A 43,116-nucleotide genomic window follows, 5' to 3' on the forward strand; every position below is an offset into this window, starting at 1 on the left:
GCATGGGAAGACTCTATTTGTCCGGTATTTCGGCCAGGTTTCCTCAGGGTTCTGCCGCGTTACTTTTGGTCCACCCTTTCGGGTCGTCTGCGGTGAGAAGCCTGCCCTGTCCTTGCCTCTGCAACTCCTAGATACGCCTAGGGATCCTTGCTGTTCAGACGACCCGGCGTAGACCATGCGGTACAGGCCGTGGTCCAGCCGATACGTCGGCGCCTGCCCACCGCCAGTCCGACGATTCCCACGGCTGTGGTGGACAGCAGGAACCCGTCATATGCGCCGTTATCGGCGTTCGGTTGCATTTTTAGCTGCATCGCCGTTGACAGAGCCTTCATCTTGAAAGGCGGCGCCGGCTGTGTCGGAGGAGTGCCGGTCGAGCGCTAATGGCAGACAAAATCTAGTGAGACGAGCTGTTTGCCCAACGGCCTCGTAATTAATGTCGTAACTGATCGGCCTTTGTCCCGCGTATAGACGCCAGAAGCATGCGCCAGGGCGGTTCATGCGCGAATGATATTGAGTATGTATCGCCCATATAGAAACGCTCGAGTCTCCCGGGTTCCGTTCGGGTTGGCAATACAGAAGATCTTGGTTCCGTGGGCTTCTACAGCTTCTACAGCTTCTACAGCTTCTCGCTCATGCGGGACAAGCAGAATCCGCGGATTTGCTGTGATCCTGCATCTTCGATCCATTGGGTATCCGGGACTTGCTGAGCCCCGTTTCGACCGTAGACGTCCTCGAGGGTCAAGCAATGAAAAAAGGCTAAGTTGAGCACCGGCGCGAGCCGAGGGCTCAGACAACGATCCAGGAGGACCTTCTGCTTCTTACTGGAAGCCTTCCACCCAACTGAGACTGTCGGCAATTTCCATCACCTCTTCTACATGCAGCCCGAACTCAGCAGCGGCTTCTGAGGGTTTCTCGCCAGCAGCTAACGCCCCTGCAACGGCAAAAAGAGGCACTCGATTTCGGGAAAATGACATCTGACCGGCGTTAAAGCGAGGATCAATGGTGACTTCGGAAATCTTGAACCGCTCTACTTTGAAAGCTTCGACGAAGCCATCGGGGCCGATTATTGGCCTAAGGTGAGCCCTTATAACCTGCACAGCTCAGACCCCTCTGGGTAGGAGTTTTTATTTCGATAACCTTACGTAGGGTCAGAAACCGGCGAATCGAGTTGAGTGCGGATTCGCCGGATCGATGGACGCCTTCCCCGCGCCGCGGCAATGGCGACGCCTGCTGCTCCGTCTCAGTAAGGGAGGCGCACCCGACGGACCCCATCACCCGGCGGGCTGCTCGGATGCTCCTCTGCCGCAATTCAACGGTCACAAAACCGGGTTCGACTGGTACGTTGGCTCCATAGATGCCGCGAGCTGATGGAAGAGGACAACGATGTCTGCAGCCTCCCCCTTGACCGATCTTGAAATTGCCCGCCGTGCCACGCTGAAGCCCATCATGGACATAGCTTTGGCAGCCGGTATCCGGCGCGAGGCCGTGGAACTGTACGGCAACTACAAGGCCAAGATCGACCCTGCCAAGCTCGCCGAGGACCAGGCGGAGCCGCGCGGCCGGGTGGTGCTGGTCAGCGCTATGTCGCCCACGCCGGCAGGGGAGGGCAAGTCAACGGTGACCGTCGGCTTGGGCGATGCACTGGCAAAGGCCGGGCACAAGACGATGATTGCGTTGCGCGAACCTTCCCTGGGCCCGATCCTCGGGATGAAGGGCGGCGCCACCGGCGGCGGCTATTCCCAGGTGCTGCCGATGGACGATATCAATCTCCATTTCACCGGCGACTTCCACGCCATCACGTCAGCCAACAACGCGTTGATGGCCCTGGTGGATAACCACATTTACCAAGGCAACGCCCTCGGCATCGACCCCCGGCGTATCCCCTTCAAGCGCGTTGTCGATATGAATGACCGCACGCTGCGGCAGATCGTCGTCGGGCTTGGCGGCCCGTCGCAGGGTGTGCCGCGCGAGGACGGCTTCGACATTACGGTGGCTTCCGAAGTGATGGCGGTGTTCTGCCTATCCACCGATTTGAAGGACCTGAAACGGCGGCTGGCCCGCATCACTTTCGGCTACACCTACGATAAAAAGCCGGTGACCGCGGGGGATCTGGGCGCCGAGGGTGCCATGGCGATGCTGCTCAAGGATGCCGTCAAGCCAAACCTGGTGCAGACCATCGCCGGGACGCCGGCGCTGGTCCACGGCGGGCCGTTCGCCAACATCGCGCACGGCTGCAACTCCGTCATCGCCACGCAGACCGCCCGGCGGCTGGCCGACATCGTGGTCACCGAGGCGGGTTTCGGCTCGGACCTCGGGGCCGAAAAGTTCATGGACATCAAGGCACGGGCTGCCGGTTTTGCGCCGTCGGCCATCGTCGTCGTCGCCACTGTCCGCGCGCTCAAAATGCATGGCGGCGTGGCCAAGGAAAACCTGTCGACGCCGGATACCGCGGCCCTGCAGGAGGGGCTGGTGAACCTGGAACGCCATGTGGATAACGCAGCGAAGTTCGGCGTGACGCCGGTTGTCGCGATCAACAAGTTCACCACGGACTCGCAGGCGGAACTGGACGCGATTCTGCAGTGGTGCCGGCGGAAGGGTGTCGAGGCTGCCGTTGCCGACGTGTGGGGCGAAGGCGGCGGCGGGACCGGGGGCGATGAACTGGCCGCCAAGGTTGCGCGCGCGATTGATACGCCGCAGAATTTCTCACCGCTCTACGACCTGGACCTCGCCGTCGAAAAGAAAATCGAGACCATCGCCCAGCAGATCTACGGCGCCGACCACGTGGAATTCGCCATCCCCGCCAAGCGGCGGCTCGCGGAGATCGAGGCAAACGGCTGGGGCCGGCTGCCCGTCTGCATGGCGAAGACCCAGTACTCCTTCACAGACGATCCGACCCGGCTCGGGGCCCCGTCCGGCTTCACCATCACCGTCCGCGACCTCATTCCGAAAACCGGCGCCGGTTTCATCGTCGCGCTGACGGGCGCGGTTATGACCATGCCCGGCCTGCCCCCGCAGCCGGCCGCGATGCGGATGGACGTGAACGACGACGGCGAAATCACCGGGCTCTTCTAGGTCACCGGGCGCTTCGCTTCAGCGGTCAGCGGAAGCGTGGGGACGGTGCTGCCGTCATCCTCGTAGGAAGTGGCTCCGGCCATGTCCCGGGCCGCGACGTAGCCGAAAGTCAGCGCGGGTCCCAGGTTGATGCCGCCGGCCGGATAGTGCCCGCCCATCACACTGGACTGGTCATTCCCCACCGCGTACAGCCCGGCAATCGCTTGGCCTTCGCCGTCGAGAACCCGGGCACGGGGGTCAACGTCGATCCCGGCGAAGGTGCCGAAGCTGCCCGGTACCACCTTCACGGCGTAGAACGGGCCCTTCTCGATTGGGGCAAGTGTGGGGTTGGGCGTCGTGGTCGGGTCGCCGCCATACCGGTTGAACTCTGTTTCGCCGCGTTCGAAATCGGGGTCCACACCGCGCCGCGCATTCTCGTTGAAGCGAGCGAGGGTATCTTCAAGCCCCTGTGGATCGATGCCGCAGTTCCGGGCGAGTTCCTCGATGGTGCGGCCCTTCTTGAGGTAGCCGGAGCGCAGGTACGGGAACAGCGGAACGGGCAGCGGCTTGGCCATGCCGAGCGGGTATTTGCGGACGAAGCGGGCGTCCGTGATCTGCCAAGACTCGGCAGGTTCGCCCTCGGGCGTGGCCTCGATGAGCGCTGAGACGTAGTCGTAGTAGCCGTTGGCTTCGTTGACGAACCGCTTGCCGTTGCGCCGTACGCCGATGCTGCCGGGTTTGGCGCGGTCCATGATGTGCGGGAAAGTGCCCTGGCGGCCGTTTACGTAGGGCACGAGCGAGACCGGGCACCAGGCGGCCGGCGAGGCGACGTCGGTCTTGAAGTGCGCCCCTACTTCCTGCGCCATCGTGAGGCCGTCTCCGGTGGCCTCCTTCGGTGCCAGCGTCCAGTGCTCGTGCCCCGTCGGGGTCTTGGGGAAAAGTTGCTTGCGGCGCTCGATATCGTTCGGGAATCCGCCGGTGGCCAGCACGACGCCGCGGGCCGTGTTGATCGTATATCGACCCTCGGGGCCCTCCACCTCAGCGCCGACTACAGACCCCGAGGCGTCCGTGAGGAGCTTCCGGGCCGGGGTCGAGACACGGATATCGACGCCGAGGTCGTCGGCGGATTTCATCAGCCGCCCCGTCAGTGCCGTGCCGTTGACTAGCTGCATGTTGCGGCGGTGCACGACGACGTCGAAAACATGCGGGACGAAGCGCTTGGCGGCGTGGAACAGGCCGGTAACGCTGCCTTGGGACGCGGAGAGGAACTTCGTTAGATCCGGTCCGGCCATGATCCCCATGCCGAGGAAGGAGGTTTCGTACAGCTGGTGGCGCATTTTGTTCCGCAGTTCGGGCCTGATGTTGCGCGCGTTGTAGGGTGCGGGGCCGACAGAGCGGTGTCCGGTTCCGGCGCCCGGCGTCTTGCCGTAGATGTCCTTGATCTTGGCGCCGGGGGTGAATTTCAGGCTGGTCTTCTCGTGGAAAAAGCCGACCATGTGGGGTACGGCGTCGAGGAATGCTTCGACACGGTCGGCGTCGAAGTTCTCGCCCAGCCGGTGGCGCAGGTACGTGCGGAATTCCTCGCGGTCCTCGTTGACGCCGTCCGCTTTCGCCAGCGGATTGCCAGGGGTCCAGGCCCAGCCGCCGGACCAGGAGGTGGCACCGCCGCAGACTGAGGCCTTTTCCACGACGACGACTTTGAGCCCGTGGTAGGCGGCGGTGACGGCGGCGGCGAGTCCGCCGGCTCCGGAACCAATGATGAGTACGTCGACGTCGAGGGTGGGTTGGTTGGTGGCGGTGTTCATAAGTGAGCTCCGTTTCGGTGGATCAATGCGGCGCGCGGTCGCTGGTCTAATGGCCATATTCGTCGGCATCGAGGCGATGGCCTGCGCCGGTATCCAGGGCGTCGATCGCGCTGCGTTCGCCGTCGGTCAGTGCGAAGTCGAATACGTTGAGGTTCTCCAGCTGCCGATTGTTGCTCGCAGACTTGGGGACGGCGATGCGGCCGGAATCGAGATGCCAGCGCAGCACGACCTGTGCACGTGTCTTACCGTGTGCCGCTGCCGGGCCGGTGACGGCGGGGTGTTCGAGGAACGTCCCCGCGCGGCCGAGAGGGCTGTAGGCGGCGGTTGCGATTCCGAGAGCGGCGTTGTGTTCGAGCAGGCTGCGCTGCAGGTGGTGGGGGTCCACCTGAATCTGATTGACGGCGGGCTTCAGTCCCGCGGCAGCAACCTGATCCAGGTGGGCAGGCTTGAAGTTGGAGACGCCCCAGCTACGCAGCGCTCCCTCGTCGACGAGCTCCTGCAGGCCAACGCAGGTCTCGACGTAGCGGTCCAGCTGCGGGTTGGGCCAGTGGATGAGGAAGAGATCCAGGTACTCGAGGCCGAGGCGGTCGAGCGCCTCGGTGTAGGCGGTGCGGACCGCGGTCCGGGAGTGGCCGGGGAGGCTCAGTTTGCTCGTGACCCAGAGTTCGGAGCGGTCGATGCCTGCGCGGCGGATGCCTTCGCCCACAGCGTCCTCGTTGCCGTATTTCTGCGCGGTGTCGACATGGCGGTAGCCGTTGGCGATGCCGCGCGCCACGGCGTCGGCCGCTTCCTTGCCTACCAGCGGCCAGGTGCCGAGGCCGATCATCGGCACGGCGACGCCTGGGGCGATCTCCAGCGCCGTCTGTTGGAGAGCGTTGTTGGGAGTCATTGTTTTTCCTTCTGGCGTTAGGCGCTGGTGGGGACGCGGAGGGCGGCCGCTTCGTCGAGGACACGGTCGGCGGCCTTTTTGAGCAGCTGTACCCATGCCTCTTCGCCGATTCGGGAAACGGTGGAATCGGACGGGGTCTCCACACTGACCGGAAGTTCCGGTGGCAACGCGGCGACGATCTCCGGCAGGCGGAAGTCGCCCTCGCCGGGAACTCCGCGTTCGGAACGGGATTCCAGGACCAGGCCTTCGCGGTCAGCGGGCCGCTGCGCCGGACCGTCGCAGAGCTGGACCATGGGGACCAAGCCGATGTTCGTGGCCAGATCCTCGAGGGTGCCTCCGAAGCGGCGGAAGTGCAGGGTGTCGACGACGATCTGGCAGCCGGCCGCGCGGGCGAGTTCGGCAGCGGTAGGGATCGAGTTGACGGCTTGGTAGGAGATGGGCTCCAGTGTCGGAGTGATGCCGTGGCTGCGTCCATCTTCGGCCATGCGGGCAAGGGTGTCGGCCAGTCTGTTGCGGTCGGGATCGCTTGCGGCGACTGTGAGCCCGGTGGCCCCGAGGGCCTGGCCGGCCTCCATCATTCGCAGCCACGCGTCGCGCTGGTTGCTGCCATCGAGCAGCAGGAACTCGATGTCGCGAATTACGACGCCGGTGTCAGCCATCCGCGCCAACGTTTCGGTGAGCATCGGCGAGCCCGGCTGCAGATCGAAGGCACGTTCGTTGGCGGTGACAGGACGGACCCGGGCGCCGATGAAGTCGAACCCAGCGCCAGCGGCCAGTAGGACTAGGTCCGGCGGGGCAGTCCCGAGCAGCGAAAGCTGGGCAATACCGAGGGGTGGACGGACCGTTGTGGCGCTCATCGGATCGCTCCCAGGACGGCGGGTTCCGGCTGTGCAGCGAGAGCGCCGAGCGCAGGGGTGGCACCGGGGTCGGGATCGGCCCCGGCCAGATAAGCGGCGATGCGCTGGGCGGCGTCGAATCCGCTCTTGATGGCATTGGAAGCGATAGCCGGTTTCTGGTCAATGACGGTGCCGGCCAGAGTCACTGGCACGCCGGCGCCCTTGCTCAGTGCCGAATCGCGGCCCGCGTGGCTGATCACCGGGCTAAGCGGGGCGACTGAGCGGGAGGCCAACAGCTCACCCGGGGCGTCCAGCCATTCCTCGCCCTTCGGCCCGACGGCCCGGATCCGTCCTCCCGAGAATTCGACGATGCTTGCGTCGAGCAATATCCGAACGTTGGGATTGGCGTGCAGCCTCGGGACGGCAAGAATCTTGGCGCGGCGCCCGGCCTCGGGGGCGAGCGTTTCCTGCGGTCCGACGAGCAACACCGACGTGCCGCGGCCCGCAAGTGTGTCCGCCACGCTCATGGCCACCGAATCGGCGCCCCAAATGGTGATAGCCTCCGGCGCAGCTTCGGTACCGGCGAGGACACCGGGGTGCGCCATCAGCCAGTCGCGGACATCGGAGACGGCTTCGCTGTCCGCGCTGGCGAACGCAGGCGCAGGGCGGAGTCCACCGGTGGCGAGGACTACTGCGTCAGCCCGGTGCTCGACGGCGAGCCGGCCGAGGCTCTTGGTGTCTGCTGCGGTGCCGAAGCGGACCTCAATACCGAGTCGTTGGTTCTCTTCGGCCGCCCAACTGGTGAAGCGGTGGAAATCCGGCGTCGACTTCATCTTCTCGGCCAGCGCGAAATCGCCGCCGTGCCGGTTTCCGGCGTCGAGAATCGTCACCGCAGCCCCGGCCTCGGCGAGCTCGCGCGCGGCCGTCAGCCCAGCGGGGCCGGCTCCGACAACAAGGGCCCGGGATCCCGGCCGTACTGTCGGCGTGGCGACCGGCACTCGGGAGCGTCCGACGGCAGGGTTGACGGTGCAGGTGACCTGGCCAATGCCGAGGTTGTCGATGCACACGTTGCACGCGATGCAGGGGCGGTAGCGCTCGCCGGTCAGGACGCCTCGGACAAAGTTCGGGTCGGCGTGCACGGCTCGGCCGAGCGAGACGAAGTCGCACAGCCCCGCCGCGAGCACGGCGTCGATGATCGCCGGCGAGTTCAGCCTGCCGGCCATGCCGAGCGGCAGGCCGTACTTGCGGTAGGCGCGGGCGTACTCGCCGAGCAGGCCCGGCGCCCATTCGCCGGACTGGACGATCCACTCGCCGGCTTCGTAGCTGCCGGCGGAGAGGTCGATGAAGTCCAGCGCCTCGGTATTGACCTTGTCCATGACCGCCAGCTGCCCGGCTGCGTCCAGTCCGCCTTCGACGCCTTCGAGGACCGAAATACGGATACCGACGACGGCGTAGGGCGCGCGAAGGCGGATCTCGTCGATGACCAGGTTGACGAATGCCTCGCCGGCGCCGAACTCGTCGGTGCGCCAGTTGGTGCGTGGGGACATGAACTGATGGATCAGGTAGCCGTGGCCGCCGTGGATGTTGATGACGTCGAAGCCCGCCTCGACGGCGCGGCGGGCCGCTTCGCCGTAAGCGGCGGCCAGCTCGCGGACCTCGTTGGTGGTCATTTCACGTGGCATTTCGCCGCCGGCCACGTCACACGCGGACGGCGAGGGTGCCACATTCTTGAAGCCCGTGACCTCCGCCTGCGCTGTGCGGCCGCCGTGGTTGATCTCCACGGCGGCCAGGGCGCCTTCGGCGTGGATCGCGTCCGTGAAGATCTTCATGCTGGGGATGGTGTCGTCCGTGTGCAGGCCGAGCTGGTGCGTCCTGCCCTTGCCGTCGGCGCGTACGTAGGTTGCCTCGGTGGTGACCAGCCCGAGCCCAGCGCGGGCACGGGCGAGGAGGTAGTCGAGGTACTGCTCGGTCATCCGGCCGTCGGTAGTGCCATAATTGCGCTCCATCGGCGAGGAGGCCAGGCGGTTGCGCAGGACCACCGGGGTGCGTCCGTTTCGGCCGAGTTCGAGCGGCCGCCGAGCATAGGCGGACCCGCCTGCGGGGGTGGTGTTCACGTGGTTCTCCTTGCGGGATACGGGGCGGTTTAGCGGTTGGCCTGGACTGTTTGGGCGCTAACGCCTTCTGGTGCCACTGGGTCATGCACAGGGAAGGGTGCGAAGCGGACTGGGACACCGGTCCGCGCGGATTCGTAGACGGCCAGCAGGATGCGGAGAGCGTTATTGGCGTCGCGTCCTGTAATGGCCGGATCCGCGCCGTGGGCCAGCGCTTCAACGAAGTCGCGGATCTGGCTGGTGTGATGCGGGATGAGCTGGCCGTTGATGGAGGACAAGTCAACGTTCGGCTCAACATCCTCGGGGTGGGCCGGCGTCGTCCGAACCGTGTTTCCGGTGGCCATGATGGTCACGCGGCCGTCCGTGCCCTCGGGGAACTCGCTGAGCTCGGCTGTTGCACCGGTTGACCCGGTCACGCGGATCTGAACGCCCAGCGAAGGGGCCGCAGCGGTGGAGGCGGAGAGCGTGGCGATACCCCCGGAAGTGAACTTCAGGACTGCGGTGGCGGAATCCTCCACTTCGATGTTCCCACCGTGCTTGAAGGTATTGATGGCACCGTAGACTTCGGCGATATCGCCCATGTACCACTGCAGCAGGTCGATGTAATGGATGGCCTGGGTCATCAGCGCACCGCCGCCGTCGTTATTCCAGGTCCCGCGCCAGGCGTCCTTGGAGTAGTAGCTGGGGTCGCGGTGCAGCAGGACGGACGCGTGTCCGAGCACGGGCATGCCGAGCGTGCCATCGTCGATCGCGGCGCGGATACGTTGCGCCGCAGGCCAGAAGCGGCGTTGGAACAGGACGCCGAGCTTAACGCCGGCTGCATCGCACGCTGCCACCATGCGTTCAGCAGAGGGGAGGTCGATCGCGATCGGCTTCTCGCACAACACATGCACGCCGGCAATGGCGGCTTCGAGGACCACGGCCTCATGCGTCGGGTGTGGGGTGCAGACCGAAACGATGTCCAGATCCAGCGCCAGCAGTGCGGAGACCGAGTCGACAGCGTTCTCTACTCCCCACGCGGTGGCGGTGGCGCGGGCGCGCTCGGGGTCGACGTCGCAGACACCGACTACCTCTGCTGTCTCCAGGGCGGCGAAGGCCTCGAGATGGTTGCGGCTGATCATGCCGCAGCCGACAATGCCGACGCGCAAGGTGCGCGGGTGGCCGGGAACCTGCTGGATCACGGAAGTGCCTTTCGAACGAGGACAAGTTTGTGGCGGGGCTGCCGAGGCCTGCGTGCGTTTCAACTCTATGAACCGCACGCAGGCTGGAACCAACAGTTCCCGTTCATCGGAATTCAGGCTTGGGGCGTCAGCCGGAGCCTGGGTACAGAATTTCGTGTACTGGGGTGGACTAGTTGCTGCTGCGGGCCGCGTTGCGCTGGCCGAGTTCCTTCAGCGGGGTGCGGAAGGTTTCTTTAGCCGTGGCTGCAGCGATAGCGGCGAAGATGCACACGACGGCGGTGAAGATCGCCACAGGCAGCCAGTTTGTTTCGCTGTCGCCCATCAGCCAGGTACCGATCGAGGGAGTGAATCCGGCGATCAGCAGGCCGAGCTGCAGCCCAATGGCCATGCCGGAGTAGCGGACCTTGACGTCGAACATTTCGGAGAAGAATGCCGGGTAGAGACCGTTGGAGATGCTGTAGAACAGGGACGTTGTGACGAAGCCTGCCAGCAGGATCAGAGCGAATTCGCCGGTGGAAATGGCTTGGAAGTAGAAGAAGATGGAGACGGCGCTGCCGATGCAGCCGGTGATGAAAACGGGCTTCCGGCCGATACGGTCGGAAACGTAGGCGCCGAACGGTTGCGTGAACAGTGCCGCCACATTGGTGCAGATGGTTACCAGCAGCATGGTGGCTGCCGGCACACCGGCGTTGTTCGTGGCGAAGGACAGAGCGAAGACTGCTACCACCGTGTTGACCACCGTGAAGAGTGAGGCGAATGCCACCCGCACTACATCCCAGCCGTGGTCCTTGATGACGACGGCCAGCGGCAGTTTGGCAGTCTCGTTGTGCTCTTTGGTTTCCTCGAAGACCGCCGGTTCGTCGAGCGTACGTCGGACCAGATAGGCCACAACCAGCACTAGGATGCTGGACCAGAAGGGAATGCGCCAGCCCCAGCTGAGCAGGTCCTCGCGAGGCATGGCAGCGATCGGCAGGAAGACCAGGCTGGCCAGGATCAGGCCCGAAACGATGCCGTTCAGAGCCCAGGAACCGTAGAATCCGCGGCGGTTGGCCGGTGCCTGCTCGATGGTCAGGGTGCTGGCGCCGGCCGTCTCGCCTCCTGCCGAGAGGCCCTGGAGCAACCGCAGGAAGACCAGCAGGATGGGGGCCCAGATGCCGATGGAGTTGTAGTCGGGCAGGCAACCGATCAGGAACGTCGCCGCCCCCATCAGTACGAGGGAGAAGACCAGCACATTCCGGCGTCCCACTTTATCGCCGAAGTGGCCCAAAATGACAGCGCCGAAGGGACGGGCGATATAAGCGACGCCGAAGGTGGCCAGCGAGGCAAGGTTGGAAGCGCCGCCGGCGTCGGGGAAGAAGATGTCTCCGAAGACCAGTGCTGCGGCGGAGGCGTAGATGAAGAAGTCGTAGTACTCGAGCATGCCGCCCAGATAGGCGGCTACTGCAGCTCTGCGGCCCTGATTCGGCTTGCGGGTGGTCCCGCTCGCGGAAGCGGCGGCATCGGTCGTGCGGTTTGTCGTCATTGACATGGTTTCTCCTCATGAATTGCTGCGGCAGCCGGGAAGGTCCACGGCAGCAACTCTTATTCTTAGGGTATGTCCGTAGGGGACAGGGTGCGTCTAAACGCGGAGATGTTCTGCCTCTGGTGCCTTGACTGCCAGGGTTGTCGCGAGGTGCTCGCCGGCGGCGAAGGCGCGGGTAATGGCGGAGCCTAGCGTGGCGCCGCCGCCGGGGTAGTTGTTGCGGAAAACGCCGGCAGAGACATTGCCGGCCGCGTACAGGCCGGCCAGCGGATGTCCATGGCGGTCCAGGACCTGGCCGTGGAGATTAGTTTCCAGACCGCCTGAAGTTCCCAGAACGCCTGCCTTAATGGGAACAGCGTAGAAGGGGGCGGTGTTCAGTGGCGCCAGGCAGGGGTTTAGCATGTTGCCCGCGTCGCCCAGGAACCGGTCCTGTGGGGTCGAGCCCCGCCCGAACTCAGTATCCGTTCCGGTCTCTGCGTCGGCATTGAACTTCGCAACGGTAGCCGACAGACCGTCCTGATCGATGCCGAGCTTGGCGGCAAGTTTCTCAAGGCTTGGTGCCGTGACCATCCAGTCCGCCGGGACGCCAGGGGTTGAGCCGGCCACCGGGTACTTGGCCAGGTATTCGGCATCGAAGACCAGCCACGCCGGGTTGTTCTGTTGGCGCAAGGTATGCGGATCGATCGTAGCGAACACCCTCGAGGCGTCGTGGTAATTCAGGGCCTCGTTGACGAAGCGTTTGCCGGCCGAGTTAACCGTGATGGAACCAGGCAGCGTCATTTCCACATTGCCCATCCGGCCTGACGGGACGCCGTCGTAAACCTGCGTGGGCGGGCAAATCACCGGCACGCCCCAGATCGCTGTCATGTCAGCCACTGCAGCTCCGGCCTTCAGCCCGAGCTGCAGTCCGTCACCTTCATTGGACGGTGCACTGATGGGCGTAACGGGGAAACCGAGGAAGGCGCTTCGGAGCCGGGCGTTCCACTCGAAACCGCCCGAAGCGATTACGACGGCGTTGGCCCGGACCTCGGTCGAATTGGTGCAGCTGGCGCCGTCGTCGTTGATCGTAACCTTCCAGCCGTCCTCGGAACGGGCCAGATCTTCGACGGGAGCCGACGCTGTCACGGTGACTCCGCGGTCCAACGCACTTGCCAGCAGGCTCCCGACCAGCGCGCCTCCCATGGTCCGCACGCCGGTGGCGGCGCGCTCGGCCAGCAACTGTTGATCCGGGGCCCGCCCGTTGAGCTCGTCCCGCTCCGCCATGGTCAGCAACGGAAAGTACGACGACGGCCGGATGGCTTCGGCCATTCCCGGGTAGCCCGCCGGGTCGAACGCGTTGTTGTCCAGGCCGCGGCCGCCGTCTGCCGAGCCGGGCCACTCCAGATGGTAGTCCGGGCGGGCCAGCGGGGTGAGCGAAACCCGAGTGCTCGAGGCAAGGTATTCGACTGCCCGTGGGGCGGTGGCCACATACCAGTCGATTTCCTCAGCCGACATGACATGCCCGGCGGCCCTGGACAGATAAGCTGTGCCTGCTTCGTGCGAGTCCGTGAATCCTGCAGTCTTGGCCAGATGGTTGTTCGGCGCCCAGAGGACACCGCCGCCGGCGGCCGTGGTCCCGCCAAGCCTGGTCGCCTTTTCCAGGACCAGGACCGTCAAGCCCGCATCCGCAGCCCTGACGGCGGATACCAGCCCGGCCGCACCGCTGCCGATGATAACGACGTCGTAGTTAGTGGAAAGTTCCTGGACCGGCGTGGTGATCATGCGGAAGCTCCCGCAAGCACCTGGGCGTTCTGCGACGGGGGCTGGCTGGCCGGCATTTCAATCATGATCTTGCCGACCTTTTCGGTTCGGTTGCGCATCAGTTCGAAGGCGTCCGCCAGTTTGCCGAAGGGCACCCTGTGCGTCATGAGTTCCCGGGCCTGGTCCTGATGCGCGGCCAGCAGGTTCAGCCCGTCCGGAATCAGGTTCAGGCTGTTCCGGCTGCCAAGCAGGTCCAGTTCCTTGAACGGAACCTCTTTCATCGAAACAGCTGCCGAGCGCGGCGAGATGCCTACTTGGACAATGCGGCCGGCGCTGGCAACCAGCCGGATGGCGTTCTCCAGTGAGGCCGGCGCTCCGGTTGCCTCGATGATGAGGGTAGGACCGCAGCCTCCCGTCAGCGCATCGAGCCGTGCCGCCTGGCCGGCATCCGGAAAATCAGCGGCAGGGACTACCTGCAGCGTGTCCACGGCGCCGAACTTGGTCGCCAACTGTAGTCTTTCCGGTTCGATGTCAGCACAGATGACCTTCACACCCAGATCCGTCAGGTACAGCGTGGCGAGCAGGCCGATCGGTCCGCTGCCCAACACCAAGGCGGTCTCACCGGCAACCGGACGGCCGCGGTTCACGGCCTGCATGGCGATGGAAGCCGGTTCGCCCATGGCCGCCAGTTCCAGTGCCAGGCCCCCGGGAACCGGGCACAGTTTCTCCACGGGGACGCTCAGCAGTTCCGCGAGGGCACCGTCCTCGTAGCAGCCGAGGCAGGAGATGTTCTCGCAGACGTTGTAGCGGCCCAGTCTGCACGGCTGGCAATCGCCGCAGAAGCTCATCGGGCTGACCGCAACCCTGTCGCCGGGCTGGATGCCGGCAGGGTTGTCGCCCACTGCCTCGACCACGCCGGAGAATTCATGTCCCTGGATGAGAGGAAGATCCGTGGGGTAGTCGTCTTCCCAGATGTGCAGGTCGGTGCCGCAGAGCGTGACATGGTGGATCCGGACCAAGGCGTTGCCCTCGGTCAAGACCGGCTCGGCGGTTTCCTGGTACTCAATGGTTTCTTTGGCGATGGTGCGCGCAGTAAGCATGGTGTCTCGTCCCTTGGATGCTGGTGCCGGTGTGGCGGAATTCAGTTCTGGTCCGCGCCGAAGAAAATGTTCCACTGGCGGATCTCGCGCTGGTCGATCAGGTTGTTCTGGTGGAACGGATCCCGGTTCATCAGAGTCTCGACCTCGTCCTTGTTCTCACCCTTGATGATCAGCAGGGCGCCGGGCGCGTCCTCCGGACCGAAGGGACCGCTCTTGATCAGCAATCCTTCTTCAAAGACGGATTTGAGGAACTCGACATGGCGGGGACGGTGTTCGTCGCGGCCTGCGGTGGTGGCGTCGCTGTAGGTGTAGGTGACTGCAAAAGTTGCCATGAGGGACTGATCCTTTTCTCGTGGTCCGCGGACGTTTCGACCGCCCGCGGCTCCAATGTGATGTAGATCAATTTCTCAGCAGTGATTATGTCTTGTCCAACACTAAAAAAGTCATGCACCATGTAGGAAATGAGCATAATCGAACGGGGAGGGGCCGATTCAGCGATCGGGAGTCGGCAGCACGTCGTCGGCCGTTTGCAGGACGGCGGCCAGCGCGGCCGAAGCGTTCTCCGGATTCCAGGCGATGCCGGACGCGATCGTAGGAGTGGGGGACGGCCGGGACAGCGGAACGTACACTGTTCCGGCCGGCATTATGTCTGCCACCGCAACTGGCATGAGGCTCACGCCGACTCCGCCGGCCACCAGCGAGAGAGCGGTATACGGATCTGCGATTTCCTGGGCTACCCGTGGGCGGAAACCTGCCGAAGTGCAGGCAGCAAAGAGAGCCTCCCGCACTGACGATCCGTGCCGTGCGGGCATGGTGACCCAGCTGTCGTCGGATAGGTCGGCCAGATCGATGGAGTCCTGCTGCGCCAGCGGGTGGTCAAGCGGCAAGGTGGCACCAAGCGGCTCTACGGCGATCAGCCGCGTGGCGACCTTGGCTGTGCTCACGGGCAGGCCGATAAAACACAGGTCGAGGGCGCCGACGGTAAGTTGGCTCAGGGCTGCCTGTGTCAGCAGTCCTCCGGTCAGCGTTAGGTCCACGTCCGGATAGCGCTGCCGCAATGCGCGGGTCAGCGGGGGCAGCGTCTTGTGATTCAGTGCGCCGGAGAACCCGATGTGGACCCGGCCATAGACATGCTCGCCGGCCGTCTGGGCGGATCTCCGGGCTAAGTCCATTTCCTCCAGGATCCGGCGGGCGTGCGGGAGGAATGAATGCCCTGCACTGGTCAAGGCCACTGTCCGGGTATTGCGCTCGAAGAGGTCGACGCCGAGATGCCTTTCCAGCTTCCTGATTGTCTGGCTCAACGGCGACTGGGCCATCCGCAGCCGTTCCGCCGCCCGGCCGAAATGCAGTTCCTCGGCAACGGCGATGAAAGCCTCGATCCACCTAAGTTCCACGACGCTTCCGCTTCCTTATCGTTGTGCAGCGAGCCAAGCGGATTCTTCCTTGTCCCCGCCCGGATCCAAGAATACTGTCACGTTCCGATCCCGGACCCCGAGGCGAGGACTGAGCGAAAATCCGGCTTGCGCCGATCAGGCGAAGCCGAAGATGGGCGGGAAGGCCAGAATAACGACGGCGGCCCAGGCGCCGTAGATGGGGAGGTAGCGTGTTTGCCAGCGCTCGAGCGCACCGAACGGCCGGCGCCCGCGCAGGAACCCGACGGTGAGCCAGGCCGCCCGGAGCAGGTGCACCAGCAGCAGCAGGTTCAGGCCGAGCGCCGCGATCTTGTTGGAGCTGAAGCCGAATTCGGCGATGCGGGTCAGCATCGCGGTCAGCATCACCGCGTCGACCGCGAGGGCCGCGATGACGAGGACCAGTTGCAGGGCGTCGAACAGGCCCGGCTGCGCGAGCGAGTCGCGGGCTGAAATCGCGTAGAGCAGCAGGCACAGGACCAGCACGAGGATCGCGTCCATCAGGATGAGCAGCTCTCGGTCGACGTCGACAAGGCCGCCAGCGGCGGTGAAGACGGCGAGGAGGGTCAGCAGCATGACGATCGTCAGGGGCGTGAAGACGCGAGTGAGGACGGGTGCGATGTTCTCGACGACGTTTTGCTTGGCTTCGACGAGCCACGCGGCGACGACAAGTGCCCCGGGGACGGCGAACGGCATGATCCAGTCCTCCAGAACCGGTTCGAGGTCGATGCCCACGACGCTGAGGGCGCCGAAGGTGAGCCCGACCAGGACGGCGCCGCCGAGGGCGAGGAGCGTGAAGTAGATGGCGAGCTCACCGGTAAACCGGACGAAGTCCATGCGCCGGTTGTCGGAGCGCCACCTGCCTCCGACGTAGGCGACTCCGGCCAGCAGCCACAGGACCACCGGGGCGTGCAGGATGGCGAGCACTTCGGTGGAACCGCCCGAGACGAACGGGTAGACGTTGAGCACCACCGCCAGCGCGGCGAACGGGATCAGCAGCATCGCCGCGACGGATGCGGTGAGCCGGCGCTTCCACGCGAAGTAGGCGCCGAGGAACGGGAAGACGAGCAAGCCGAGGTTGCGCGCCAGCACCGCCTCGCCGTTCAGCCAGACGGTCCCGATCTTGACGGCCAGGCCGGCTCCGACGGCAAGTGCAAGCACGACGGCGAGCTCGCGCCACGGGGGAGTGCCTGCGCCGTCGGAATCTTCCGGCACCAGGACCAGCTGCTTCCACAGCCGGTCGGAGTGCTCGCGGGCGAACTCGCGCGAGACGGCGTCGAGGTTGCCCAGGCGCTTGATCGCGACGAGGAACGCCTCCTCGTCGTCGAGCCCGGTGGCCTGCCGGTCGGCGATCTGCTCTCGCAGGTGGTCCTCAAGTTCGTCGATGTCGGCGGGGGAGATGGCCTGGCGCCGCTGGACGTACCCGCGCCACCGGCCGATCTGGGCCTCAAGTTCCGCGTGCTGCTCCATCATGCCCACCCTTCGATCACGGCGGGCGGTCGTTGCGCGCTCTGCCAGACCTGCCGCAGCGCATCCGCCACGACGCTCCACTGCTCCTGCCGGTCGGCGAGGGCGGCCCGGCCCGTCGGGGTGATCGCGTAGTGCTTGCGCCGTCGTCCGGCTTCGGAGGTGCCCCAGGACGACGACACATAGCCGAGCCGTTCGAGCCTGTGCAGCAGCGGGTAGAGCATCCCGTCGGTCCACTGCATGCCGCCGCCGGACAGCTCGCTCACGCGCTTGATGATCGCGTAGCCGTACAGATCGCCCTCCATCAGAATCCCCAGCACGAGCGGGGTGGCCGAAGCGGCGACCAGGTCCTTATCGATGCGCACGGCGCCTCCCATACCTAGAACTGCAATGTAATAACCATAGCAGTTCTAGGTATAGCTGCGGGCGACGGTCAGCGGGTTGGCGCCCGGCTCAGCCTGGCAAGATCAGCGGTTGAGGAGCTTGTGCAGCAGCACGGCCACGTGGAGCGAAGTGCGTGATTCCGCGTCGTCCAGCCGGACGCCGAGCTGGGTTTCGAGTTTGGCCAGGCGGGCATAGAGGGTGGGCCTGCTGAGGTAGCCGGTCCGCGCAAGCTGGGCCTTGTTGCCGCCGCTTTCCAAGTACCGCTCCAGCAGGTCGAGCCCGGCGCCGTCATCGTTCGCCAGAAGTTCGCCGAGCTCCGAGTCCACGAACGTCTGCACGCGCTGGTCCTCGTGCAGCAGCCAGAGCAGGCCGCGGAGCCGGACGTCGCCGGAGCGGTAGAAGCGTTTGGCGCCCTTGGTGAGCGTGCTGGCGGCCTCGGCGACCTGCGCGGCTTCGTCCAGCCCGGCGGCGGCAGCGGGGAGCAGTTCGGCGCGGCCGCGGCCCACGCCGACGGTCCAGCCCAGCTCGCCGGAGGACTCGGCGGCCTCGCCGGAGATCCGCTCCAGCATGGGGTCGGCCAGCTGCTTCGCGGGAACCGGCAGCAGCAGTGCGATGGATCCGGCCTGCAGGCTGGCGGCCAGGGCGGTGGTGCGCGAGGTCGCCATCACGCGGTGCAGCAGGTCCAGCAGGGCCCGTTCGCGCCGTTGGGTGCCGATGGGTTCTTCGCCGGGAATGCGGTCCAGCCGGAAGACCACCGGCACGTAGAGTGGCGCCGGCTGAAGGCCCATGGCCGCGCTGCGGGCCAGTGCCTCGGACTCAGTCAGCGAGCCGGGCCGGCGCAGTTCGTGCACCAGGCCGGCGCGCGCCTGGTGGGCGAGCTCCAGCTGGTCGCGCTCCGCCATCCGGTTGATGGACAGCGCCTGGCCGGCGCGCTCAAGCACCATGGCGGATTCGGCGTCGTCGTCGTTATTTTCCTGGAGCACGGGAACCACCAGGCGGCCCCAGCGGTGCCCCCGGATTCCCACCGGCGTCTGCAGCCAGCGCTCGCCGCCGGAACGGACCGTCTCCTCACGGTAGTGCACCAGCCGCGAGCGGGCTTCCCAATCGCGCAGCACCTCCATCGTGGGCAGGCCGGCGGCGTCGAAGGCCAGGACCAGGTGGGAGGCGTCCTCAAGAACCACCGGCGCGCCGAGCAGCTCCGCGGTGCGGGCGACAATCTCCTCGGCGCCGGCGCTTTCGAGGCTGAGCTGGGTGAAGACCTCGTGCACGCGGCGGGCCTTTTCCACCTGCTCCAACTGCGTGGAGACCAGCTTGCGGTGCACCACCTCGGTCACCTCAACGAACCGCACCTTCCGGCTCAGCAGGACCACGGGCAGGCCGACGTCGCGGGCGGCTTGGCGCAGGGCGTCCGCGGCCTGCTGCCGCGCGCTGGTGATTTCGACGACGACGCCGGCGGCTCCCGCGGCCTCGAGCCCGCGGAGGAATTCCGCCGCCTCGTGGGCGGAGTCCTCGAACGCCAGACCGGTGGTCAGCACCAGCTCCCCGCCTTCGAGCAGGCCGGACAGCTCCTTCAGCTCGGCGACGTGGACCCAGCGGACGGCTTCGCCGAGCCTCTCCGCACCGGCAAGAATTTCCGGTTCCCCGGCCTCAACCACGGGCAACTGCAGGACGTCGGCAACCGTAAGCACCATTTACACAGTGTATAGCTCGAAGGAGAACAGATTACACAGTGCTCCTTCCGTGGGGGTGTCACATGGGGGCAGGATGAAACCACGACGCCGGCGCTTGCCCGGGCACGCCCACAACACGTACTCAAGGAGTCCCATGAAGACCATTCAGCACTGGATCAACGGCGCCGAGACCGCGCCGGCCACCGGCTCACGCGTGTCCGACGTGACAAATCCCGCCACCGGCAAGGTGACCTCGCACGTGGCTCTGGCCAGCGCCAGCACTGTGAATGACGCGGTTGCCGCGGCGACGGCGGCGTTCCCGCTCTGGCGCGACACCTCGCTGGCCAAGCGCGTGCAGATCCTCTTCCGCTTCCGCGAGCTGCTGAACGCCCGCAAGCCCGAGCTGGCGGCGATCATCACCGCCGAGCACGGCAAGGTCCTCGACGACGCGCTCGGCGAGATCTCCCGCGGCCAGGAGGTTGTGGAGTTCGCCTGCGGCATCCCGCACCTGCTCAAGGGCGGCTACACCGAGAACGCCTCCACCAAGGTGGACGTCCACTCCGTCCGCCAGCCCGTGGGCCCGGCGGCGATCATCTCGCCGTTCAACTTCCCGGCCATGGTGCCGATGTGGTTCTTCCCGGTGGCCATCGCCGCCGGCAACACCGTGATCCTCAAGCCCAGCGAGAAGGACCCGACGGCGGCGAACTGGATGGCCGAACTGTGGAAGGAAGCCGGCCTGCCCGACGGCGTGTTCAATGTCGTCCACGGTGACAAGGAAGCCGTGGATACCCTGCTGCAGCATCAGGACATCAAGTCCGTTTCCTTTGTTGGTTCCACCCCCATCGCGCAGTACGTTTACCAGCAGGGCACCGCCACGGGAAAGCGCGTGCAGGCCCTGGGCGGCGCGAAGAACCACATGCTGGTCCTGCCCGACGCCGACCTGGACCTAGCCGCCGACGCCGCGGTCAACGCCGGCTACGGCGCCGCCGGTGAGCGCTGCATGGCAATCTCCGCCATCGTCGCCGTCGAGTCCATCGCGGACGAACTCGTCGCCAAGATCGCCGAACGCACCCGCACCCTGCGGATCGGCGACGGCACCCGCGGCACGGACATGGGCCCGCTGGTCACCGCCGCGCACCGCGAGAAGGTGGCCGGCTACATCAATGCCGGCGAGGCCGCTGGCGCTACCATGGTCCTCGACGGCCGCAAGGTGACCCCGGACGCCGAGGGCGACGGATTCTTCCTCGCCCCCACCCTGTTCGATAACGTCACGCCGGACATGTCCATCTACACCGACGAGATCTTCGGCCCGGTCCTCTCCGTGGTCCGCGTGCCCAGCTATGACGAGGGCCTGCAGCTCATCAACGCCAACCCGTACGGCAACGGGACCGCGATTTTCACGAACGACGGTGGGGCCGCCCGCCGCTTCGAGAACGAGATCGAGGTCGGCATGGTCGGCATCAACGTGCCCATCCCCGTGCCGATGGCGTACTACTCCTTCGGCGGCTGGAAGAACTCCCTCTTCGGCGACAGCCACGCCCACGGCGCCGAAGGCGTGCACTTCTTCACCCGCGGCAAGGTGGTCACCTCCCGCTGGCTCGACCCGAGCCACGGCGGTATCAACCTTGGCTTCCCGCAGAACTCTTGACCCGCCGTCGTTGTTAAGGAGCGCAGCATGAGCATCACCACCGATTCCCCGCTCACCGAGGCGGAACTGGCCTCGGCCAAGCGGGCGTATGAGCTGGACCGCAAGCACGTGTTCCATTCCTGGTCCGCGCAGGAGCAGCTCAAGCCCATGGTCATCACGCGGGCGGACGGCAGTTACGTCTGGGACGGCGAGGGCAACAAGCTGCTGGACTTTTCCTCGCAGCTGGTCAACACCAACATCGGGCACCAGCACCCCAAGGTGGTGGCCGCGATCCAGGAGCAGGCCGGCAAGCTGTGCACCGTTGCGCCGCAGCACGCCAACGACGCGCGCTCCGAGGCCGCCCGGCTCATTTCCGAGCTCACGCCGGGGGACCTGAACCGGATCTTCTTCACCAACGGCGGGGCCGACGCGGTGGAGCATGCCATCCGGATGGCGCGGCTGCACACCGGCAAGTACAAGGTGCTCTCCGCATACCGCTCCTACCACGGCGGCACCGCGCTGGCCGTGAACGTCACCGGCGACCCGCGGCGGATCCCCAACGACTACGGCAACGCCGGTGCGGTGCACTTCCACGCACCGTTCCTCTACCGCAGCCAGTTCCACGCGGCCACCGAGGCGGAGGAATCCCAGCGCGCGCTGGAGCACCTGGAGACCACCATCCAGCTGGAGGGCGCGGGGAACATTGCCGCGATCATCCTGGAGTCCATCCCGGGCACCGCCGGCATCATGGTGCCGCCGCCAGGGTACCTGCAGGGCGTGCGGGAGCTGGCCACCAAGTACGGGATCATCTACATCGCGGACGAGGTCATGTCCGGCTTCGGCCGCGCGGGAAAGTGGTTCGCCATCGACCACTTCGGCGTCGCGCCGGATCTGCTCGCCTTCGCCAAGGGCGTGACTTCCGGGTACGTCCCGCTGGGCGGTGTGGCCATCTCCGAGGAGATCTACTCCACCTTCGCGCAGCGGCCCTACCCGGGCGGGCTGACCTACTCCGGCCACCCGCTGGCTTCGGCGGCTGCCGTCGCCACCATCAATGCCATGCGCGATGAGTCGATGGTGGAGAACGCGGCTTCGCTCGGCGAGAGCGTGGTGGCGCCGGCGCTGGCCCGCATGGCGGAACGGCACCCGAGCATTGGCGAGGTCCGCGGCACCGGAATGTTCTGGGCAATCGAGCTGGTCAAGAACCGCGCCACCCGTGAGCCGCTGGCCCCGTACGGTGCATCGAGTCCGGAGATGAACGAACTGATCGGCGCGTGCAAGTCCCGCGGGCTGCTGCCGTTCGCCAACTTCAACCGGATCCACGTGGTCCCGCCGCTGAACATCACCGCCGAGGACCTCCAGGCTGGCCTGGCCATCCTCGACGAGGTATTCGACCTCGCGGACGCCCACGTGCAGGGCTAAAACACCTGCAAACAAAACAGCGACGTCGGCACCTGGGCGGGTGCCGGCGTCGCTGTTTTTGGTGTCGGTTCCGGGTTTGGCGGCCCTCCGCCGAGATGTCAGGCGACTGCCGCTTCCTCCACCGGCGCCTTCCGGAACAGGCTCCTGAAGGTGAAGAACAGCGCTGCCGAAGTCGCCAGGACCAGCAGGCAGGCAAAGGCCAGGGTGGCCGGCTGCTCGGAGAACAGCAGCGGGATCCGCCGGCCCGGCGCCAGGATAGCGAACACAAAGGCAATCACCGTCCCGAGGTAGCTGCCGATCATGTTGCCCCGGTGCGCTTGGATCTTCCCGCGGATGGCGCTGACCAAGCCGAGAGTCACGGTCAGGAGCGTGAAGGCTGAGAGGCCGTGCAGCCAGGTGTAGCCGCCGTCGCTCTGGATCCAGAAGCTGCTGATGCACAGGTAGTACATGGCGCCGATCCAGGTGAAGCCGATGGCCTTGTGCACCTTGTCCTTGGCGCGGCGGAAGATGTTCATTGGGCCGAGCACCAGAACGTAGCCGGCCGCGATGGCGTGGGTGGCAATGAGCCAGTTCCAGGTTTCCATGGTTATAAGATAGTACTACTATCCATTGGTGTATACAGGATAGTTGCCGGCCGATCCACTATCCGGAAGGAGCCGCTTGTGCAGCTGAGAGAGTTGAGCCAAGCCAGCGGCGTGTCGGCGACCAGCATCAAGTTCTACCTGCGCGAGGACCTGCTCAAGCCCGGGAACCCCGGCACTGCCAACCGCGCCGAGTACACGCAGGAGCACCTGGACCGGCTGGAACTGATCCGGTTGCTCCGGCAGGTAGTGGGCCTCGGGCTGGACAAGATCAAAACGCTGACTTCCGCCGTCGATAATCCCGAGGTGGACGTGATCAACCTGCTCGGCCTGGCGCAGGCGACGGTGCTGGGACTGCCGGCCGAGGCCGTTCCGGACCACCGTTGGACCGCGGAGCTGATGTCCGGCGGACGTTGGTTGGACGCGCCCTCTCCCGCGCGGAACTCCCTAAACGAGCTGTTCGCCCAGATGGAGGAGTTCGGCATGGCCCCTGACGCCACGGTGCTGTCCGCCTACGCAGCGGCGGTAGATCAGGTGGCAGCCCTGGACATCGGCCATGTGGAGGAACAGTCCACGCGGGACCAAATGGTCAGAACGGTTGCAGTGGGGACCTTTCTCTACAGCAAACTGCTGCTGCGGATGCTCGCCCTGGCCCAGACGTCGCGGGCGATGCAGCGGTTCCCGCAACGGAGGGCCGCCGGGCCGGTAACGTCGGATGGCGGCGACCGAACAACTAACGACGACGGCGGGGGTACCGGCGGCTCCGGGGCCTAGGGGACCAGATAGTCGCTGTCGCGCGCGTCGGTGATGAGCATATGCCCGGGCGCGTGGCCGATCGCAAGGGCAGGCCGTGACTCCATTACCGCGGCCTGCGGCGTGACACCGCAGGCCCAGAACACGGGAATGTGGCCCTCCGGAATCTGCACGGGGTCGCCGAAGTCGGGCCTGCCCAAGTCGCCGATGCCCAGCTCCGCGGGATTGCCCACGTGGACGGGGGCGCCGTGTACGGCCGGGTAGCGGGACGTGATGCGCACGGCATCGGCCACCCTGGAAGCGGGGATCGGCCGCATTGAAACCACCAGCGGGCCCGAGATGGATCCGGCGGGCTCGCAGCGCATGTTGGTCTTGTACATCGGCACGTTCACGTTCTGGTCGATGTGCGCCACCGGGATCCCGCCCTCGCGCAGCGCAGATTCGAAGGTGAACGAGCAGCCCACGATGAACGTGACAAGGTCATCGCGCCAGTACTCAGTGATGTCCGTCGGCTCGGCCACCTTCTGTCCGTCGAGGTAGACGGTGTAGCGGGGCACATCGGTGCGGATGTCTCCGCCCGCCAGCAGCGGCCCGGTGACTTCGCCGGCGTCGAGCACTCCCAGGATCGGACAGGGCTTGGGGTTCCGCTGGGCGAAGAGCAGTACGTCGAAGGCGAGCTCGCGCGGCACGATCATCAGGTTCGCCTGGGCAAATCCGCGTGACCAGCCGGCCGTCGGAACGGCCAGGCCCGAGCGGAAGGCAGCGCGCGCTTGTGCCGGGGTGAGGGCGCCCGGGTCCGCGGGCAGCGCGGCCGGATTCGCTACCCGCGCGTTCTCTACGTTCTGCATGTTCTCCATCTTCCTCTAGCCCATGATTTCTACGAGGCCGGCCAGGGAATTCCAACCCAGGAACAGGGTCAGCAGCCAGGCCGTCACGCCCACGATCAGCAGCCACTTTGGATACGCGTAGCCATGCATCAGGTCCCGCCGGCGCCAGGCTACCCAGAGCAGAACGCCGAAACCGACCGGCAGAATCAGGCCATTGAACGCTCCGGCAAAGATGAGCAGCTGCTGCGGTGCCTGGCCCAGGAACATGTAGACCACGGCGCAAAATGCGATAAAGGCGACTGTGATGAGATTGCGCTTGCGGTCCGACGTTCCCGTGTGCGTCACGAAGGAAACGGAGGTGTAGGCGGCGCCGATCACGGAGGTCAAGGCGGCGGCCCAGAGCACGATGCCGAACATGCGCATGCCGATTTCGCCGGCAGCCGCGCCGAAAGCCTCGGCCGCCATGTTGTTGCTGGTCAGGGTCACCCCGCCGGCCACTACGCCGAGGATTGCCAGGAAGAGCAGTACGCGCATCACGCCAGTGACCAGGATTCCCAGGACCGAGCTGCGCGTAATTTCCCTGACATGCTCCACGCCAGTGGCGCCGGAGTCCAACATACGGTGGGCGCCGGCGTAGGTGATGTAGCCGCCCACTGTGCCGCCGATGAGGGTGGTGATGATCAGGAAGTCGACCTTTTCCGGCAGGAACGTATTCTTCAGCGCCTCGCCCAGCGGAGGTGCCGCGACGATGGCCACGTACAGCATCAGCAGGATCATCACTGCGCCGAGCAGCACCACAATCCGGTCCAGAGCGTAGCCCGCCCATTTGGAGAGGAAGATCAGGATCGCGATAGCGGCGGAGATGGCGCCGCCGATCTTCGGGTCCAGGCCCATCATGGCGTTGACTCCCAGGCCGGTGCCCGCGATGTTGCCGATGTTGAAGACCAGGCCGCCAAGGAACACCAGGCCGGCGAGGAACCAGCCGACCCCGGGAAGCACCTTGTTGCCAAGTTCCTGGGCGCGCATGCCGGAAATGCCGACCACGCGCCACACGTTCAGCTGGACGGCTATGTCCACGAGGATGGAGAGCAGGATGGCGAACGCGAACGCCGCCCCCAGCTGCACCGTGAAGACAGTGGTCTGGGTAATGAAGCCCGGGCCGATGGCGCTGGTGGCCATCAGGAACATGGCCCCCAGCAGCGCGGTGCGCTGGAGATTCGGCCGCACCTTGACCGGTTTCGTTTTTTCCATTGTCTTTCCCATCTGGATTGGTGACCACTGTCACACGAACGATGGGAAAGACACTACAGGTTGTTCAACAATCCACGCAAGAGATTGTTCAACAAACTTTCAGAGAATTGTTGAACAATCTTGATATGTAGGGCATTCTTGATTGGAAGAACCAACGAGACGGGTGTCACATCATGGCTTTTATTGACTTGAACAGCGACGTCGGGGAATCCTTCGGCAACTGGCAGATGGGCGACGACGCCGCCATCTTCCGATCCGTATCCAGCGCCAATGTCGCGTGCGGCTTCCACGCCGGTGACCCGAGCACCATCGCCCAGACCTGCCGGGATGCGGTGGCCGCCGGAGTCACCATCGGTGCCCACGTTGGCTACCGCGATCTGGCCGGTTTCGGCCGACGGTTTCTGGACTGCACCCCGGCCGAACTGGCCGACGATGTGCTCTACCAGCTGGGCGCTTTGCAGGCACTGGCGCGCGCGGCCGGCGCCGAAATCCTCTACGTGAAGCCCCACGGCGCGCTGTACAACACCATCGTGCACCACGAGGGGCACGCCCAGGCCGTGGTCGACGCGGTCCGGGCCTTCGGGACCGACCTGCCGTTGCTGCTGCTGCCGGGCTCGCTGGCGCTGGCCAAGGCCGAGGCCGCAGGGCTTCGCGGTGTCGCCGAGGCCTTCGCGGACCGCGCCTACAACCCTGACGGCACGCTGGTCTCCCGCCGCGAGGCCGGCGCCGTGCTGCACGATCCGGAGGTCGTCGTCGCGAACATGGTCCGGCTGGCTCAGGACGGCGAGATCGTCGCCGTCGACGGCTCCGTTGTTAAGGTGCAGGCCGAGAGTATTTGCGTGCACGGAGACACCCCCGGCTCCGTGGCCATGGCAGCAGCCGTGCGCACCGGCCTGGAAGCCGCGGGCGTCGGCGTCCGGAGCTTCGTGTGAGCGTCACCGGGCTCCGTTTCGCCGGCACGCGCGCCTTGCTCGTTGAGCTCTCGAGTCTCGACTCCGTGCTGGCGCTGCATGCGCACCTGCTCGGCTCGCCGCTGCCCGGCCAGGTCGATGTGCTTGCCGCTGCGAACACCGTACTGATCAAATGCGACACCCGCGCCCATGCACTCAAGGCACGCGCCGCCGTCGAACGTTTGGAACTTGGTGCGGCCCCCGCAGCGTCGGGGGAGATTGTGGAAATCCCGGTAAATTACGACGGCGAGGACCTCGCCGAGGTCGCGCGGCTCACCGGTCTCAGCTCCGACGGCGTGGTCAACGCGCACCGCGGGCAGCTCTGGACCGCGGCCTTTGGCGGCTTCGCCCCGGGCTTCGCTTACCTCGTGGGTGAAAACCACGTGCTTGACGTGCCGCGCCGGGACACTCCGCGCACCGCCGTGCCCGCCGGTGCCGTGGCGCTCGCCGGCGGCTATTCGGCGGTGTACCCGCGCAAGTCTCCCGGCGGCTGGCAGCTGATCGGGCACACCAGCACGGTGATGTGGGATCTTGACCGGACGAATCCCGCGCTGATCCGTCCGCAGGACCGCGTCCGGTTTGTGCCCGCCCGCGAATCCATTACTGCGGCATCCGAATCCGCCGCGCTGCCCAGCAATGAGCCTCAATCCGCACAGCAATCCGGCACCGCCGGTTCAGCCCTCGAAGTAGTTTCCCCGGGCCTGCGGTCGCTGTTGCAGGACCTTGGTCGACCCGGCCTGGGCGACCTCGGCGTGAGCGCGTCCGGTGCCGTGGACCAATCGGCCGCTCGCCAGGCAAACCGGCTGGTGGGCAATGGCAGCGGGGATGCGGTGATCGAGAACCTTTTCGGCTCGCTGGTAGTGCGCGCCCGCGGCGACCAGGTACTGGCCGTCACCGGCGCCCGCGTGGAACTGACCGTCAGTCCCTCCGGCCGCCGGCCTGCCCAGGACGCGCCCTTCGCGCTGCTCGACGGCGAAACGCTGGCCCTCGGCCCTGCCACCACTGGCTTGCAGGCGTATGTCGCCGTGCGTGGCGGCATCGAGGTGGAGCCGGTGCTCGGTAGCCGATCCACGGACACCATGTCCGGCCTGGGACCCGCGCCGCTGGCGGCAGGTTCGGTGCTGCCGGTCGGCATAACCACCAACCGGCACGTCGTCGGTACCCCGGAGCCCTCCGCGCTGCGCATTGCCGCCGGCGAAGCAGCCACGCTGCGCATCACGGCCGGACCCCGCGACGATTGGTTCGGTCCGGCAGGGCTTGAGCAGCTCACGGGCCAGCAGTGGCTGGCCAGCTCCGCCTCGGACCGGATTGGTCTGCGCCTGGAATTGCCCGACGGCGCGAAAGGCGCCGCCACCCCCGCACCCCTGGTACGGATCCGCGAGGGCGAGCTCAAGAGCGAAGGCGTTGTCGCCGGCTCCCTGCAGGTTCCGCCCTCCGGGTTGCCGGTACTCTTCCTCGCCGATCACCCGGTGACGGGCGGATATCCGGTGATTGCCGCCGTCGTACCTGAGGACCTGCCGGTGGCGGCGCAGCTGCCGCCCGGAACCACCATCCGCTTTGTCCTGGTCGACCCGGACACCCTGCAGCCGATCGGCACCCCCGGCGCCACGACTTCCGAGGAAGGACCCCGTCCATGAAAAAGGTTTTGATTGCCAATCGCGGCGAGATCGCCGTCCGGATTGCCCGCGCCTGCACCGATGCCGGGCTGGCGTCCGTGGCGGTGTATTCGGACCCGGATGCAGACGCGCTGCATGTGCGCCGGGCCGACGAGGCGTACTCGCTCGGCGGCCGCACCGGGGCCGAGACCTATCTGAACATCCCGAAGCTCATCGACGTGGCCCGCCGCTCCGGCGCGGACGCGGTGCACCCCGGCTACGGTTTCCTCTCCGAAAATGCCGAGTTCGCCCAGGCCGTCGGCGATGCGGGCCTGGCCTGGATCGGCCCCACCCCGGAGTCCATCCGCGTGCTTGGCAATAAGGTCACCGCCCGCGAGATTGCCGTCCGCGCCGGCGCCCCGCTGGTACCGGGCAGCGACGGGCCGGTGGCCAGTGCGGCGGAAGTGCTGGACTTCGCGGAGCAATACGGCTTGCCGGTAGCCATCAAGGCTGCCTTCGGCGGCGGCGGCCGCGGGCTGAAGATTGCCCGCCGGATGGAGGACATCGAGGACGCGTTCGAGTCCGCCGTCCGCGAGGCCACCGTCGCCTTCGGGCGCGGCGAATGCTTCGTGGAACGGTTCCTGGACCGGCCCCGCCACGTCGAGGCGCAGGTGCTCGCCGACACGCACGGGAATGTCGTGGTGGTGGGCACGCGCGACTGCTCGCTGCAGCGGCGCAACCAGAAACTGGTGGAGGAGGCGCCCGCTCCGTTCCTGACCGATGACCAGCGCCGGCAGATTCACGAGTCGGCCAAAGCGATCTGCCGCGAGGCCGGGTATCACGGCGCCGGCACGGTCGAGTATCTGGTCGGCCAGGACGGCATCGTGTCCTTCCTCGAGGTCAACACCCGCCTCCAGGTGGAGCATCCGGTCACCGAGGAGACCACCGGCGTCGACCTGGTGCGCGAGCAGTTCCGCATCGCCGCGGGCGAGCCGCTGAGCCTCACCGAGGACCCGCAGCCCACCGGCCACGCCTTCGAATTCCGGCTCAACGCCGAGGATCCCGCCCGCGGCTTCCTGCCGGGGCCCGGCACGATCACCGCGTTCGAGCCGCCCACGGGATCCGGTGTGCGGGTGGACTCGGGCGTGCGTTCAGGATCGACCATTCCCGGTGACTATGACTCGCTGATGGCCAAGCTGATTGTGCGCGGCGCGGACCGTGCCCAGGCCCTCCGGCGGGCCAAGGTGGCGCTGGACGAAATGGTGATTTCCGGCGTGCCCACGGTGCTGCCCTTCCACCGCGCGGTGGTCCGCGACGGCGACTTCACCAACAACGAGAAGTTCGGCGTCTACACCACCTGGATCGAAACGGAGTTCGCGGCGGTGCTGGCGGCCTCACCCGAAATCGCGGCGGCGGAGCCGGGCGGCGAGCGTGAAGAGCTGACCATCGACGTCGACGGCAAGGCCATGCGCATCGGCCTGCCCGCGCAACTGCTGCACTCGCTGCTGCACGGCGGCGGCTCCGCCGTTCAGGTGCAACAGGACAACGACGACGCCGTGGGCGCCGAGGTGCTCGTCGCCCCGATGGGCGGCAACCTGGTCAAGTGGTTGGCCGACGACGGCGCCGAACTGGCCACCGGGGATCCGGTCGCCGTGATCGAGGCCATGAAAATGGAAACCACTATCTTCGCCCACCGGGACGGAACCCTGACGCGGGGCGGCCCGCAGCCGGGCACTCCCATCGCGCAAGGCGAGGAGCTGGCCCGCATTGGCTAGGTCCCGCACGGCCGGACCGGGTACGTGCGCTCGCAGATAGGTCGGTAGATTGGTGGCATGTCGTTGAACGCATCGCTAGCGGAAGAGTCAGCACGAGACCGGGCCGCCCACGCCCACACCGGGGCATGGCTGGCCGGGCTGCTGCGCGAGAGGATCGCCGAGGGGCACCTGCTGCCCGGTTCCAAGCTGTCCGAACAGGCGCTGGCCGATGCTTTCGGAGTCTCCCGCAATACGCTTCGCGAGGCCTTCACGGTCCTGGCCGGTGAGCAGATCGTCACCCGCATCCCCAACCGTGGCGTCCTGGTTGCCTCCCCGGGAGCTGAGGGCGTACGCGAGATCTATCGCGTGCGCCGGATGCTGGAGCCTGCCGCCGTGCTCTGGGGACCTGAACTCGACGTCGCCGCCGTGAAGGCGATCGTTGCCGATGCCCGGGCGGCGCTTTCTCGGGGATCGGTGCCCGAGATGGCCGATGCCAACCAGCGCTTCCACGCGGAACTGGTCCGCGGAACCGGCAGCACGGACCTGCAGGAGTTGATGACCCGGGTGCTGGCCAGAATGCGCCTGGTCTTCCACTCGATGCGCCATGCCCCCGACTTCCACAGCCACTACGTGGAACTGAACGCCGGACTGGTGGACCTCCTGGCCGAAGGCCGCCGAGAGGAAGCCGCCGAGGCGCTTCGCGGCTACCTCGATCAGGCGGAGGCAGAACTGCTGGAGCACCTCGAAGCCTGAGGCTCAGAGAAGCCTGCGCAGCTGTTTAGAAAACCCTTCGCAGCCAGGGGATCCTCAGCGCTGTGTAGGAGAGGATGAAGGCGCCGAGGGTGGCCACCGTGAACTTGAAGGTCATGGTGGCCAGCGTCGGCTGCACGTCTTCGCCCAGGACCTTGAACGTGAGCCAGGTCAGGATCAGGTAGTGACCAAGGAAGACGCCGAACGCCGCGTTCGACAGCGCCAGAATAAACCGCGCCAGCCGTGGCACGGGCCGCCAGTCCTTGAGCAGGTGGAACACGGATGTGAAGATGCACAGCGCCGCCAGCGTCACGCCGAGCCCGATATAACTGGACGGAGTGATGACGTTCAGCACCGGCGTCGAGTCTTGGTTGATCCAGTGCCAGATGTTGAAGACCGAGAGTACGACGGCGGCGCCTCCTAGCGTTGCCGCCGTGCGTCTGCTGATGCTCACCTGGGCGAGCACCCAGCCGGCCATGAAGTAGCCCAGGTAGGGGAACCACTGGGTCAGCATGTTCCAGGGGTACTGCCACCCGAGTCCGGCCTGGATGCTGGCGGCCTGGGCCATGAAGAGGAGCAGAATCAAGGCCAGGACAACCGCCGTCGTTATTCCGGCTTTGTGAAGGCTGACGCTGTGGAGGTAGCGGGCCAGGGGAGGGGCCGCGAGGTAGAGGCCGAGGATGAGCCAGAGGAAATACAGGTGCGGGTAGACCGAGGTGTTGAAGATGTCGGCGACGGTTTCGGCCGGATTCAGTTCCCGTCCGAGGATCAGCCAGTTGCCCATGAAGATGTAGATCAGGTGCCAGAAGATCAGTGGCGGCACGAGCCGGAGGGCGCGTTTGCGGTAGAAGTCGCCGGCGCCGGTGGTGTGGGCGCGCGGGGCGAGGGTGAGTGTGCCGGAGATGATCACGAAAACCGGGACCACCCAGATGAAGGCGATGTCGATGACCGCCGCCGGGATCCAGTCGCGCTGGTTGCGGGCGCTGTCGTCGCCGGCCAGTTCGCCGAAGGAATGGATGGCGACGACGCCGGCAATGCTGACGATACGGAGCAGATCCAGTGCGTAATTGCGCGCCCTGGCAGGCGTCGCTGCCGGGGTCGGTTCGGTGGATTCCGGCTGGTCGACAGGCTGGACAGGTTCGGCCATGGACCCCAATCTACCAAGGCCGGTTGGAGCGCTGGACAGTGAGATACTGCATGGCGCTTCCAGTGCAGCCTATTGCTGTAGCGATACACATCCAAGGCTCGGTGTCGCAGCTCGGTCCCTGCGCATGACTTGCTCGTCCGTCTCAAAAAAGCTCCTTAGTCGAAGACGAGGGGAGTGTCGTAAATCCGAGGCTCCTTCTGCTCCGGATCGGCAAGTGGGTCGCTGACTGCGAATGTGAGAGCCCATTATCGCTGGTAAGGTGCCGGAACTGTTAGCTTGGCAGGGTAGTGTGGTGCCGTATCGAACGTGGCATCGGTCCGCCGCCAATCGCTATGAGAACGAGAACCTCCAGGGTTAGGTATTGGGTGTGGAGAGCCACTACTCTGCCTGGAGGTTCCAATCGTGGCATTGTCAGTTTAGGGATCGAACTTAAGCACGGGTCCGCAGCGGGCCTCAGATAGCGGCGAGTTCCGGGGAGTCTAGGTTACGCATTGCCTGCTCGCGCCAGTGCTCAAGGCGAGTGATCTCAGCGCGTATCTCGGGCCGGTTCGTTCGTTCGTTGAGACCTCGGGCCGGGTTTAGCCGTGTGGTGCTTGACCAAGCAGCGATGTCAGATTGTGCTTCGCGTCGAGCGGCGCTATGGAAGTTATCCCGGGTGAACGTGAGAAGGTCATCGACGTGACCGGTGTAAACCACGGGCAGCGACAAGTAATTCTTCTCGTCGTCGTCCTCACGGATCGCTTCCACTACAGCCAGGGTCGCCGCACTCCAGCAGGCGTATCCGGGGGTGACGTACTGCAAAGCCATTCGGCCTGGTTCAAAAACAGGCTTCGGCTCGATCGTTCTTAGCCCTGTTGCGGTGCAATCAACGTAGATTTCGTCACGCGAGCGGGTTTCCTGGCCCCCGTCGAAATCTATGCCTCGGCCGTTTATACGCTGGACGCGGCCGGTGCGGGATACGCGCTCGATGGAGGCCAGCCGGTTGAGCTCCGACTTGCTGATGGTTGCGCCGCGGAATTGCGTTGGCTCAATATTGTTGTCAAGCCTTAGGAAGAGCCCGGCATCTTCCAACCGATATGCCAGATCGCGGCCGTTCAACGCTTCCGCTGCTGCCTGGGCCCAAGTGGCCTGGTATTCAACACGGGATTGCACGAGATCGAGCGGTTGAGTCCACGAGCGATCAACGTACCAGCCGTCACGGGAGCGGATCCAGGAGATTGAGTTCGCGTCGACGCCGTGCTCAAGCAGCCAGGTGCACACGTCCATTGCCGTCTTGCCTGCGCCGATGACGGTGAATCCGGCGGGCACACTACTTAAGTTGACTAGCTCATTCGGCGATACTAGGTTGACGCTCGGTTCGACTTCGAAAGCCGGTTTCCGCCGCGAGGGGATCTCTGGTTCGATGTAGGTGGCGTCGACGAGTCGTCGGCGCACCCGGACGGTGGTTTCCTCTCCGGTGAGCAGTGAGACGAGCCGGTACTCTCCCGGGCGGTCCTCACGGAACTCGGTCATCCCGAGAAATCGAACCCGGCCCGAGGGGAGCAACACTCTGTTCATCACCTGAGAAAAATAGTCGCAAATCTCAGATGCCGACGAGAGCTCATACATCCCCGCATTATGCCCTGACTCGTCGATACGGTCCTTGCCGAGATCGGTCGACGAGACCCCGTAGCATGCTGCGGCCTGATGGAGTCGGACGAACGGGTAAGCGTCGTGCCAGTGGCCGCCGGGCAGATGTCGACGGTCGACCATGACGACATCGGCGTCGGAGTGTTGAATTAGGCTATCGACGAAGGCCATGCCCGAGGCGCCAGCCCCGATGACCAGATAGTCGGTCTCGATAAGGGACATAAGATGATCCTCCACTAGAGCTGCAATCTCCTGCTGTATCCGTATAAATATCGGATTCTACTATAAATCGGAGTGTACTTCGATAGGTTAGCAGGAGATCTCCTCCACTTCCATGGAACCTTCCAAGCCTTCCTCTAGATTTAACTCTTGAAGAGGCTGCGGATGGGCTGACGGGCCGGGTCGGCAGGTTGAATCCGCGGCGCTATGCGCGTAATCAGTGACTGCTGTCTATCCTTTCGGAGCGCCAGTTGCGGATACGAAATTTTTCATTTGTTGGACCGCCAGGCCAGCTTCGTTCCTCTGGGTGCGCGCCCCCGAACGATACACTCTTGTGCGCCAAGTCACTTGCGTGATCTAATTGATAGTGCACTTATATCGAAGTTTACTTTCAGATATCTGGTGCAGGAGTTACCGCGACCGCACGGCCTGTGCGTGTTCTTTGCGGTTGGCAGGGTTTGCGGCCCACGGCTCTAGTGACCTCTGTCTATCCAGATCCGTAAACAGTTGCGATGACGCTTCACGTTTTCGCCAGAGCTTTGGGATAAAACAATGACTTATTTGCATACAGGTGGGCCTACTGCCCTGTCCATGAAGGACCGTCTCCGATCCTTGCGGGGCGCTTCCGCTGGAAACATGCTCGAGTGGTTCGATTGGACCCTTTACGCGATCTTTACCCCTTACCTCGCGGCTAACTTCTTCGACAACAGCAACCCTGCGTCCGCACTCCTGGCCACGATGGGCGTCTTCGCCGGCGGTTTCATCGCGCGCCCGATCGGCGGTTTCTTTTTCGGCAGGCTCGGGGACAGGGTGGGGCGCCGGCTTACCCTGCTGGTCACCATGCTGACCCTTTCATTCACGACGCTGGCCATCGCCTTGGTCCCTACCTACGCCCAAATCGGAGTATGGGCCTCAGTTGTCCTTTTGGCGTTGCGAATGCTGCAAGGCCTGGCCCACGGCGGCGAAGCCGGGGTTTCCTATACCTATATCGCGGAGATCGCCCCGAAAGAACGCCGCGGTCTGTGGACTAGCGCCGTTTACGTGAGTGTATTGATCGGCGTCATGGGTGCTACGGCAACAGCCGCCGTACTGAGCAACCTTCTCGGCAGCGAAGTCATGAATGACTGGGGATGGCGGATCGGCTTCGGGCTCGGGAGTCTTCTGGCTATTTATGTGCTCGTTCTCAGGCGATTTGTCAAGGAAACCGACGTGTTTACGGAACAGAAGGGCGGGCAGGCCCAGAAGACTAAGCTTTCCGCAGCTGATCGCGGCAAATTGGTCAAGGCGGGACTCCTTATTTTCCTTCTCTCCTCCTGCAACAACGTGGTTTACTACACGTGGGTGACCTTCGCCCCGGTGAATGCGATCAGCCAAAAGGGGATGGACCCGGGCGGCGCCTACATCGCCAGCCTGCTTGCCCAGCTTATGGTGCTGTTCTTCATCGTCCTGTTCGGCCATCTGTCGGATAAGGTGGGACGCCGTCCCATGGTCATGGCCCTCGGCATTGCGGTGATCCTGCTGATCGTACCGATCCAGATCATCCTGACCGACCAGCCTTGGACCCTCTTCGTCGCACAAGGAATTGGCCTTCTGGCGTGGTCCCTCGCCGCCGGGCTTTACCCGGCGCTAATGGCAGAATTGGCACCTACCTTTGCCCGGGCCCGGGTCGTTGGTGTAATGACATCCCTGGCGGCAGGCGTCTTCGGAGGTACCGCCCCCTACCTCTACACCTGGCTGACCGGCATTGGCTGGGGATCCGCCTTCTACGGCTATATGGCTTTGCTGGCCGTTGTAATGATCACGGTCGGTTTCAAAATGAAGGAAACCCGCGGCATGGACCTAAATGAAGACCTCCATGAATCATCGCAGGCCTCGGAATCAGAGCAGCGAAAAACTTCAGATCCAGACCTAAGCAGGGTAGGCCAGGGCTGAACTGACGCGGCCGGGGTGTGTGGAAAACCAGCTGCTTCATGACGAGCGCGCCCGGTTGGGTGGAACCGAACTGGGCGAAACCGGCGCAACTGCCTGCAGTCATCCCCACCTCGGAGCAGAATTAGTGGCCACCAGCATGTGTGGTGAATAAAGCTCCAAAAAGCACGATGAATCGAGGACCAAAATGTCCAACAGAGGAACGCCGGTCTGGGCCATCCAACGGATTAGCACAGTACTGGCCAAAGAAAGTGAACTCGGCCGTCGGCCAACGAGCGCGGTTCTTGCACGAAGGACTGGCTTAAGCAAGCGTCTTGTTCGACGATGTCTCGCTGTTTCATTCAGCCTTCCAGCCCCTTCGCCAGCCGGTCCGTGTTCTGTAATCCCGTCCCGGGACTAAGTGTGGCATGGCGTGTAGGCGTCGGATGTATGTTCGGTAGCAAATGGTTTCTAAACAAGTTCGTTGATCACCGTCATGGGGTGGGTCTTCGTTCTGGTGATGACTTAGAAATCGGTAAGCTTCGCGCCGAGGCTGGGGCAGACCGCCCAAACCGACGATTGCTCGCGCTGCTTATCCGAGGACGTCGTGCCTGCCCGGGCCTTACTCGACAGCACGGGCTCCAGGACCGCATGGGCGGCAGTAGCGCCCCTGGGGGACGCCTGGTGGTCAGTTAGCGGGACGCGGTGTTGACCGCCCTGCAAGATGACGCTGCTAGCCACGTACACAGTAGGCGTCCAGCGCGCCCTAAACCTAACTCCACTTGTCATCCCTAAATGTCCTTTATGCGGCGCCGTCATTCCCTTGACGGCGCCGCTGTTAAATAAAGGATGACGCGTGACCAATATGTCCTTCACGGGCTTCACACCGTTGGCTTGCGGAGTCACCGTGTCGGATGAAGCAGTGAAGGCGCGTTTGTGGCGAGGATGTGCAACATTGACGAGGCCTGCACAGCCGAAAACGCGTATCGTGCACTGATCCATCGACCCTAAGGTTCTTGAGAGAACGCCGCCAGGATCAGCAGCACTACCACGCATCCTGCACCCCACTTAGAATTCGGGGGCCCCGACCATCCAGGCAAATGCCGGGGAGGCCGTAAACACTGGTCATGGAAGCTTTCGGAGTGCAACTACCGTCACCGGCGGATGAGTGATCTATGGGGCCGGCTACTTCTACCAGCCTGCGATCCTGGAGACTTTTGCTGCTAACGCCCCATTTCGCATGAGCATTTTCGGGCCCGTCGCTGCAATGATGACGTTCTTCGTAGTGCGTCGCCTCAAATCCGCTGCAATCTTTAATGCTGCCGACCCTCCGGTTGCGTCGGACTGTAAGAAGAACGGTGCGTGATGGTCCGGCCTGATCCGGAAGGAGACCGGCGTGTGAGAGTTCAAGACCGAGATGACATGTCAGAGGCGGTGGACGGTCCCGTGCGAGAGATCATCGGTCGGAAGGAGCTCGCCGAGCAAGTTGCTCACGCAGGCCAAGGAACAGGGCCTGATGGAACCCGGCGGTCTGCTGAACCAGCTCACGAAGAACGCGCTCGAGAATGGCTGGAGGCGGAACTGACCGAGCACCTCGGCCACGAGCATTGCGAGACTCCGATCGCGCCCAACATACGCAATGGCGCCCGTCCACGACCGCGTGTTTCCGTGACCAGGCCGGTGGAGATCGAGGTGTCCTGGGACCGTGAGGGATCCTACGATGTAGAAAACCGGCAGTGAGCTGCAGAACGAATGGGATTTAGCCGATTAATGCGCGCTAGCGGCGGGTCGCTGTGCTTGGCTCGCAGAGGTAATGACGTGCCTGCGACACGAGTTCAAGCCGGGAGCCGATCGGACCTGAGCGTATCCGGTCATTCCAGCATGCTGCGCCGCCAACAGAATGTTGAACGAATGCAAGCAGTCATTTAGCGGCAATTCTCATGCTGACTGGGGCAGGGGGTTCAGGGTAATGATTGCGGTTTCCGGCTGCTGCAGCCGCCGTTGAGCTACGGTTTGTGTGGTGTTGCGGTCAGTTGGTTTTCCTGGTTGGTTAGGGGAGGCGTGTGCTGTTGAGGGCTTTGAATTTTGATTCGTGGAAGATGATCGGGTTTTCGTGCTGTCTGATATGGGCGTCGTGTACTTCCAGGAGTGCGACGGCGTGGTCGCCGGCGGGGTATTCGGCGTAGAGGGAGCAGTCCAGCCAGAGTGAGTAGCCGGGGATGCGGATGGCTCCTTGGTCGGTGGCTGTGTAAAAGATTTCATCAAATTTGTCTGGGTTTTTTGAGGCAAGTTGGCGGCAGGTCAGATCTTGGCCGATTCCGAGAATGGAGACGCCGATTCTCTGGGCCTGGCGCAGGATGGGCCAGGTGGTGGAGCTGTTCTGCACGGCGAAGGAAACCAGGGGTGGTTCCAGGGAGACGCCGACTGTGAAGGAGGATGCGGCGAGGCCTTTGGGGACGCCGTTGACCATCGCGCTGATGGCGGCCACTCCTGATGGAAAGCTGGAGAAGGCCTTGCGTATGTCCACGGACTCGGAGATGTTGACGACCGTCATGACTTTCCTTTCGCCGGCGATTCGGATCGCCTTGAGTTGAAAGTGAACTTTGTTCGGAGTGCGCTTTCATTAAAGCACCGGGTAGGGGTTTCCGCAAGGATGCAGGGGCATCCGGAGAGTATGTCCGGCGAGCGATATCCAGGCGGGGGCCGGTTCTGCCGCGTAATCGATGAGTCAGGTGTTTTCTCTTGGGGCACGGATTTGCGCTTACTCCAGATATGCAGCCGCATTGTGGCATGAGCGTGACCTGGAGCAACAGCGTTCCCAGATACGGACTGATTCGGCCATCGGCATCTGGGGCGAAGTAAATGGGCGGGACATGTCGCTGTTGAGTCTGACCGCAGCCTTCGAGGCCACCGGGGGACGGGTGCGCACCTCCGCTTCTCGTGCCACCTCTATAACGTCCTGCCCCGCCGTGCAGCATCGGTGGGCGCCTCGACACGATCCACAACGTGCAGGTGCCCGCATCCACTGGATGCGGGCACCTGCTGTCGGTCGAGCACGAGCCCTCGGGAACGTTGTCAGGCGATCACCCGACGTGAAGGGGCTCCCGGGTCGTGGAGCGCGCCTCACGGATCCGATACAAGACCGCGCCGATCGCGAAGACCGCGGGCATCGCCCCGATCATGATCGCATTCGGCACGAAGTCGGTGTACCCGCTGATGTAGCTGAAGTTGCTCACCATCAGGTACAGCGCGCCGGCCAGGCCGATGAATCCCAAAAGCGGGGCGACGATGACACGCGCTGTGCTGTGTCCTCGACGGTCTCGGCGGAAGAACATCACCACGGCGATCGAGCAGAGGGCCTGGGCCGCCACGACGCCGATTACGCCCGATGCGTAGAGCCAGGTGCCGAGCTCGAGAAAAGGGTCGAGATCCGCGATCATGGCGATGACGACGACCACGAACGTGATTAGGCTCAGGATCACGCTCGCGTAGTGCGGCGACGACATCCGGGGGTGGGTCGTGGCCAGCATCCGGGGTAGCATGCCCCTACGACCCAGAGAGAACATGTACCGCGTGCAGGCGTTGTGGAAGGCGATGACCGTCGCCAGAAAGCTCGTCACGATGAGGAGCCGCAGGGCGGTGACCAGCGCCCCGCCCACGAAGGTGTCCGCCTGCGCGAACACCATGTCGAGGAAGCCATCCCCCTGCGCCGCCGCAAGCGCCCCCTCGGTACCGTAGCCGTAGATGACGACCCAGAAGCTGAGGGCGTAGAACAGCGCGAGGAAACAGACCGCGATGTAGGTCGCCCGAGGGACGGTACGCTCGGGCTTCTTTGCCTCCTCGGAGTAGATGGCCGTTCCTTCCACGCCGATGTAGGCACCGAATGCGAGAAGGAACAGCGTGCCCGAACCGGTTGCGAAGAACACGTTGTCTGGGGACAGGGGCGCGGCGCTAGGCGCCTCGGGGCCACCCTGCACCAACACGGCTACGATGAGCACGACGACGACGCCGACCTCGAGGGCCACCAGGACCATGAGCACCTTGGCGCCAACGTCCACCTGGCAGTAGCCGACGACCCCCACGATCGCAGCCAAGATCAACGAGCACACCTGCCACGGAACGTCGACACCGAAGACGGCGTCCAACGACCCTTGCGCGAAAACCCCGATGTAGCCCACAAAGCCGATGACGCATACCGCGTAGGCGGCCATCGTCATCATCGCAGCCCCGGCGCCGGCAGTTCCGCCCAGCCCACGTGTCACGTAAGCATAGAACGCGCCCGCCTCGGTGACGTGCTTGGACATCGCCGTGAACCCGCAGGCGAACAGGAGCAGGACGACGCCTGTCGCCAGCATGGCGCCCGGCGCTCCGAGCCCACCGACGCGCAACGACAACGGTCCGGTGCTGAGGACGATGGTCAACGGGGAGGCTGCGGCAATCACGAAGAAGACGATCTGCGCCGTCCCCAGCTTGCCTCCCGCCAGACGACCCACTTCACCACCGGGGGGATCAACCACCGCATATTGCTGTTTAGACATCACTCAACCTCCGGAAATCAAAATTAGAGTTGTCGGACTCCCGATTGTGGGAGACCATACTTGCTCAGAGTTCTGCGAGTACCTCGGCAGCCGAGCGCGCGGACGGCAAATAATTGAGGAATATGACGTTCAAATCTGAATGTCCAGCCCAGTGAAGCTCATGGCAACTGCACCCTTACAGTCACCACCGTCCCTGCCTTCGTCAGCCCCGCACGCTCCGCTACAACCAGCAAAGGTAAGCGTTGCGGCTGCCGTGGGCGCTACTACAATGAAGTCCACTTCGTTAGAAGTGCGCTCCAATTACAGCATGGAGTGAGGTGCGACACAAGCCTTGAGGGCTCGAGAGTGTCTGTTGCTCGGGAATCTGCAGGATTTCAAAACAGATATTTCCGGGATTGCACTCTAATTCGCGCTCTGTGCTGGCCCGCCTTCTTGCGGCGTCGGGAAGCCGGCAGGGGGCACCGTTCTAACGCGGCCCCTCGATCCGACGACGTGGGCAGCGCTGGAAAACTGCCTGGAGAACCGCTGCAGCCTGCCGCGACAAACCCGCACATAATCGTCACCAAAGCAACCAAGACCCGACATGCCACTGCCTCAGTGCCCAGAGACCCTGAAATGATCTGCTCAAATGCTTGACTGTCGCTGGTCTACGTAGCTGCGGTCTATGTAACAGCTTTGACACGCAAAGCCGGTCATCGTCGAGCGTATCGTTCTACTTAGGACGCCGATGGCATTGGGGTGCCGTCTGGATCTGGTTGTCCAAGCCAGACCCGTTCCGCCAGCGAGAGGACCGGGGGGAGTGCCGGGTTCTCCGAGGTGCCCCGCCATGCCATCCGTAGATAGATCGGCAGCGTCTCATCGAGTACCCGCAGAAAGTGCACATGCGGATCCGTCACGTTCTCCGCCACGGAGGAAACCGTCAAGGAGCATCCGACCTCGGCTCCAACCAGCGCCATTGCTGTCCACGAGTCAGGTGCCCTCTGCACGATGTCGGGATCGAACCCTGCCAGCAGGCTCAACCGGCGCAGCCGGTCACCCAGGACAGACCCCTCGTGAGGTGGCAGGGCCACGAAAGGCTCGCCAGCAAGCTCCGCCAGATGCACTACGTCTTTCGCAGCGAGCCGGTGGGATGCCGGAACAGCCATGACGAGGTGTTCCTCGACAATGATGCGGGATTGGACACCGGCGGGCACGAAATCCCAGCGCCCGAGGCTAATATCTACCTCGCCACGGAGGACCCGCGCGAGGGCCGGAAGCGCGAAGTCCTGGCTGTTGAGGCGGAACTCAATTCCCGGGTAAGCCCTCCGGACCTCCCGGGCGAGCACGCCCACAAGTACGTGGGTCGAGGCACCGGCATAGGCTAGCCTGACGATTCCCGCTTCCCCGCGTCCGGCGGCCAGCGCAGTGCTTCTTGCTTCCTGCGCTGCTGCGAGGATTTCCCTTGCCGACGGCACCAGTGCCGCGCCAGCCGCCGTCAACCGTACGCTGCGTGTGCTGCGGATGAAAAGGTCGGTGCCGAGGTCGCGTTCCAGTTGCCGCACAATCCGGCTGACCGGCGGCTGGGCCAGGTGAAGCCGCTCGGCGGCCCGCCCGAAATGCAGTTCCTCCGCCACGGCGAGGAACACCTGCAGTTGTTGCATCTCCATATCCGCATTCTTTCATGAATCGAAATAGTAAGACCACCAATAAGTATTGGACGCACGGTAATGGGCAGTGGGATGGTGGGAAGGAATTCGCACATGGAAGAGGACTCATGACACTCCAGAGCAACGCCGTCCCCGCCGCCATGGGGACTTCCGGTGACCCGCAACCGGGCCAGGCACGTCAGGACGCTTTCGGCCGCATCGCAAGCGGGCCGCTGGCCGGAATCGTCGTCGCCGACTTCGGCCGGGTTCTGGCCGGGCCGTACTGCACCATGCTGCTGGCGGATATGGGGGCAACCGTCATTAAGGTGGAGAGCCCGTCGGGTGATGAAACGCGTGCATGGAAACCCCCGGTCTTCGAAGGCCAGTCCACGTACTACCTCTCGATCAACCGGAACAAGAGGTCGATCGCGCTGGACTTCGGCGACCCCGAGGATCTGGAGACCGCTCGCGGAATCGCCGAGAGCGCCGACGTCGTTATTGAGAATTTCAAGCCTGGCGGCCTGGACCGCTTCGGCTTGGATTACGCTTCCATCGCCGAACGCAATCCCGCTGTCGGATATGCCTCCATTACCGGATTCGGCACGGCTGGAGGAGCCGAACTGCCCGGATATGACCTGCTGGTCCAAGCGATGTCCGGGCTAATGAGCCTCACCGGAGGTTCGGATACGCCCGGCTACCGCTCCGGCGTCGCGGTCTTCGACGTCATCACCGGTCTCCATGCCGCCATCGGCGTCCTCTCCGCGCTGCATGAGCGCGGCCAGAGTGGCCGGGGCCAGCGCATAGAAGTGAACCTCATGACCTCGGCGCTGTCAGGAATGGTCAACCAGACCGCTGGATTCCTGCTCAGCGGGAACGTGCCCACCCGCATGGGCAACGAGCATCCCAGCATCTACCCTTACGAGCCACTCCCCACGGCAGAGGGCGAGATCGTCCTGGCCATCGGAAACGACCGGCAGTTCCGAACTCTCTGCGACGTGCTTGGCGCGCCTGAAGTGGCCACCGACCCCAGGTTTGCGACGCCCCCGGACCGCAGCCTCAACCGTTCGGCGCTGCGCCCCATTCTTCAGGACCTGCTGGGCACGCGCACAGCTTCCGAGTGGTTCGGCATCTTCACCGAGGCACGGTTGCCGTGTGCCCCGATCAACGATGTCCGCGGCGGCATGGAATTCGCGCAACGTCTCGGACTGGAACCGATCGTGGAAGTGGGTGCCGGCCAAGAGGCCCTGCCCGGGGTCCGCAACCCGATCACATTCTCGGCGACGCCGGCCAGCTACGACCTGGTGCCGCCCGGCATCGACGCCGACCGGGACGACATCCTTCAATGGGTGCACTCCGCGGCGCGACGAACCTAGCCAAC

General features: G+C 64.6%; 32 protein-coding genes. 10 read left to right on the forward strand and 22 right to left on the reverse strand.

Annotated features, from left to right (window positions below; translation table 11 throughout):
• Positions 1 to 818: 818 nt before the first annotated feature.
• Positions 819 to 1,097 carry a hypothetical protein gene (locus AC3A4M_RS22300; RefSeq protein ID WP_498738731.1) on the reverse strand — a complete coding sequence of 93 codons (279 nt, stop codon included), beginning with the start codon at positions 1,095 to 1,097 and terminating at the stop codon, positions 819 to 821.
• A 286-nt stretch (positions 1,098 to 1,383) separates the two neighbouring features.
• Between AC3A4M_RS22300 and AC3A4M_RS22305 the strand changes: the two genes are divergently transcribed.
• Positions 1,384 to 3,072 carry a formate--tetrahydrofolate ligase gene (locus AC3A4M_RS22305; RefSeq protein WP_498738733.1) on the forward strand — a complete coding sequence of 563 codons (1,689 nt, stop codon included), beginning with the start codon at positions 1,384 to 1,386 and terminating at the stop codon, positions 3,070 to 3,072.
• On the opposite strand, the gene AC3A4M_RS22310 is transcribed toward AC3A4M_RS22305, so the two are convergent.
• From AC3A4M_RS22310 to AC3A4M_RS22370, 13 genes are all read right to left on the reverse strand, one after another.
• Positions 3,069 to 4,856, reverse strand: a complete 1,788-nt coding sequence (locus AC3A4M_RS22310) for an FAD-dependent oxidoreductase (protein WP_498738735.1) — start codon at positions 4,854 to 4,856, stop codon at positions 3,069 to 3,071. The genes AC3A4M_RS22305 and AC3A4M_RS22310 overlap by 4 nt on opposite strands.
• Before the next feature lie 46 nt (positions 4,857 to 4,902).
• Complete coding sequence (locus tag AC3A4M_RS22315; RefSeq protein WP_498738738.1) at positions 4,903 to 5,745, reverse strand: aldo/keto reductase; 843 nt, start codon at positions 5,743 to 5,745, stop codon at positions 4,903 to 4,905.
• Between the two features lie 17 nt (positions 5,746 to 5,762).
• Complete coding sequence (locus tag AC3A4M_RS22320) at positions 5,763 to 6,602, reverse strand: sugar phosphate isomerase/epimerase family protein (RefSeq protein WP_498738741.1); 840 nt, start codon at positions 6,600 to 6,602, stop codon at positions 5,763 to 5,765.
• Entirely contained in the window at positions 6,599 to 8,695 is a 2,097-nt protein-coding gene (locus AC3A4M_RS22325) for an oxidoreductase (protein ID WP_498738743.1), read from the reverse strand. Before AC3A4M_RS22325 ends, AC3A4M_RS22320 begins: the two co-directional genes overlap by 4 nt.
• Positions 8,696 to 8,724: 29 nt before the next feature.
• The gene (locus tag AC3A4M_RS22330) at positions 8,725 to 9,873 is read right to left on the reverse strand and encodes a Gfo/Idh/MocA family protein (RefSeq protein ID WP_498738745.1); all 1,149 of its coding nucleotides are present in this window, start codon (positions 9,871 to 9,873) and stop codon (positions 8,725 to 8,727) included.
• A 169-nt stretch (positions 9,874 to 10,042) separates the two neighbouring features.
• Entirely contained in the window at positions 10,043 to 11,401 is a 1,359-nt protein-coding gene (locus AC3A4M_RS22335; protein ID WP_498738747.1) for an MFS transporter, read from the reverse strand.
• A 90-nt stretch (positions 11,402 to 11,491) separates the two neighbouring features.
• Complete coding sequence (locus AC3A4M_RS22340) at positions 11,492 to 13,156, reverse strand: FAD-dependent oxidoreductase (protein ID WP_498738749.1); 1,665 nt, start codon at positions 13,154 to 13,156, stop codon at positions 11,492 to 11,494.
• Entirely contained in the window at positions 13,153 to 14,235 is a 1,083-nt protein-coding gene (locus AC3A4M_RS22345; RefSeq protein ID WP_498738751.1) for an alcohol dehydrogenase catalytic domain-containing protein, read from the reverse strand. Before AC3A4M_RS22345 ends, AC3A4M_RS22340 begins: the two co-directional genes overlap by 4 nt.
• A 41-nt stretch (positions 14,236 to 14,276) precedes the next feature.
• Positions 14,277 to 14,567 (reverse strand): YciI family protein, encoded by a 291-nt coding sequence (locus AC3A4M_RS22350; protein WP_498738753.1) that lies wholly within the window; start codon positions 14,565 to 14,567, stop codon positions 14,277 to 14,279.
• A 159-nt stretch (positions 14,568 to 14,726) separates the two neighbouring features.
• Positions 14,727 to 15,629, reverse strand: a complete 903-nt coding sequence (locus AC3A4M_RS22355) for a LysR family transcriptional regulator (protein ID WP_498639294.1) — start codon at positions 15,627 to 15,629, stop codon at positions 14,727 to 14,729.
• Positions 15,630 to 15,764: 135 nt separating this feature from the next.
• Complete coding sequence (locus tag AC3A4M_RS22360) at positions 15,765 to 17,117, reverse strand: permease prefix domain 1-containing protein (RefSeq protein ID WP_498738755.1); 1,353 nt, start codon at positions 17,115 to 17,117, stop codon at positions 15,765 to 15,767.
• On the reverse strand, positions 17,114 to 17,476 hold the full coding sequence (locus tag AC3A4M_RS22365) for a PadR family transcriptional regulator (RefSeq protein WP_498738757.1): 363 nt from the start codon (positions 17,474 to 17,476) through the stop codon (positions 17,114 to 17,116). The genes AC3A4M_RS22360 and AC3A4M_RS22365 overlap by 4 nt, the downstream gene beginning before the upstream one ends.
• Before the next feature lie 102 nt (positions 17,477 to 17,578).
• Positions 17,579 to 19,186 carry a PucR family transcriptional regulator gene (locus tag AC3A4M_RS22370; protein ID WP_498738759.1) on the reverse strand — a complete coding sequence of 536 codons (1,608 nt, stop codon included), beginning with the start codon at positions 19,184 to 19,186 and terminating at the stop codon, positions 17,579 to 17,581.
• Positions 19,187 to 19,319: 133 nt separating this feature from the next.
• Between AC3A4M_RS22370 and AC3A4M_RS22375 the strand changes: the two genes are divergently transcribed.
• Both AC3A4M_RS22375 and AC3A4M_RS22380 read left to right on the forward strand, forming a co-directional pair.
• A complete protein-coding gene (locus tag AC3A4M_RS22375) occupies positions 19,320 to 20,813 on the forward strand; it encodes a CoA-acylating methylmalonate-semialdehyde dehydrogenase (protein WP_498738760.1) in 1,494 nt (497 codons plus the stop codon).
• A gap of 27 nt (positions 20,814 to 20,840) precedes the next feature.
• Positions 20,841 to 22,211 (forward strand): aspartate aminotransferase family protein, encoded by a 1,371-nt coding sequence (locus AC3A4M_RS22380; protein WP_498738762.1) that lies wholly within the window; start codon positions 20,841 to 20,843, stop codon positions 22,209 to 22,211.
• Positions 22,212 to 22,309: 98 nt separating this feature from the next.
• Here AC3A4M_RS22380 and AC3A4M_RS22385 read toward each other — a convergent pair whose 3' ends face one another.
• On the reverse strand, positions 22,310 to 22,795 hold the full coding sequence (locus AC3A4M_RS22385) for a DUF2306 domain-containing protein (RefSeq protein ID WP_498738763.1): 486 nt from the start codon (positions 22,793 to 22,795) through the stop codon (positions 22,310 to 22,312).
• A 78-nt stretch (positions 22,796 to 22,873) separates the two neighbouring features.
• Here AC3A4M_RS22385 and AC3A4M_RS22390 point away from each other — a divergent pair, with 78 nt between their 5' ends.
• Positions 22,874 to 23,566 (forward strand): MerR family transcriptional regulator, encoded by a 693-nt coding sequence (locus AC3A4M_RS22390; protein ID WP_498738765.1) that lies wholly within the window; start codon positions 22,874 to 22,876, stop codon positions 23,564 to 23,566.
• Here the strand turns inward: AC3A4M_RS22390 and AC3A4M_RS22395 are convergent.
• Positions 23,563 to 24,393, reverse strand: a complete 831-nt coding sequence (locus AC3A4M_RS22395; RefSeq protein WP_498738767.1) for a putative hydro-lyase — start codon at positions 24,391 to 24,393, stop codon at positions 23,563 to 23,565. The genes AC3A4M_RS22390 and AC3A4M_RS22395 overlap by 4 nt on opposite strands.
• A 15-nt stretch (positions 24,394 to 24,408) precedes the next feature.
• Positions 24,409 to 25,623 carry an NRAMP family divalent metal transporter gene (locus AC3A4M_RS22400; protein WP_498738769.1) on the reverse strand — a complete coding sequence of 405 codons (1,215 nt, stop codon included), beginning with the start codon at positions 25,621 to 25,623 and terminating at the stop codon, positions 24,409 to 24,411.
• 173 nt (positions 25,624 to 25,796) lie between these two features.
• On the opposite strand from AC3A4M_RS22400, the gene AC3A4M_RS22405 reads away from it, so the two are divergent.
• From AC3A4M_RS22405 to AC3A4M_RS22420, 4 genes are read left to right on the forward strand one after another with little or no spacing between them, the layout of a single operon-like run.
• Positions 25,797 to 26,555 (forward strand): LamB/YcsF family protein, encoded by a 759-nt coding sequence (locus AC3A4M_RS22405; RefSeq protein WP_498738771.1) that lies wholly within the window; start codon positions 25,797 to 25,799, stop codon positions 26,553 to 26,555.
• Positions 26,552 to 28,210, forward strand: a complete 1,659-nt coding sequence (locus AC3A4M_RS22410) for a 5-oxoprolinase subunit B/C family protein (RefSeq protein WP_498738773.1) — start codon at positions 26,552 to 26,554, stop codon at positions 28,208 to 28,210. Before AC3A4M_RS22405 ends, AC3A4M_RS22410 begins: the two co-directional genes overlap by 4 nt.
• Positions 28,207 to 29,943: an acetyl/propionyl/methylcrotonyl-CoA carboxylase subunit alpha gene (locus AC3A4M_RS22415; protein ID WP_498738774.1), complete on the forward strand. Its 1,737-nt coding sequence runs from the start codon at positions 28,207 to 28,209 to the stop codon at positions 29,941 to 29,943. Before AC3A4M_RS22410 ends, AC3A4M_RS22415 begins: the two co-directional genes overlap by 4 nt.
• 57 nt (positions 29,944 to 30,000) lie before the next feature.
• The gene (locus AC3A4M_RS22420) at positions 30,001 to 30,675 is read left to right on the forward strand and encodes a GntR family transcriptional regulator (RefSeq protein ID WP_498738776.1); all 675 of its coding nucleotides are present in this window, start codon (positions 30,001 to 30,003) and stop codon (positions 30,673 to 30,675) included.
• Between the two features lie 25 nt (positions 30,676 to 30,700).
• On the opposite strand, the gene AC3A4M_RS22425 is transcribed toward AC3A4M_RS22420, so the two are convergent.
• Together AC3A4M_RS22425 and AC3A4M_RS22430 are read right to left on the reverse strand one after the other, a co-directional pair.
• Positions 30,701 to 31,819: an acyltransferase gene (locus AC3A4M_RS22425; protein ID WP_498738778.1), complete on the reverse strand. Its 1,119-nt coding sequence runs from the start codon at positions 31,817 to 31,819 to the stop codon at positions 30,701 to 30,703.
• A 453-nt stretch (positions 31,820 to 32,272) separates the two neighbouring features.
• Entirely contained in the window at positions 32,273 to 33,670 is a 1,398-nt protein-coding gene (locus AC3A4M_RS22430; RefSeq protein WP_498738779.1) for an NAD(P)-binding protein, read from the reverse strand.
• Positions 33,671 to 34,303: 633 nt separating this feature from the next.
• On the opposite strand from AC3A4M_RS22430, the gene AC3A4M_RS22435 reads away from it, so the two are divergent.
• Positions 34,304 to 35,599 carry an MFS transporter gene (locus AC3A4M_RS22435; protein ID WP_498738781.1) on the forward strand — a complete coding sequence of 432 codons (1,296 nt, stop codon included), beginning with the start codon at positions 34,304 to 34,306 and terminating at the stop codon, positions 35,597 to 35,599.
• Positions 35,600 to 37,625: 2,026 nt separating this feature from the next.
• Here the strand turns inward: AC3A4M_RS22435 and AC3A4M_RS22440 are convergent.
• The 3 genes from AC3A4M_RS22440 to AC3A4M_RS22450 all read right to left on the reverse strand — a co-directional run bounded on the left by AC3A4M_RS22440 (position 37,626) and on the right by AC3A4M_RS22450 (position 41,759).
• A complete protein-coding gene (locus AC3A4M_RS22440; protein ID WP_498738783.1) occupies positions 37,626 to 38,129 on the reverse strand; it encodes a flavin reductase family protein in 504 nt (167 codons plus the stop codon).
• A 529-nt stretch (positions 38,130 to 38,658) separates the two neighbouring features.
• On the reverse strand, positions 38,659 to 40,113 hold the full coding sequence (locus AC3A4M_RS22445; RefSeq protein WP_498738785.1) for an APC family permease: 1,455 nt from the start codon (positions 40,111 to 40,113) through the stop codon (positions 38,659 to 38,661).
• 716 nt (positions 40,114 to 40,829) lie between these two features.
• Positions 40,830 to 41,759, reverse strand: a complete 930-nt coding sequence (locus tag AC3A4M_RS22450; RefSeq protein WP_498738787.1) for a LysR substrate-binding domain-containing protein — start codon at positions 41,757 to 41,759, stop codon at positions 40,830 to 40,832.
• 107 nt (positions 41,760 to 41,866) lie between these two features.
• Between AC3A4M_RS22450 and AC3A4M_RS22455 the strand changes: the two genes are divergently transcribed.
• Positions 41,867 to 43,111, forward strand: coding sequence for a CaiB/BaiF CoA transferase family protein (locus AC3A4M_RS22455; protein WP_498738788.1), 1,245 nt, complete (start codon positions 41,867 to 41,869; stop codon positions 43,109 to 43,111).
• Positions 43,112 to 43,116 lie beyond the last annotated feature (5 nt).

It is taken from the genome of Arthrobacter sp. Soil_C_60 (assembly GCF_057656375.1).

Excerpts from the sequence above, each read along its gene's own strand:
- AC3A4M_RS22455 (WP_498738788.1), top strand. The coding sequence starts at position 41,867 with ATGACACTCCAGAGCAACGCCGTCCCCGCCGCCATGGGGACTTCCGGT.
- AC3A4M_RS22335 (WP_498738747.1), bottom strand. The coding sequence starts at position 11,401 with ATGTCAATGACGACAAACCGCACGACCGATGCCGCCGCTTCCGCGAGC.
- AC3A4M_RS22310 (WP_498738735.1), bottom strand. The coding sequence starts at position 4,856 with ATGAACACCGCCACCAACCAACCCACCCTCGACGTCGACGTACTCATC.
- AC3A4M_RS22430 (WP_498738779.1), bottom strand. The coding sequence starts at position 33,670 with ATGTCCCTTATCGAGACCGACTATCTGGTCATCGGGGCTGGCGCCTCG.
- AC3A4M_RS22450 (WP_498738787.1), bottom strand. The coding sequence starts at position 41,759 with ATGGAGATGCAACAACTGCAGGTGTTCCTCGCCGTGGCGGAGGAACTG.
- AC3A4M_RS22360 (WP_498738755.1), bottom strand. The coding sequence starts at position 17,117 with ATGATGGAGCAGCACGCGGAACTTGAGGCCCAGATCGGCCGGTGGCGC.
- AC3A4M_RS22415 (WP_498738774.1), top strand. The coding sequence starts at position 28,207 with ATGAAAAAGGTTTTGATTGCCAATCGCGGCGAGATCGCCGTCCGGATT.
- AC3A4M_RS22420 (WP_498738776.1), top strand. The coding sequence starts at position 30,001 with ATGTCGTTGAACGCATCGCTAGCGGAAGAGTCAGCACGAGACCGGGCC.
- AC3A4M_RS22435 (WP_498738781.1), top strand. The coding sequence starts at position 34,304 with ATGCTCGAGTGGTTCGATTGGACCCTTTACGCGATCTTTACCCCTTAC.
- AC3A4M_RS22320 (WP_498738741.1), bottom strand. The coding sequence starts at position 6,602 with ATGAGCGCCACAACGGTCCGTCCACCCCTCGGTATTGCCCAGCTTTCG.
- AC3A4M_RS22385 (WP_498738763.1), bottom strand. The coding sequence starts at position 22,795 with ATGGAAACCTGGAACTGGCTCATTGCCACCCACGCCATCGCGGCCGGC.
- AC3A4M_RS22340 (WP_498738749.1), bottom strand. The coding sequence starts at position 13,156 with ATGATCACCACGCCGGTCCAGGAACTTTCCACTAACTACGACGTCGTT.
- AC3A4M_RS22345 (WP_498738751.1), bottom strand. The coding sequence starts at position 14,235 with ATGCTTACTGCGCGCACCATCGCCAAAGAAACCATTGAGTACCAGGAA.
- AC3A4M_RS22445 (WP_498738785.1), bottom strand. The coding sequence starts at position 40,113 with ATGTCTAAACAGCAATATGCGGTGGTTGATCCCCCCGGTGGTGAAGTG.
- AC3A4M_RS22400 (WP_498738769.1), bottom strand. The coding sequence starts at position 25,623 with ATGGAAAAAACGAAACCGGTCAAGGTGCGGCCGAATCTCCAGCGCACC.
- AC3A4M_RS22440 (WP_498738783.1), bottom strand. The coding sequence starts at position 38,129 with ATGACGGTCGTCAACATCTCCGAGTCCGTGGACATACGCAAGGCCTTC.
- AC3A4M_RS22350 (WP_498738753.1), bottom strand. The coding sequence starts at position 14,567 with ATGGCAACTTTTGCAGTCACCTACACCTACAGCGACGCCACCACCGCA.
- AC3A4M_RS22375 (WP_498738760.1), top strand. The coding sequence starts at position 19,320 with ATGAAGACCATTCAGCACTGGATCAACGGCGCCGAGACCGCGCCGGCC.
- AC3A4M_RS22425 (WP_498738778.1), bottom strand. The coding sequence starts at position 31,819 with ATGGCCGAACCTGTCCAGCCTGTCGACCAGCCGGAATCCACCGAACCG.
- AC3A4M_RS22370 (WP_498738759.1), bottom strand. The coding sequence starts at position 19,186 with ATGGTGCTTACGGTTGCCGACGTCCTGCAGTTGCCCGTGGTTGAGGCC.
- AC3A4M_RS22395 (WP_498738767.1), bottom strand. The coding sequence starts at position 24,393 with ATGCAGAACGTAGAGAACGCGCGGGTAGCGAATCCGGCCGCGCTGCCC.
- AC3A4M_RS22315 (WP_498738738.1), bottom strand. The coding sequence starts at position 5,745 with ATGACTCCCAACAACGCTCTCCAACAGACGGCGCTGGAGATCGCCCCA.
- AC3A4M_RS22305 (WP_498738733.1), top strand. The coding sequence starts at position 1,384 with ATGTCTGCAGCCTCCCCCTTGACCGATCTTGAAATTGCCCGCCGTGCC.
- AC3A4M_RS22380 (WP_498738762.1), top strand. The coding sequence starts at position 20,841 with ATGAGCATCACCACCGATTCCCCGCTCACCGAGGCGGAACTGGCCTCG.
- AC3A4M_RS22405 (WP_498738771.1), top strand. The coding sequence starts at position 25,797 with ATGGCTTTTATTGACTTGAACAGCGACGTCGGGGAATCCTTCGGCAAC.